Here is a 56,741-nt window from a genome sequence, read left to right as displayed (position 1 = left end):
GAGCAAATGGGGATAGCGATCAAGCAAGCGCATCAGCACCATCAATGCTTTAGGTGGAAGCAGTTCGCCGCGCTCGTAACGAGAAAACGCGTTATGTCCGCCTCCGGACAAAAGCAGAACGGCTTCTTTTTGCGACAGGTGCAGTTTGCGGCGGATGCGCTTCATCTCGCTGCCGATCATTTGTCTGCCGGCGAGGACTAACTCGTCGCCGGCATCCGAATAGCGCTCCGAGCAGCCGGGGTCGAGTATGACTTCCCCGCATGCCTGGCACTCCCATCCAGACAAATCATCAATCCGGCGCTCCATTCCTTTCACGCTCATGGTTTCACCGCGACCTTCGAAGTGGCTGCATTTCCTCGAGGGTTAAACCCAGGTCCCGGCCGTTTTTCCGCGCGGTTGCGGTAAATGCATTTTTCCCAAGCCGCCTGACATCGCCCTTGAGCACCGTGAGGTTGTAGTGGGGTGTGTTCTTTTCCATAAGAAGCTGTGAACCCTATCCCTGAAATTACCCTTAAAGGGTAATTTTGACTCATCGATAATCCCGCTCCATTTCCTTCTCTCTGACCGTAGGCGGTTGCCGTCCTACAGGTAGCTGACTAACATGTCAGAAAATTCATCCTATGATTGGATGAAAGGGCGAATTCCATGTCAGACATTTCTCCATTGACCAAGCGATCTTTGGTCGACCAAGCGCTGGACCAGCTGCGCCTTCGTATCACGCAAGGTGTCTGGGTCGTCGGCCAACGTCTCCCCACCGAGCCGGAACTGGCTACCGAGCTGGGCATCAGCCGCAATACCGTGCGTGAAGCCATGCGCGTGTTGGCGTTTTCCGGCTTGATCGAAATCCGTCAGGGCGACGGCAGCTACCTGCGGGCCGTCATCGATCCGCTGGACACCATGAAAGCCTTGTCCCGCTGCTCCCATGAGCAGGCCCGTGAGACGCGGCACATCCTTGAAGTCGAAGCCATTGGCCTCGCGGCACTGCGCCGGACAGACGAAGACCTGGTGGCGTTGCGCGAAGCGCTCGGCGTCAGCGGCAGCCACTACCACGGCGATCTCGACAGCTACATCGCCTGCGATCTGGTGTTCCACCGCCGTCTGGTCGATGCCGCGCACAACCCGACACTGAGTGAGTTGTATCGCTATTTCTCGAGCGTCATCGGCGCGCAATTGCGCCAGACCTTGAACATCACCCCGCGACGCCAGGAAGTGTTCGACCTGCACATCGAACTGCTGGATGCCGTCGAGCAACGTGACCCGGAACGGGCCAAAGCCCTGTCGAGGCAGTTGATCAATGAACCTTGAAACCGAGAACTCCATGTCCAGCAGCGATAGTAATTTCACGCAACCCAAGCGCACGGCGGAGCTCGAAGAGTTGCTGATCGACGCTGAAGCGGATGATGAGCAAGTCCAGCAACGTCACCCGATCCTGCGCCGGCCATGGCTGTTGTTACTGGGCTTGATCCTGGTGGCGTTGAACCTGCGTCCGGCGCTGTCGAGCATGGCGCCGATGCTTGGCGAGGTCTCGAAGACCCTCGGATTGTCGGCGGCCCAGGCCGGTTTGTTGACGACATTGCCGGTGCTCTGCCTCGGCCTGTTCGCCCCTCTGGCACCGGTGCTGGCGCGCCGTTTTGGCGCCGAGCGTGTGGTGTTGGGGATTCTGCTGACGCTGGCGGGCGGGATCATTTTGCGCAGTTCATTTGGCGAGATTGGCTTGTTTGCCGGTAGCGTGCTGGCCGGTGCGAGCATCGGTGTGATCGGTGTGTTGTTGCCAGGCATCGTCAAACGCGACTTCCCGAAACAGGCCGGCACCATGACCGGTGTCTACACTATGGCGTTGTGCCTGGGCGCCGCAATGGCCGCCGGCGCCACGGTGCCGTTGAGTGAGCATTTCGACCAGAGCTGGGCCATGGGCCTGGGCTTCTGGGTGCTGCCGGCGCTGGTCGCGGCGATTTTCTGGCTGCCGCAAGTGGGTGGGCACAAACAGGGCGCACACAACGTCGCCTACCGTGTTCGCGGACTGCTGCGCGATCCGCTGGCCTGGCAAGTGACGTTGTACATGGGCCTGCAATCGTCCCTGGCGTACATCGTATTCGGCTGGTTGCCGTCGATCCTGATCGGTCGCGGGCTGACACCGGTCCAGGCCGGTCTGGTGCTGTCAGGATCAGTGATCGTCCAGTTGGCCAGTTCTCTCGCGGCGCCTTGGCTGGCGACACGCGGCAAGGATCAGCGACTGGCCATTGTGGTGGTGATGCTGATGACCCTCGGAGGTCTGTTCGGCTGTCTCTACGCACCGATCGAAGGTCTGTGGGGCTGGGCGATTCTGCTCGGTCTGGGGCAGGGCGCTACCTTCAGCCTGGCGTTAACCCTGATCGTACTGCGCTCGCGGGACTCGCATGTCGCGGCCAACCTGTCGAGCATGGCCCAAGGGTTCGGCTACACCCTGGCCTCGATGGGGCCGTTCGCGGTCGGCATCGTGCATGACTGGACCGGCGGCTGGACGGCGCTGGGCTGGATTTTCGGTGTCATTGGCCTCGGTGCAATCGTTGCCGGCCTCGGCGCCGGACGTTCGCTGTACGTTCAGGTCGTCAGCGAAAAGGTCTGAACTACAGGTAAACAATGTCCAGGGTCGCCGAGCCGTCGAGTTGCACTTCGGCACTCAGGTCCAGTTCGGAGGTGGGCGCGATGACCGTTTCGACCGTCACCCGGCTGGTCAGGTTGCGGATGGCTATCGGGCCGGCGCTGCTGCCTGCGCTGTCGGTAAAGCCGAGATAGCTTCGGGAGCCCATCGGGATGGGCTGGCTGTTCGACGGGCTCCAGGCTTTGCCCCCCGTGGTCGAGTCGGTTCGATAGACCTGCGTCAGGTCGTCCACCACCGTGCTGGCAGGATCGAAGTTCAGCGAATACAAGCCGATTTTATTGTGGCTGTGGTCGTGGTTCAGGCCGTAGTAAATCTCGCTGTTGACGATGGCCGAGCCGTCGCGGTTGTCGCGCATCAGCAGAGCAAAACGCGTGAGCGCATTGCACTGAATGTTGAGGTCGAGTGTCTGGTCGCGCAGTCGAGTGCGCTTGTCGACGTTCAGGTCTTGCCGGGAGATTTTTCCGTAATCGACGAGGCCGCTGTTGGACAGCATCGGGGTGCAGGCAAGTGGGGTGATGAGGCCTGTGACCCTCAGGTCTGTCGATGAGGTGGCCAAGGTGAGCGGCGACATCAGGACGAAGATCGCCATCGTCAGCGCGTGTGGAGTCTTTTTCATGGGACAGGTTTCGCTGTGTGTGGTGAGCGGAATCAGTCCTTGCCCGAAGCAGGACCTCGGGCAAGATGCACGGCTTACAGGTACTTCATTTCAAATGTTGCTGAACCGTCGATAGTGACATCGTCGGTTAAGGTGAGGCTATCGGCGCGGGCAATGAAGGTGTAGATCGTCAGTTCCATAGTGAGCTCTTTCGCGGAGATTGGCGTGAGAGTGCCGACAGCGCTTATCGATGTGAGGTTATCCTTCAGGATCTGATAGATGCGCGTCCAACTCGCACCGTTATCAGTTGATCGGATCGAGTGCACAGGTTGTCCGTCCGCAAGCGCGCTTTGGATCGCTGGCGTGAAATAACCGATTTTTTCGTTATTGCTGGTCAGGCCCAATCCGAAATACGGGTTGGACGATGATGTTCCGGCTCTGTTATCAATACCGTTAAGTGCAAATGGAGTTGACGCGTCACACGCGACCATCAGCTGCATCGGATGACTGCCTACTCTCGTGTCACTTGTCAGGTTGAGGTCTTTTGCCTGCACTTGGCCGACGTCGACCATTCCTCCATCGGACAACGAAGGTGTGCACGCTCTCGGCGTGATGAGACCTGTGACAGTCAGGTCAATGCTCGAAGCCGCCACTGTATAAGGCGCAACGCCAATCAGTGCGGTGGCGGAGAGTGCTGCAAAGTACTTTTTGATCATTGTCTACTCACTTCTAGGGTTGTGTCCTGACTGCCCCGAGCCGCTCGAGTGCGTCCCGGATCCAGCAGGATCGGGTTGGGTGTTACAGGTAAATAATCTCGATCGTCCCCGCGCCATCGAGCTCGATGGCGCTGCTCAGGTCGAGGCTGTTGGTGGGGGCGATGACGGCATCGACAGTCACCGTGCTGCTGAGGTTCTGGATCAGCACCGGGCCAGCGCCGCTGCCGGTGTTGTCGGTGAACGCCAGGTAACGGCTTTTACCGATGGCGATCGGGTTGGCGCTGCCGGTGCTCCAGGCCGTACCGGCGATGCTGGAGTCGGTTCGATAGAGGCGGGCGAAGCCGTCGGCATGGGCGTCGGCCGGGTCTACGCGCAGTGAAAAACGGCCAATCCTGTTACCGCGGCTGTCTTTGCCCAGGCCGTAGTCGATCTCGCTGTCGAGCGTTGCCGAGCCTGAGCGGTTGTCATGCATGATCAAGGCGAAGGTCGTCGGCGCGTCGCAGCCGACCCTCAGCGTCAACGACTTGGGCGACAGGTGTGTGTCCTTGTCGGCGTGCAGGTCTTTTTTCGACAGGGTGCCAAAGTCGACCACACCGCCGTTGGACAGCACCGGTTCGCAGGCCGCCGGAGCGAATCGGGCGCGCAAGGTCGCCTCACGGGTGAGTCCAGCGGCGTCGAATACCCCAAAGGCTTCCCAGGTCACCGCGTCACGCACCTGCATGCCTTGCTCCTGAACCCAGGCCGTCAGCTCAAGCTGCGCCGAGAAACTGCGCCCCTGCACCGGCACGCCGGCTTGCACCGGGACGACCCCGTGCTCCGGTCGCCAGATCAGGCTCGACGCCGTTTCTGCCGGCGGCTGTCCGCCCCCGGCAATCAACCCGATATCGACCGATTGGCCATCGAGCACGGCATCGTGAATACGCATCTGATAGCTGCCGCGTTCAGCAAAGTGAAAGCGTCCGGCGGTCGCGGCCATCGCCCGGTAGAACAGGCTCATGTCGATGGGCTGCGCACAGCTCAAGGTCAGGCTGAGCTGGCGTTCACCAAGGTTGCGTTCGGATGCCGCATCAGGCCGTATCGACCGGTTCATCAGCCCGTAATCGAGCTCCGGCTGGCTCAGGTTGAACTGGCAGTCGTCCGTGGACGCCGAGGCCAGTGGCGTGAATCCGCTCAGTGCCAGGGGGGCGAGGGTCAATAGCAGGTAGCGAGACAGGGTCATGAAGTCATCCTCAGAGTGCTTGGCACTTGGCAGGGGCGGTTTCGTAGTACGCGTTGGCGTCGGCGTCGGTGGGCAGTTCGAAGCGCAGTTCGCAGCGCTCCAGCCCCGGCGCGCTGATCCACAGCGCACGGCGGTCGAGAGCGTTGGGCAAAAACACCAGGCCGCCGTCCTGCACCAAGGTCACGAATTCGCCATCCGCGGTGTTCACGGAGGCACCGCGCGGCAGGGGCGCGCCATTGGCGGTAGTGGCCTTGAGCAAGGCCCGACGGGTCATCGTGATGCCGAATTCAACGTTGTCGACGGCGCCGCGACCGGCCGAAATCACCGCCAGGCCGTTGTTAATGTCGGCGTTGCGGGGCAGGGTTTTGGTGTCGACTTCCACCGGGCTTTTGCCGTAAGCCCTTACTTGCGGGATCACCGCCTGACCTTGCCAGTCGGTCCACACCGGACCGCTGGGCGTCGACACTTTGATGGAACCCATGTCACCGACCGACAGCAATGCAAAGGTGTCGCTCACCGGGTACGGCGACAGCGTCACGCCACCACCGTGCAGCACGGCGCCACCGCGAGCGCTGGCCTGGTAGCTGGAGCGCTCGGCATCTGCGCGGGTGTAATTGAGATCGAGCTGGGTGTAGCGCGGCAGCAGCGAAACGCCGGCCGTGGATTGCACCTGTTTATCGCGCGTGTCGTGTTCGACGCCTACCCGGTAACCCAGTTGATCGTTGACCCGTTCACTCAAGCCCACGCCGCTGCGGTATTCGCCGGCGGAACTGCGCACCCAGCTGCGTGCCCGGCGGTTTTCGCCCAGCGGAATGCTGAGGTTCAGGTAGACGCTGTCATCGTTGCCGTTCGAACCGCTGAGCTGCCATTCGGCGGTCGCCGAGACGGATACACCCGCGATGCTGGTGCCCCAGGACGCGAGCGCGCGGCTGCTGCTTTGACCGTCGAACGAACTGGACCGGCTGAAGCCGCTGCTGAAGGCGCCGAGCCATGGATGCGACCATGACAGGGCCGCGCTTTGCTGATCGCGGTAACGGGATTGGCTGTTGTCGGACGTGTTGGCGAACACCGCCTCTTCCAGTTCCCGGTAACCCAGGGTTCGGTAAGAACTGCCGGCATTGAGCGCCCATTGCTCGTTTAGCCGATGCGAGACGCTCAGGTCAGCTTGAAGCCCTTGACTGGCTTGTCTGCCGCTGGCCTGCGCACCAGCGAGCGTGGCTTGCACCTGGGTGACACGTGAGGGCGACAGGCCGACGCTGGCACCCGCCGCGCGATAGTCGGCGGCACCGGTCAGGCCGGCGCTGAGCGACACTTGCGGGGTGAACGCGCCGCTCCAGCCGCCGCTGATGACCCAGGGATCGCCACCCTGCGCGTCACCGACATTGCGCACCTGACCGGCGCCCAGCGAATAACCGGGTGCAGGCAAGCCGACCCCCAACATCGCGGCCGGCACGGTAAAACTGCGCTCGCTGCCATCGGTCTCCTTGATCGTGACTTCCACGTCGGAGCGCGTGTTGAGCCGCCGCACATTGGTGAGCGCGAACGGGCCGGCGGGTACCACCGTGGAATGGATCAGTGAACCGTTTTGTCGGACCTCGACCTGGGCCTGACTGTTGGCGATCCCTTCAATGACCGCGCTTTGCCCTTCGACCTGCAGTGCTTGTTCATTCAGCACTTGCACGCCGGTGATCTGCGCGCCGGCGAGCACTGGGTTGTAGAGGTTGATCTGACCCGCCTGCAGCACTGCTTCCTGGCTGGCGAAAGTACGCTGGGCGTAGGCCGCAATATGAGTCGTTGTGGACACATCGTCCTGCCAGGTCTGCACCTGACGGCTGCGCACGATCCAGTCACCGGCATTGAAGCCGAGTTCAGTGTTGGCCGAGGCGTAGCGGCTGGTGCTGTTGGCAGAACGGCCGTGCAAACCGGTGACGTCGTAGTTGATCAAACCGGCGACACCACCGGTTTGATAGCCTGAAAAATCCCGGGCACTGGGGCGTATCGCATCGGTGGGCACGATCAACGACAGGGCCAGGGCCGCGGGGTCGGGTTCGATGACGGTCTGCGAAGCGCTGCCCAGAAAATCGTGGCATGGGCCATCGTCCAGCAAACGATCGGGCACCTTCAGGTTCGCTGCATCGAGCAGTGCGCGATCGAAGCACAACGCACCTTCGCGATCGAACGTGATATCGACCCGGCCATGACGCTGGCCGTTGACGATGAGCGTGACCGGGTGGCGGCCGGCCGTGAACTGCGGCGCCTGCATCAGCAGCGTCGCCAGCGCCGGATCGATGCCGCGCTGCAATAACGTGTCTTTGTCGAACGACGCGGGCATCGACACTTCACCGTAGGCGGCGAGCATCATCAGTGCGTTGCTCAGCAGCAAGGCCAATGTGGTTCGCTGCCATGGATGAGGGCGAGCGCCGTCCCGAATAACGGGCACGGCTTCGCCATCACGGTAATTCGATACTGTGTTCATCAGGATCACTTGGGTTATCGCGGCGTGCGTGCGGTTACAGACGCGCCTGTGGCAACGGCCAAGTGGCCGTCGCCCTGAAACATTGGCGCTCAACGTTCCTTGATGACGCCGTCAGGGGGTTCAGGACTGGATGGGCGCCTCGTAATGCGGTACTGCAAAGCCGTAGACCGTCGCCGGTTGAAAACGCACCTGTGTGGCGGCGCCCTCGGCGACCTTGATGCTGATGTGTTCACCGGGCAGCACGTAGGTTTTTGGCAGCATCGCGTTGCCCGCCGCCGGCAACAACTGCACTTCCTGGCCCAGACGCACCACATAAGGCGTGTCGTTGCGAACGGTCAGTTGACCGTCCTTCAGCGACCATTGAAGGTCGGTCCATGGCGTGCGATTGGGGGCCAGTCCTTTGGGGTGCAGGATCACCGGCAAGTTCTGGCGCACTGTCACGCCCACCCGTGCCTGCCCCGCCTCGGCGGCGGCTTTGCCTTGTGGGATACCTTCGAAGATCACGCGCTTCAAACGCTGAGTGAGCAGGGGTTTATCCGATTGCAGAATGAACCGCACCAATTGCGTTTTACCCGCTTCGATGCGCGCCAGTGGTGGTGTCACGAACACCAGCGACTCACTGTCTTCGGCAATGTCTTCGAGGGTGACGTGCATCAACGCCAGGTTGGCATCGGTGTTGGTCACGGACACGGACGCTTCGCCGTCGGCCTCGTTGATGATGACCACCGAAGTGTTCGGCACCATGCCGTCGGCCTGGGCGTTTGCAGTCAGCAGCAGGGCGAATGCGCCGATGCCCGAATGGAACAGATGACGGGTGACATTGGAAAACATCGTCATGACGTGTCTCGTTGATTGTTCGAAAAAATGGAGCCGGGAATACCGGTCGATCAGTAATTCAGTTGCAGGGTGACGTACCCGTCGATGGGGATTTCATCGGTCAGCGTCAGGTCATTTGCGCGCACGATGGTGGTGAATGCCGTGAGCCGTGCGCGCAAATTCTTGATGGCGATCGGTGTGCCGAGGTCGTTCAATGCCGCGAACGCGGTCCGGCCGGCGTGCCCCAGGTAGGAGGACACTCGCCAAGTGGCACCGTCGTTGAGGGAAATGATGGTTTTCACCGCAACCCCATCGGCCACCGTATCGAACAGGCCCAGTGCAACGCTGCCCAGGTTCTGGTCGTCGTTGATGACGCCCAGCCCGTGACTATTGGGGTGAATGGCGGACGTGCCTTCGCGGTTGTCGATCGTCGTCAGGGTAAACGGCGTGGCGGCATCGCAATTCACCTCCAGATACAGCGTGCCGTTTTCCAGGGCTGTGGGCTGGTCCGGTCTCAGGTCTTTCACCGTGACTTTGCCATGGTCGACGATGCCGCCGCCGGACAGGCTGGGTGTGCAGGCGCTGGGGGTGATCAGGCCGGTGACGCTCATTTCTGTGCTGCTGGAGGCGAGGGCCATGGGGGCACAGGCGAACAACAGTGGAGCCAATAGAGCGAAGGAGCATCTTTCCATGATGGGTCGTCCTTTGAGTGAGCGGGCAACGCTGTGTGCCAGGCGTTGCTCGTTGATGACGGAGGGTTACAGGTACTTGATCTGGAGGGTTGCGGAGCCGTCGAGTGTGACTTCGTCGGTCAGGGTCAGGCTGTTGGCGGGGGCGATGCCGGTACGCACATGGAGATCAAGGTTCAACTCCTTCATCGCGATGGGAGCAATGACGGCACCCGGAGCACCGACACTCCAGATGTTGTTGGCCCCCCAGAATGCCGCAGACCCTTCCTTAAGCCAGGTCTCGCCACCATCAGTGGAGAGAATGGCTTGAGCGTGGGTGCCGTCCGCCATCACATTGCGCGGAACAACGCGAAAGTGGCCCAGCTTTTCGTGGGTATTGATCAGCCCCAGGCCAAAGTAATTGCCCGCAGTGCTTGTGCCTGCACGGTTATCAATCGGGTTTATGGCAAACGGCGTAGCCGCATCGCAGTTCACTGTCATTTGCATGATTATTTCAGGCAAGTAAGTGTGTTTGTCGGGATTGAGGTCTTGTACGGAAAACTTGCCGTGATCGGCGATGCCGCCCCCGGCCAGTACTGGCGTGCATGCATTCGGAGTGATCAGACCTTTCACGGTCAGGTCCGTGCTGGAGGCAGCAAAGGCGGATGAGGAAACGGTCAGCAGCAAGGCAGCGGTCAGAAGGGATAAACGCGTGTTCATGTATGGCTCTTCCTTGATGAGCGATGATTGGGAGTTGCCCGATACGGACAGGGCGCAATCTATCGGTCGAGGTCGCCATGCGGAATGCAACTAATACGAAAACGGAGGGATCGGTGTACGAAAGGGTGTTGCGGACTAAAAATCGCCCTGCTGCGTAGCGTTGTCTGTAGTCCTTCTGTGTAGCCGATGTAGCTTATAAATGTAGGGCGGTTCTTTTTGTTTCGTGGGAGAAAAACCAGGCTCCCGATTACATTGGGTGAGGTGGTTTTACGCTCGGGAAAGGGCGTTGTGGTAGGACCCGGACGGCGCTATTTTTCGCGCATTCCAGTCACCTAACAGGATAAATCCGACAATGCGCGTAATCATTGCTGACGACCATCCGGTCGTTCGTATCGGCATGCGAATGCTCGTCGATCTGAACCGGACATGTGTGGTGGTAGGGGAGGCGGATGGTCCCGACAGTCTGTTGAGTCTGCTGTGCACGACGCCTTGTGATCTGTTGATCACCGACTTTTGCATGCCGGGCAACTTGCAGGCCGATGGGCTGAAAATGCTGAGCCGGGTGCGACGTGGCTACCCGACGATGCCTATCATTCTGGTCACGATGTTTGCCAGCGTCACCACGCTGAGGGCGGCATTCGCACTGGGCGTGGGGGCGATCATCGACAAAGGCGCGTCGGCAAAGGAACTGCCCCTGGCGATCAAATCGGTGGGTGAAGGGCTCCGTTATATCAGCCAGTCGTTGCGCACCGCGCTACTTCAGGCAGATGCCCAGGGGCAGTCGAGTTCCGCTGTGCTTTCCGCAAAAGAGCACGAAGTGGTCAGAATGCTCGCCAGTGGCATGACCGTCAGTGAGATCGCTGGTCACTTCAAACGCAGCGTTTCGACCATCAGCAAACAGAAAAGCATGGCGATGCAGCGGCTGGGCATTTCCACGGATGTGGACCTTTTTGCCTATGCCCGTGAGAGTGGCATGGTGCATTAGGTTCGCAATGCACTCGGGCAGTCCCGATATTCCCGCCACGAATGCCCATGGTCTTCCCCGTCTTTGCAGACTATCGTGCAGGCAATCCTTCAAACTTACGGAGTTTGCCCATGAGTGATGCCCACAACGCATTGATCACCCGGTTCTACCAGGCTTTTCAGCGTCTGGATGCCGAGGCCATGAGCGCCTGTTACACCGACGATGTGGTGTTCAGTGATCCGGCGTTCGGCGAACTGCGCGGTCGCGACGCCGGCGACATGTGGCGCATGCTCACCACTCGGGCCAAGGACTTCTCCCTGACCTTCGACAACGTGCGGGCCGACGATCGCACGGGCGGTGCGCACTGGGTCGCGACGTACCTGTTCAGCCAGACCGGCAACGTTGTGGTCAACGATATTCAGGCGCGCTTCGTGTTTCGCGACGGCAAGATCTGCGAGCACCACGACAACTTCGACCTGTGGGCCTGGTCGCGGCAGGCGCTGGGTTTCAAAGGGCTGATACTGGGGTGGACGCCTCTGGTCAGAAACGCCGTTCGTGCTCAAGCCCTCAAGGGGCTGAAGGCATTCCAGGCCAGTCGCTGATAAGATCGCGGCTTGTTTCCTACAAGCCATGATCGTCACGTGAGCACCCTCAGCGAATCTTCCGACACTGCCACCGAACCGGTGCTGCCCGTCAGCAAACCCTGGTTCGTCTATCTCGTTCGCGCAGCCAATGGTTCGCTTTACTGCGGCATCAGCGACGACCCCGTGCGGCGCTTCGCCACACACCAGAGCGGCAAAGGTGCGCGGTTCTTCCTCTCCAGCCCGGCCGTGGCACTCGTTTACACAGAAGTCTGTCGCGATAAAAGCGAAGCGCTACGGCAGGAACGGCTGATCAAAAAACTCAGGAAAAGCGCCAAGGAATGTCTGGTCGCGAGCGCCGCTGCGGGCTTATCAACCTGACTGATAAGTTCCTATCAGGCAGATCTGTAGGCCGCTTGTCGATTGCGCGCTAAGCTGCGGATTCCTTATCCGTGCGGCGGAGCCGAGCATGTCCGAGTTGATTCTTCATCATTACCCGACGTCCCCTTTTGCCGAAAAAGCCCGCCTGCTGTTGGGCTTCAAGGGGTTGTCCTGGCGCTCGGTGAACATTTCGCCGGTGATGCCAAAACCCGATCTGACTGCGCTGACCGGTGGCTATCGCAGGACGCCGGTTTTGCAGATCGGCGCGGATATCTATTGCGACACGTCGTTGATTGCCCGTCGTCTGGAGCAGGAAAAAGCCTTGCCGGCGTTTTTCCCGGAAGGCCAGGAAATGATTGCCGCGACCTTTGCGGCCTGGGCGGACTCGGTGGTGTTCCAGCATGCGGTCAGCCTGGTCTTCCAGCCGGAATCGGTGGCGGTGCGTTTCGGCAAATTGTCGCCGGAGGCGATCAAGGCATTCCTCGCCGACCGCGCCGGGTTGTTCAGCGGTGGCAGCGCTTCCAGGTTGTCCGCCGAGCAGGCGAAACATCAATGGCCGACGATCATGGCGCGGCTGGAACAACAGTTGCAACGCGAGCAGGGTGACTTCCTGCTTGGCGAGCCGTCGATTGCCGACTTTGCTCTGGTCCATTCACTGTGGTTCCTCAAGGCGACGCCGGTCACTTCACCGCTGGTTGATGCCTATCCGGCTGTGTCGGCCTGGTTTGGGCGGGTGATGGGCTTCGGGCATGGTGCGTCCAGCGAGATTACGTCCGCGGAGGCGCTGGAGGTGGCGCGCAATGCCACGCCAGCGGCTTTGCCGGATGAGCAGTTCGAAGAACCGAACGGGTTTGAACCTGGCGAGCAGGTGAAGATCGCGGCTATCGATTACGGCGTTGATCCGGTGGTGGGTGAATTACTGTTTGCGGGCAGTGAGGAATTGATTCTGCGCCGTGAAGACGAACGTGGCGGCGTGGTGCATGTGCATTTTCCGCGCTTTGGGTTCCGCATCGAGAAGCATTGACGTACAAACTGTGGGAGTGGGCTTGCTCGCGATGGCTGCGTGTCAGTTAACGATGATGTCGACTGATGCACCGCTACCGCGAGCAAGCTCCCACAGTTGTTATTTCAGGGCCGCGAGGATTGCGTCCGGGTCATACCCGCGAATCAGCGTCCCGTTCACATCGATGATCGGAATCCCGCCACCCCCCAACGCCTCATACGCCGTACGCGCCTGGGCATCCTTCTCGATATCGAATTCCTTGTACGGAATGCCTTTCTGATCGAGAAAACGCCGGGTCAGTTTGCAGTAACCGCACCAGTCGGTGGCATAGAGCACGACGTTGGCCTTGGCCTGTGCCTGCTCCGACACCACTTGCGAAGGGTTGAACACCCGCTCGATCTTGCCCCAGTTCTGGTAAACCACAACGACCAGCAGAATCAGCAGGAATTTCTTCAGGATGCCGTTCAGCATCAGTTGCGTCGCTTGAGCTGGTCGGTCAACTGAGTTGGCAAGCCCTTGATGATCAGTGTGCCGGCTTCTTCGTCGTACTCGATCTTCGAGCCCAACAGGTGCGCTTCAAAGCTGATGGACAGGCCTTCCGCGCGGCCAGTGAAGCGGCGGAATTGATTCAGGGTGCGTTTGTCTGCCGGAATCTCTGGCGACAGGCCGTAATCCTTGTTGCGGATGTGATCGTAGAACGCTTTCGGACGTTCTTCGTCGATCAGCTCGGAGAGTTCTTCCAGGCCCATCGGTTCGCCGAGCTTGGCCTGGCTGCTGGCGTAATCGACCAGGGTCTTGGTTTTCTCGCGGGCGGATTCTTCCGGCAAATCTTCGCTTTCCACGAAATCACTGAACGCCTTGAGCAGGGTGCGGGTTTCCCCCGGGCCGTCGACGCCTTCCTGGCAGCCGATGAAGTCGCGGAAATACTCCGAAACCTTTTTCCCGTTCTTGCCTTTGATGAACGAAATGTACTGCTTGGACTGTTTGTTGTTCTGCCATTCGGACACGTTGATCCGCGCGGCCAGGTGCAATTGGCCCAGGTCCAGGTGGCGGGATGGGGTCACGTCCAGCTGATCCGTCACAGCAACGCCTTCGCTGTGGTGTAGCAGCGCGATCGCCAGGTAATCGGTCATGCCCTGCTGGTAATGGGCGAACAGCACGTGGCCGCCTACTGAGAGGTTTGACTCTTCCATCAGCTTTTGCAGATGTTCCACTGCCACCCGGCTGAACGACGTGAAGTCCTTGCCGCCCTCGAAGTATTCCTTCAGCCAGCCGCTGAACGGGTGCGCGCCGGATTCGGCATGGAAGAAACCCCAGGCCTTGCCTTGTTTGGCGTTATAGCTCTCGTTAAGGTCGGCAAGCATGTTCTCGATGGCGCTCGACTCGGCAAGTTCAGAGTCGCGGGCGTGAAGAACTGCAGGTGTGCCGTCGGGTTTTTTGTCGATCAGGTGGACGATGCAATGACGGATCGGCATGGGCTTCTCGGCTGATTGAAGAGAGGAGGGCGTGCTCCCCGAAAAAGTGCCAAGTGTACCGCAACCACTGGTTTTGGCGCGGCATGAAGGGTAAATCCGGGGCGACCGGCGGCGCTTATGCGTTTTTTTCCCGTTTTAGAGCAATAAAGCTGACCAAATGGGTAGCTAGAGGCGGATATTTCCCCGTCTCTGTGCTAGTTTTGCCCCGTCTTGCGCGAAGTCACTGCGTTAAGCGTGCATTCAGCATTTGTCAGGTCGAACCAAACCCTGATTTCGGTATCTATAACCCCGATCCAGTGGTTATTGGCCGAGGGTGCCAGATCCAGAAGATCGGGCTCGATGGCTGACACTGCACTCTGCAATCCATATGAATTTGATAGGGAAGGAACACTACATGGCTCTTACTAAAGACCAACTGATCGCCGACATCGCTGAAGCTATCGACGCGCCAAAAACCACCGCGCGTAACGCTTTGGACCAACTGGGCCAAATCGTTGCTGATCAGCTGGAAAACGGCGGCGAAATCACTCTGCCAGGTATCGGCAAACTGAAAGTGACTGAGCGTCCTGCCCGTACTGGCCGTAACCCTTCGACTGGCGCTGCCATCGAAATCGCTGCCAAGAAAGTTATCAAGCTGGTTGTGGCCAAAGGCCTGACCGACGCTGTTAACAAGTAAGACTTGTTAAAAAAAACCGTGCTCCGGAGCAATCCGGACACGGTTTTTTTATGTCTGCGATTCAGCGATTGTCCTGCACCACCGCTGAACCAACGCAGGAGTGAGCCTGCTTAGCTCTTGCGAACCCAGCGTTCGCGCCAGACCTGCTGCTCGGATTTGGTCTGGAAGGTCCAGGCCACGAAGCGGCTCTGCTTCTGGCCCTGGGACATTTCCACCACCTGGCTTTCCAGCACACCGGCTTTTTTCAGTGCCGTCTGGATTGCAGGCAGGTTCGAGGCCTTCGAGACCAGCGTGCTGAACCACAGCACTTTATGCTGGAAACTCGCACTTTCGGCGATCAGTTGCGTCACAAACCGCGCTTCGCCGCCTTCACACCACAACTCAGCCGATTGACCACCGAAGTTCAGCACCGGCAATTTACGTTTCGGGTCGGCACGGCCCAGGGCACGCCATTTACGCTCGCTGCCCTTGGTCGCTTCGTCCATCGAGGCGTGGAACGGCGGGTTGCACATGGTCAGGTCAAAGCGTTCACCCGGCTCCAGCAAGCCCAGCAGGATGTGCTTGGGATTATTTTGCTGACGCAACTGGATGGCTTTATTCAGACCGTTGGACTGCACGATGGCTTTGGCGGCAGCGACGGCCGTCGGGTCGATTTCCGAACCGAGGAAGTGCCAGCGGTAGTCGCTGTAGCCGATCAACGGATAGACACAGTTGGCGCCCATGCCGATGTCGAGCACTTTGACCGGCGCGCCGCGAGGGATTTCACCGTCATTGACGCTGGCCAGCAAGTCGGCGAGGAAGTGCACGTAGTCGGCACGCCCCGGAACCGGTGGGCAGAGGTAATCCGCCGGGATGTCCCAATGCGCGATGCCGTAAAACGACTTGAGCAACGCCCGGTTGAACACACGCACCGCGTCGGGGCTGGCGAAGTCGATGCTTTCCTTGCCGTACGGGTTGATGATCACGAACTTCGCCAGTTCCGGCGTGGTTTTGATCAGTGCCGGGAAGTCGTAGCGACCCTGATGGCGGTTGCGCGGGTGCAGGTTGGCTTTTTCACGCGGTTCCACGGCTTTGGCCGGGGTGGCGGTGTCAGGCTTTTTGCGCGCAGGTCTTGGTGTGCGGGGGGCGTTCATGGGCGTTGTCGATTCGGGTATGGCTAAAAGTGACGGGTATTGTCCCACATCCAGCCGTTGTGAACCCAATTGTGACAAACACCAGATTCCCCCTGTAGGAGTGAGCCTGCTCGCGATGGCTGCGTGTCAGTAACGATGATGTCGACTGATGGGCCGCTATCGCGAGCAGGCTCACTCCTACAGGGGGCATTCGGCGTTTGAGGGAAAGGGGCAGGCACAAAAAAGGGAGGCCGTTACGGGCCTCCCTCTTTCATTGCGATGTGCCGTTACAGACTGGCAATCCGCGCATGCTGCTCGGCCAGCTTGCCCAAAGCCTGTTCGGCTTCGGCCAGTTTGGCGCGCTCTTTCTCGATGACTTCAGCCGGAGCCTTGTCGACGAAACCAGCGTTGGACAGCTTGCCACCGACGCGTTGGACTTCTCCCTGCAGACGCAGGATTTCCTTGTCCAGGCGCGCCAGTTCGGCGTCCTTGTCGATCAGGCCAGCCATCGGCACCAGCACTTCCATCTCGCCCACCAGTGCGGTGGCGGACAGCGGTGCTTCTTCGCCGGCAGCCAACACCGTGATCGATTCAAGACGAGCCAGCTTCTTCAACAGTGCTTCGTTCTCGGTGAGACGGCGCTGGTCTTCAGCGCTGACGTTCTTCAGGTAGATCGGCAGCGGTTTGCCAGGACCAATGTTCATTTCGCCACGGATGTTACGCGTGCCGAGCATCAGTTCCTTGAGCCATTCGATGTCGTCTTCGGCGGCCGGATCGATGCGCTCTTCATTGGCCACTGGCCAAGGTTGCAGCATGATCGTCTTGCCCTGAATACCGGCCAGCGGCGCGATGCGCTGCCAGATTTCTTCGGTGATGAACGGCATGAACGGGTGCGCCAGACGCAACGCCACTTCCAGGACGCGAACCAGTGTACGGCGGGTGCCGCGCTGACGCTCGACCGGCGCGTTTTCGTCCCACAGCACAGGCTTGGACAGTTCCAGGTACCAGTCGCAATACTGGTTCCAGATGAACTCGTACAGGGCTTGCGCCGCCAGGTCGAAACGGAACTGGTCGAGTTGACGGGTCACTTCGGCTTCGGTGCGTTGCAGCTGCGAGATGATCCAGCGATCCGCCAGGGACAGTTCGTAGGCTTCGCCGTTCTGGCCGCAGTCTTCGCCCTTGTCCAGAACATAACGCGCGGCGTTCCAGATCTTGTTGCAGAAGTTGCGATAGCCTTCAACGCGGCCCATGTCGAACTTGATGTCACGACCGGTGGACGCCAGCGAGCAGAAGGTGAAGCGCAGGGCGTCGGTGCCGTAGCTGGCGATACCGTCGGCGAACTCGTCGCGGGTCTGCTTCTCGATCTTCTTCGCCAGTTTCGGCTGCATCAGGCCGGAGGTGCGTTTCTGTACCAGCTCTTCCAGTTCGATACCGTCGATGATGTCCAGCGGGTCCAGGACGTTGCCCTTGGACTTGGACATCTTCTGGCCTTGGCCATCACGCACCAGGCCGTGCACATAAACGGTCTTGAACGGAACCTGCGGCGTGCCGTCTTCGTTCTTCACCAAATGCATGGTGAGCATGATCATCCGGGCAACCCAGAAGAAAATGATGTCGAAACCGGTCACCAGCACATCGGTGGAGTGGAATTTTTTCAGGAATTCGGTCTGCTCAGGCCAGCCGAGCGTGGAAAAGGTCCACAGGCCCGAACTGAACCAGGTGTCGAGAACGTCGTTGTCCTGTTGCAGCGCAATGTCCGGACCGAGATTGTTCTTGGCGCGCACTTCGGCTTCGTCGCGACCGACGTAGACTTTGCCCGACTCGTCGTACCAGGCCGGAATCCGGTGGCCCCACCACAACTGACGGCTGATGCACCAATCCTGGATGTCGCGCATCCACGAGAAGTACATGTTTTCGTATTGCTTGGGCACGAACTGGATGCGGCCATCTTCAACGGCTGCAATCGCTGGCTCGGCCAACGGCTTGGTCGACACGTACCACTGGTCGGTCAGCCATGGCTCGATGATCGTTCCGGAGCGGTCGCCTTTCGGCACTTTCAGGGCGTGATCATTGACGCTGACCAGCAGACCGGCGGCGTCGAATGCAGCAACGATTTGCTTGCGGGCTTCAAAGCGGTCGAGGCCGGCGTATTCGGCCGGGATCTTGCCGTCGATGCTTTCGTTCAGCGTGCCGTCGAGGTTGAACACCTGGCAGGCCGGCAGTACGGCAGCGTTTTTGTCGAAGATGTTCAGCAGTGGCAGGTTGTGGCGTTTGCCGACTTCGTAGTCGTTGAAATCGTGGGCCGGGGTGATTTTCACGCAGCCGGTGCCGAATTCAGGGTCGCAGTAATCGTCGGCGATGATCGGGATGCGGCGGCCGACCAGCGGCAGCTCGACAAATTTTCCGATCAGAGCTTTGTAGCGTTCATCGTTCGGGTTAACCGCGACGGCGGCGTCGCCGAGCATGGTTTCCGGGCGAGTGGTCGCGACGATCAGGTAATCATTGCCTTCCGCGGTTTTGACGCCGTCGGCCAGCGGGTACTTGAGGTTCCACAGGAAACCTTTCTCGTCGTGGTTTTCCACTTCGAGGTCGGAAATCGCCGTGTGCAACTTGGTGTCCCAGTTGACCAGACGCTTGCCGCGGTAGATCAGGCCGTCTTCATGCAGGCGCACGAAGGCTTCTTTCACCGATTCCGAGAGGCCGTCATCCATGGTGAAGCGCTCGCGGCTCCAGTCGACGGACGAGCCGAGGCGACGGATCTGACGGCTGATGTTGCCGCCGGATTCATCCTTCCATTCCCAGATTTTCTCGAGAAATTTCTCGCGACCCAGGTCGTGGCGGCTCTGGCCTTTGGCTTCGAGTTGACGCTCCACCAGCATCTGCGTGGCGATACCGGCGTGGTCGGTGCCCGGCTGCCACAGGGTGTTGCGACCCTGCATGCGGCGGAAACGGATCAGGGCGTCCATGATCGCGTTGTTGAAGCCGTGACCCATGTGCAGGCTGCCGGTGACGTTCGGCGGCGGGATCATGATGGTGTAGGACTCGCCCGCGCCTTGCGGGGCGAAGTAATTCTCAGACTCCCAAGTGTTGTACCAGGAAGTTTCAATGGCGTGCGGCTGGTAGGTCTTATCCATGCGCGGCGGGACCCTATTGGCATTTATTCAGGAAAAGCCGGCAAGTATAGCGGGGCATGGGGCGCAGGGCGAGCAGGTGCGGACAGGGCGCAGTCAAATCCAGCGCTGATCTACTGTGGGAGCGAGCTTGCTCGCGATGGCGGTCGGTCGGTCAACATGGATGTTGAAGGTTATGGCCTCATCGCGAGCAAGCTCGCTCCCACAGGGATTGGGGGGATTCTGGTTATTCGTATTGGCTGAGAAGCCGTTCCATCCGCGCTTCAAGGCGACGTTTGATTTCGGTTTCAATATGCGGGGCGAAGTCGTCGATCACGTCTTGCATGATCAACATCGCAGCAGCGCGCAGTTCGCCGTCCAGGTGCAGCAGGGCGTCGGGGCCTTTGCTGGTGTTCGGCGCGGGTTGCGCGGCAGGGGCGGGCGGTGGTGTCGGTTCGACCGGCTGCGGCACATTGCCGACAGACTCGAACAACATGGGAATCTGTTCCTGATCACCGTCGATGACCGTGTCGGTCAGCAGCGGAGGTTGCAGGTTGTCATCGCCGAGCAATTGGCGGATCGACTCGAGGTCGTCCAGCAGGTGCGCGGACTTTTGCTGCGGTTTCGGAGTGTCCATCGGAATGCTCAGAGTCGCTGTAAACGGTGGTCTTGCAGAGGATAGCCCTGTTCGCGGTAGAAACGGAAACTCTCCCGCGCAGCCGCACGAATCGTCGGATCTTCCACCACTATTTCCGCCACGCGGGCAAATTTGTTGGCGAATACCGGCACTTTCAGGTCGAGATTGACCAGCAGGTCCTGGTGCTGACCGCAGTCTTCACCCAGTCCCAGCACAATCAAACCGTCCGGTTCACTGTCGGCGGGCCCATGAGGGACGAAGCTTTCGCCCTTGAACGCCCAAAGGCGCGCATCAAGGTCGTCGCGCTGGCTAGCATCGCTGCAATGCAGGTAAATGCGGTGGCCCATGCGCCAGGCTTTTTCGGTGAGCTTGCAGGCGAAATCCAGGCGTGCCGAAGGATCGGCGCTGGGCAGGATATAGAAGTCGACTTTGGTCATTGCGGTTCCTGAGCCAGGCGCGGCGTCACCCAAAGGCAACGCCACCCCGGTTCATCGGTTTCAGGCTTTGGCGCGGTCCAGCAGGTATTGGGTCAGCAATGGAACCGGACGGCCAGTGGCGCCCTTGTCCTTGCCGCCGCTGGTCCATGCGGTGCCGGCGATGTCCAGGTGCGCCCAGTTCAGGTTCTTGGTGAAGCGCGACAGGAAGCAGGCTGCGGTGATAGTCCCGGCTTTCGGCCCGCCAATGTTGGCGATGTCGGCGAACGGGCTGTCCAACTGCTCCTGGTACTCATCGAAGAGCGGCAATTGCCAGGCGCGGTCGTCAGCGGTCTGGCCGGCGCTCAGCAGTTGGCCGATCAGTTCGTCGTTGTTACCCAGCAGGCCCGAGGTGTGGGCGCCCAGGGCCACGACGCAGGCGCCGGTCAGGGTCGCGATGTCGATCACGGCTTGCGGCTTGAAGCGTTCGGAGTAGGTCAGGGCATCGCACAGCACCAGACGGCCTTCGGCGTCGGTGTTGAGGATTTCCACGGTCTGGCCGCTCATGGTGGTGACGATGTCGCCAGGGCGCGAAGCGTTGCCGCTCGGCATGTTCTCGGCGCACGCCAGGATGCACACCAGGTTGATCGGCAGTTTCAGCTCAAGCACAGCACGCAGGGTGCCGAACACGCTGGCAGCGCCGCCCATGTCGTACTTCATTTCATCCATGCCGGCGCCCGGCTTCAGGCTGATGCCGCCGGTGTCAAAGGTGATGCCTTTGCCGACCAGGGCATACGGCTTCTCGGATTTCTTGCCGCCGTTGTATTGCATGACGATCAGGCGCGGAGGCTGGGCGCTGCCCTGGCCCACGGCGTAGAACGAACCCATGCCCAGTTCCTTGATTTTCTTTTCATCAAGAACTTCTACTTTCAGGGTTTTGAATTCTTTGCCGAGGTTCTTGGCCTGCTCGCCGAGGAACGTCGGGTGGCAGATGTTCGGCGGCAGGTTACCCAGATTACGGGTGAAGGCCATGCCGTTGGCGATAGCGGTGGCGTGAGTCACGGCGCGCTCGACTTCAGCCTGCGCAGCCTTGATGGTCAGCAGGGTGACTTTCTTCAGGGCGCGAGGTTCCGCTTTCTGGCTCTTGAACTGGTCGAAGGTGTATTCGCCGTCCACCAGGGTTTCAGCCAGCAGGCGGGTCTTGCCGTAGCTGTCGCGGCCCTTGACCACGATTTCGTCCAGCGCCAGCACGGCGTCGGTGCCGCCCAGGCCTTTCAGGGTGTTGAGTACGCCGGCAATGATTTTGCGGAACGGGCGGTCGCCCAGCTCTTCGTCCTTGCCCACGCCAACCAGCAGAACGCGGTCAGCCTTGAGGTTCGGCAGGCTGTGCAGCAACAGGCTCTGGCCGACTTTGCCGGCGAGGTCGCCGCGCTTGAGCACAGCGCTGATCGCACCACCACTCAGTTCGTCCAGCTGTTTGGCCACGGCGCCGAGCTTGCGGCCTTCGCCGACGGCGACGACCAGCGTGGCGGTCTTCAACGTTTCTGGGCTAACGCTTTTTACAACCAGTTCCATGTCCGGGTCCCTGAATAATGGTCAACGTGCGTGGGCAAAACGGCGACGCACAGACGCTTGCTTATATAGATGGTAAGACGCAGGTCACGGCCCGCGACAAAGGCCGCAGTTTGAACCTCGCTCCCTGCGCCTGACAACCCTCGGTTGTACGATCTTCAACGCATTGAACGCCAGCTTGAGCATGCGCAGTGACAGGGGCACTCATTCACAGGATAATGCGCCATCTTTTTCGGCGGCTCTGCCCTGCAGGCTGTCTGATACGTTTGCTTGTTTGGCCGCCTTAGCCTGACAACCCTGGAGTGTCTGGTTTGATTGTCTTCCGTTATCTGTCCCGCGAAGTCCTGTTGACCTTGAGCGCAGTCAGCGCCGTGCTGCTGGTCATCATCATGAGCGGTCGCTTCATCAAATACCTCGCCCAGGCGGCCTCGGGCCTGCTGGATCCGGGCTCGCTGTTCCTGATCATGGGCTTTCGCCTGCCGGGTTTCCTGCAGCTGATTCTGCCGCTGGGCCTGTTTCTCGGGATCCTGCTGGCGTACGGTCGCCTGTACCTCGAAAGCGAAATGACCGTGCTGTCGGCCACCGGCATGAGCCAGCAGCGACTGTTTGTCATTACCCTGTTTCCGGCCACGCTGGTGGCGTTGATCGTGGCCTGGCTGAGCCTGAGCCTGGCGCCACAAGGTGCCAATCAGTTCCAGCTGCTGCTGAATAAACAGGATGCGCTGACCGAGTTCGATACCCTCGAGCCGGGTCGCTTCCAGGCGTTGCGTGACGGGACCCGGGTGACCTACACCGAACAGTTGACCGATGATCGCGTCAATCTGGCAGGTGTGTTCATTTCGCAGAAGAACACCAACTCTGACCAGAAGGATCGCGGGATTTCCGTGCTGGTGGCCGAGAAGGGCCGCCAGGAAATCCGCCCGGACGGCAACCGCTACCTGATTCTCGACAACGGTTATCGCTATGACGGTAATCCGGGGCAGGCCGACTATCGCGCGATCAAGTACGACGAGTACGGGGTATTGCTGCCAAAGCCGGACGTCAGTGACGAAGTGACCGACCGTGATGCGATGAGCACTCGTTCCTTGATGGGGACCGAGGACACGCGCTTGCGCGCCGAGTTGCAATGGCGTCTGTCCTTGCCGTTGCTGGTGTTCATCGTGACGCTAATGGCGGTGCCGTTGTCGCGGGTCAACCCGCGCCAGGGCCGTTTCCTCAAGCTGCTGCCGGCGATTCTTCTTTATATGGCTTACTTGACCATCCTGATTGCCGCCCGTGGCGCCCTCGATAAGGGCAAGATCCCGCCGGCCCTTGGGTTGTGGTGGGTTCACGGGGTGTTTCTGATCATTGGACTCGGGTTGCTTTACTGGGAGCCGTTGCGCCTGAAGATGGCGAGTCGCCGCAGCGCGCTGGAGGTGGCTCGTGGTTAAGCTCGATCGCTACATCGGTAGCAGCGTATTCATGGCCATCCTGGCGGTACTGGGGATCATTCTCGGCCTGGCGACACTGTTTGCCTTCATCGACGAGATGAGCGAAGTCAGCGATACCTATACGCTGATGGATGCTTCCAGTTACGTCTTGCTGACGGCGCCGCGCCGTCTTTACGACATGTTGCCAATGGCGGCACTGATCGGGTGCCTGATTGGCCTGGGCAGTCTGGCCAGCAACAGTGAGCTGACCATCATGCGCGCCGCGGGTGTGTCGATCGGTCGTATCGTCTGGGCGGTCATGAAGCCGATGCTGATCCTGATGGTCGTGGGCGTGCTGATCGGCGAATACGTGGCGCCGGCCACCGAAGTCACGGCACAAGCCAACCGCTCGCTGGCCCAGGGCAGTGGCGATGCGCAAAGCGCCAAGCATGGCTTGTGGCACCGCCAGGGTGATGAGTTCATCCACGTCAACTCGGTGCAGCCCAACGGCATTCTTTACGGTGTGACCCGCTATCGCTTCGATAAGGAGCGGCACATGCTGTCGTCAAGCTTCGCCAAGCGTGCCGAGTTCGACAAGGATCACTGGCAGCTCAGCGACGTCACGACCACGGTGTTCCATGACAAGAGCACCGAAGTGGTCACCACCCCCGTCGAGCGCTGGGATATTGCCCTGAGCCCGCAGTTGCTGGACACCGTGGTGATGGCGCCCGAGTCGCTGTCGATCAGCGGATTGTGGGGTTACATCCACTATCTGGCGGATCAGGGCCTGAGCAATGGCCGCTACTGGCTGGCGTTTTGGGTCAAGGTGTTGCAGCCACTGGTGACGGCGGCGCTGGTACTGATGGCGATTTCCTTCATCTTTGGTCCTTTGCGTTCTGTGACCCTCGGCCAGCGGGTGTTTACCGGCGTTCTGGTGGGCTTCACCTTCCGTATCGTCCAGGATTTGCTGGGGCCTTCGAGCCTGGTGTTCGGTTTCTCGCCGCTGTTTGCGGTGCTGATTCCGGCCGGTGTCTGTGCCCTGGCGGGCGTCTGGCTGTTGCGCCGGGCTGGTTGATCGGGGGTTTTTCCTGACCCCGTCGCCATCTGAAACGCCCCTGTCGCAAGACCGGGGCGTTTTTGTACGTGCCGTCTGACCTGCGAACGTGACGCTTGCGCCGTGGATCAGGTACAATTCCCGGCTATTTTTCGGCGGGCTATGCCTGCAGCCTTTTTGAGTGTTGATCCGTGAGTGATTTGAGTCATATCCGCAATTTCTCCATCATCGCCCACATTGACCATGGCAAGTCGACGCTGGCTGATCGATTCATCCAGATGTGCGGCGGCCTTGCCGAGCGCGAAATGGAAGCCCAGGTACTGGACTCCATGGACCTGGAGCGTGAACGCGGGATCACCATCAAGGCCCACAGCGTCACCCTTTATTACACCGCTCGCGATGGCATCAAGTACCAGCTGAACTTCATTGACACCCCCGGCCACGTTGACTTCACCTATGAAGTCAGCCGGTCGCTGGCGGCCTGTGAAGGTGCGTTGCTGGTGGTCGATGCCGGTCAGGGCGTTGAAGCGCAGTCGGTTGCCAACTGCTACACGGCGATCGAGCAGGGCCTGGAAGTCATGCCGGTCCTGAACAAGATCGACCTGCCACAGGCCGATCCGGACCGCGTCAAAGAAGAAATCGAAAAAATCATCGGCATCGATGCTACCGATGCGGTCGAGTGCTCGGCCAAGACCGGTCTGGGCGTCGACGAAGTGCTCGAGCGCCTGGTCGCGACCATTCCTGCGCCGACCGGCAACTACGAAGATCCGCTGCAAGCGTTGATCATCGACTCCTGGTTCGACAACTACTTGGGCGTTGTTTCCCTGGTGCGTGTGCGTCACGGTCGTGTGAAGAAGGGCGACAAGATCCTGGTCAAATCCACCGGCAAGATCCACCTGGTGGACAGCGTCGGTGTCTTCAACCCGAAACACACCCCGACGGTTGACCTGAAGGCCGGTGAAGTAGGCTTCATCATCGCCAGCATCAAGGACATTCACGGTGCGCCAGTAGGTGACACCCTGACCTTGAGCTCGACGCCAGACGTTGACGTGCTGCCAGGTTTCAAACGCATTCAGCCGCAGGTTTACGCCGGTTTGTTCCCGGTCAGCTCCGACGACTTCGAAGATTTCCGTGAAGCCCTGCAAAAGCTCACGCTCAACGACTCGTCCCTGCAGTACACCCCGGAAAGCTCTGACGCCCTGGGCTTCGGCTTCCGTTGCGGGTTCCTCGGCATGCTGCACATGGAAATCATCCAGGAGCGCCTGGAGCGCGAGTACAACCTGGACCTGATCACCACGGCGCCGACGGTAATTTTCGAGCTGTTGCTGAAAACCGGTGAAACGATTTACGTCGATAACCCGTCGAAGCTTCCGGACCTGTCCTCGATCGAAGACATGCGTGAGCCGATCGTGCGGGCCAATATTCTTGTGCCGCAAGAGCACCTGGGCAACGTCATTACCCTGTGCATCGAAAAACGTGGCGTGCAACACGACATGTTGTTCCTCGGTTCCCAGGTCCAGGTGACCTACGATTTGCCGATGAACGAGGTGGTCCTGGACTTCTTCGACCGTCTGAAATCGACCAGCCGTGGTTATGCGTCGCTCGATTACCATTTCGATCGTTATCAATCGGCTAGTCTGGTGAAACTGGATGTGCTGATCAACGGTGACAAGGTCGACGCTCTGGCGCTGATCGTGCACAAGGATAACGCGCACTACAAAGGTCGCCAGCTGACCGAGAAGATGAAAGAACTGATTCCGCGCCAGATGTTCGACGTCGCGATCCAGGCCGCCATTGGCGGGCAGATCATTGCGCGAACCTCCGTCAAGGCTCTCAGAAAGAACGTATTGGCCAAATGCTACGGCGGTGACGTTAGCCGTAAGAAGAAACTGCTTGAAAAGCAAAAGGCCGGTAAAAAACGCATGAAGCAAGTCGGCAACGTGGAAATTCCACAAGAAGCCTTCCTTGCAGTGCTCAGGTTGGATAGTTAGGTCCTATGTCACTAAATTTCCCGCTGTTGCTGGTCATCGCCGTGTTCGTCTGCGGCCTGTTGGCGTTGCTCGATCTGGTTTTCCTGGCGCCGCGTCGGCGTGCTGCCATTGCCTCCTATCAGGGCAGCGTCAGCCAGCCTGACGGGGTGGTGATCGAGAAACTGAACAAAGAGCCGCTGCTGGTCGAATACGGCAAGTCGTTCTTCCCGGTGTTGTTCATCGTGCTGGTCCTGCGTTCGTTCCTGGTGGAACCGTTCCAGATTCCGTCCGGCTCGATGAAACCGACCCTGGACGTGGGCGACTTCATTCTGGTGAACAAGTTTTCTTACGGGATCCGCCTGCCGGTGATCGACAAGAAAGTCATCGAAGTCGGTGATCCGCAGCGCGGCGATGTGATGGTGTTCCGTTACCCGAGCGATCCGAACGTCAACTACATCAAGCGTGTAGTGGGCCTGCCGGGCGACACGATTCGCTACACCGCCGACAAGCGTCTGTTCGTCAACGGCGAGTCGATTGCCGAGCAACTGGTCGGCTCCGAGCCGGGCACGCTGGGCAGCGCTGAGCTCTACAAGGAAAAACTCGGCGTTGCCGAGCACTTGATCCGCAAGGAAATGAGCCGCTATCGCGCCACGCCGGACCATTCGTGGACCGTGCCCGCCGGGCACTATTTCATGATGGGCGACAACCGCGACAACTCCAACGACAGTCGCTACTGGGATGATCCAAGCATTCCCAAGGATCTGCTGGGCATGGTTCCCGACAAGAATATCGTCGGCAAGGCCTTCGCAGTCTGGATGAGCTGGCCGGAACCCAAACTCAGTCACCTGCCGAATTTCTCGCGGGTTGGCCTGATCAAGTAATCACACACGGCGCTGTTGAACACAGCGCCGAATGCTTTTCTGGAGTCGGCACAATCGGCGCCAGCAGCATGAAGCCAATGATATTCAGGACGTTATTTTTGAACACAGCGTTAATTGTCCCAGGCCTGCGCCGTATCACGGCGATGGCGGTGGAATCCAACCACGAACTCAGCGTGGGTAAACCGTGAGCGTCTCCTTAAGTCGTCTCGAGCGTCAGCTCGGCTACACCTTCAAGGACCAGGAACTGATGGTTCTGGCCCTGACTCACCGCAGCTTTGCCGGGCGTAACAACGAACGCCTGGAGTTCCTCGGTGATGCCATTCTTAACTTCGTCGCTGGCGAGGCGCTGTTCGATCGCTTCCCGCTGGCCCGCGAAGGCCAGTTGTCGCGTTTGCGCGCACGCCTGGTGAAAGGTGAGACGCTGGCCGTACTGGCCCGCGGTTTCGATCTGGGCGACTACCTGCGCCTGGGCTCTGGCGAACTGAAAAGCGGCGGCTTCCGTCGCGAGTCGATTCTGGCCGATGCCCTGGAAGCGCTGATTGGTGCGATCTACCTCGACGCCGGCATGGACATGGCGCGCGAGCGTGTGTTGGCCTGGCTGGCCGGTGAGTTCGAAGGCCTGACGCTGGTCGACACCAACAAAGATCCAAAAACCCGCCTGCAGGAATTCCTGCAATCGCGTGGTTGTGAGCTGCCACGTTACGAAGTGGTGGATATCCAGGGTGAGCCGCATTGCCGGACGTTCTTCGTCGAATGTGAAATCACCTTACTGAATGAAAAAAGCCGAGGTCAGGGTGTGAGTCGTCGTATTGCCGAACAGGTAGCGGCCGCCGCAGCACTGATTGCCCTGGGTGTGGAGAATGGCAATGACTGATACAAACGCAACTCGCTGTGGCTATGTTGCCATCGTCGGCCGTCCCAACGTGGGCAAGTCCACGCTGCTGAACCACATCCTGGGTCAGAAACTGGCGATCACCTCGCGCAAGCCGCAAACCACCCGCCACAACATGCTGGGCATCAAGACCGAAGGCGCCGTGCAGGCGATCTACGTCGACACCCCGGGCATGCACAAGGGCGGCGAAAAGGCGTTGAACCGCTACATGAACAAGACCGCTTCGGCGGCGTTGAAAGACGTCGACGTGGTGATCTTCGTGGTTGACCGCACCAAGTGGACCGACGAAGACCAGATGGTTCTCGAGCGCGTCCAGTACGTGACCGGTCCGCTGATCGTGGCACTGAACAAGACGGATCGCATCGAAGACAAAGCCGAGCTGATGCCGCACCTGAGCTGGTTGCAGGAACAGCTGCCGAACGCGCAGATCATGCCGATCTCGGCCCAGCACGGGCACAACCTCGAAGCGCTGGAGCGTGTGATCGCCGGTTACCTGCCAGAAAACGATCACTTCTTCCCGGAAGACCAGATCACTGACCGCAGCAGCCGCTTCCTCGCCGCCGAACTGGTACGCGAGAAAATCATGCGCCAGATGGGCGCCGAGCTGCCGTACCAGATCACCGTGGAAATCGAAGAGTTCAAGCAGCAGGGCAAAACCCTGCACATTCATGCCTTGATCCTCGTTGAACGCGACGGCCAGAAGAAGATCATCATTGGCGACAAGGGCGAGCGCATCAAGCGCATCGGCACCGAGGCGCGCAAGGACATGGAGCTGCTGTTCGACTCCAAGATCATGCTCAACCTCTGGGTGAAAGTGAAAGGCGGCTGGTCTGATGACGAGCGCGCGTTGCGTTCGCTGGGTTACGGCGACCTGTAAACCTGTTCCAGATACACCGAAGCACCCTGTGGGAGCGAGCTTGCTCGCGATAGCGGTCTGCCAGTCAACATCAATGTTGAATGCCAGGCCCTCATCGCGAGCAAGCTCGCTCCCACATTGGTTTTGGGTAGTTTATAAATCTGTGCTCACTCATTGAGAACGCTGACTTCCATGTCCCAAACCCCACCCATCGGCCAACCCGCCTACGTCCTCCATTCCCGCGCCTACCGCGAAAACAGTGCGCTGGTGGATTTCCTCACGCCGCAAGGTCGGCTGCGGGCGGTGTTGCGCAGTGCGCGGGGCAAGGCGGGGACGTTGGCGCGGCCGTTCGTGCCGCTGGAAGTCGAGTTTCGCGGGCGTGGCGAGCTGAAGAACGTCGGGCGCATGGAAAGTGCCGGCGTCTCCACCTGGCTCAGCGGTGAGGCGTTGTTCAGCGGCCTCTACCTCAACGAACTGTTGATCCGTCTATTGCCTTCCGAAGACCCCCATCCCGGGGTATTCGATCATTACGCCGCGACTCTGCTCGCGCTGGCCGAAGGTCGACCCTTGGAGCCGTTGTTGCGCTCGTTCGAATGGCGCCTGCTGGACGATCTCGGCTACGGCTTTGCGCTGACCATGGACATCCACGGCGAACCCATCGCGCCGGACGGTCTCTACCGTTTGCAGGTGGATGCGGGGCTGGAGCAGGTCTATCTGCTGCAACCCGGTTTGTTCAATGGCACCGAACTGTTGGCCATGGCCGATGCTGACTGGTCCGCGCCCGGTGCACTGTCCGCTGCCAAGCGGCTGATGCGCCAGGCATTGGCCGTGCATTTGGGCGGTCGTCCTTTAGTCAGCCGCGAGCTGTTTCGCAAGCCGTAGTCTCCCCGTATGCTGTGCGCCGAATCTTTAAATTCAGGAGCGCTTCCGTGACCACCAGCAATCGCATTCTTCTTGGCGTGAACATTGACCACGTTGCCACCCTGCGTCAGGCCCGGGGCACTCGCTATCCGGATCCGGTCAAGGCGGCACTGGACGCGGAAGAGGCGGGCGCTGACGGCATCACCGTGCATTTGCGCGAAGACCGCCGGCACATTCAGGAACGCGACGTTCTGCTGCTCAAGGACGTGCTGCAAACCCGCATGAACTTCGAAATGGGCGTCACCGAAGAAATGATGCTGTTCGCCGAGCACATTCGCCCGGCGCACATTTGCCTGGTCCCGGAAACCCGTCAGGAACTGACCACTGAAGGTGGTCTGGATGTAGCGGGGCAGGAAGCACGGATCAAAGCCGCCGTGGATCGCTTGTCGAAGATCGGTTGCGAAGTGTCGCTGTTTATCGACGCGGATGAACGCCAGATTGAGGCCTCCCGTCGTGTGGGTGCGCCGGCGATCGAACTGCACACCGGGCGTTACGCCGATGCCGAAACACCGACTGACGTGGCCGAAGAGCTCAAGCGCGTAGCCGATGGTGTAGCGTTTGGCCTGGCTCAGGGGTTGATCGTCAACGCCGGGCACGGTTTGCACTACCACAACGTAGAAGCCGTGGCGGCGATCAAAGGCATCAACGAGCTGAACATTGGCCACGCGCTGGTGGCGCATGCGTTGTTTGTTGGCTTCAAGTCGGCGGTGTCGGAAATGAAAGCGCTGATCCTGGCCGCCGCAAAAGCCTAAAGCCCAGACACAAAACCAATGTGGGAGCGAGCTTGCTCGCTCCCACATTGGTTTGGGGGGCTGTTAGAGCGGCGCAGGTTCCTGAGCCGGTTTCGACTTGTCGATCCCCGGCACATGCAGATTGCCTTCGGCCACCTGGTCACCTTCAAGCTGTGGCTGCGTGACCCACGTCAGGATGTCGTAGTAACGACGGATGTTCGCCACGAAATGCACCGGCTCGCCGCCTCGGGCGTAGCCATAGCGTGTCTTGCTGTACCACTTTTTCTCGGAAAGGCGCGGCAGGATTTTCTTCACGTCCAGCCATTTGTCCGGGTTCAGCCCTTCCTTCGCCGCCAGTTTGCGCGCGTCATCCAGGTGGCCGCTGCCAACGTTGTAAGCCGCCAGGGCAAACCAGGTGCGATCCGGCTCCTGAATCGACTCGTCCAGTTGATCCTTCATATAGGCCAGGTACTTGGCGCCGCCCATGATGCTCTGCTTGGGGTCGAGGCGGTTGGACACGCCCATCGCCTGTGCGGTGTTCTGGGTCAGCATCATCAGGCCGCGCACGCCGGTCTTGGACGTCACCGCCGGTTGCCACAACGACTCCTGATAACCGATCGCGGCCAGCAGGCGCCAGTCGACTTGTTCCTTCTTGGCATACGCCTTGAAGTGCTGTTCGTATTTGGGCAGCCGCTGCTGCAAATGTTGGGCGAACGTGGTGGCGCCCATGTAGCCGAGGACGTCGACATGCCCGTAATAGCGATCCTTGAGGCGCTGCAGGGTGCCATTTTTCTGCACCTTGTCGAGGTAGGCGTTGATTTCGTTGAGCAGGCTGTTGTCTTCGCCGGCGGCCACGGCCCAGCTCTGGTTGCTGGCGTCGCCGAGGTCAAAGGCGACCCGTATGTTGGTGAAGTACACCTGGTTCATCGCGACTTCGTTGGAATCGACCAGCGTCAGGTCGATCTGGCCTTCATCGACCATGCGCAGCAGGTCGACGACTTCAACCGCGTCGGATTCTTCGTATTCAATGCCGGGGTATTTCTTTTTCAGCTCTGCCAGCTGTTCGGCGTGGGTGCTGCCCTTGAGCACCATGATCTTCTTGCCGACCAGGTCGCCCGCATCGGTCGGCCGTGACTGGCCGTTGCGGTAGATGATCTGTGGGGTGACTTCCAGGTAGGAGTGGGAAAACCGCACCTGCTTTTTGCGTTCCTCACTGCTGACCAGGCCGGCAGCAGCCAGCACCGGGCCGTTAGGCTTGCCCACCTGATTGAACAGGTCGTCGAGGTTGTCGGCGGTCTCGATCTTGAGTTCCACCCCCAGATCGTCGGCGAAGCGCTTCACCAGCTCGTATTCGAAGCCGGTTTCACCGTTACGATCCTGAAAGTAGGTGGCGGGGCTGTTTCGGGTAACCACCCGCAGCACGCCATCCTCCTTTACGCGCTCCAGCGTGTTGGGTTTATCAACACAGCCACTGAGCATCAGGAAGAGTCCGGTTGCGATCAGCCATTTGGCGTACCGCGGACGCAAAGCCGTTGGGGAAAACATCTGCGCAGTATACGCAAAGGACCACGGCCGCCATATCTCGACAGAGGAGGGCTTGTCTGCTAGGCAATTGAAAACCGCTCCGGAGCCCGCAGGAATGGGCCCGAACCGCATTTTGTGACAGAAAAAATAACCCTTTTTGAGCGCCATTCTCAGGCCTGGATCCCCGGTCCGACACTTGGGTGCAGCCGCCTGTACCGTTTCGGGTGATGTCGCGGGCGGTTTAGGCTAGAATGCACGGCCTCAAAGCACACCCCTCCCGAGGCTGTCCCGAAGATGTTGATCCTGCGCGGCGCTCCTGCCCTTTCTGCCTTTCGCCACAGCAAACTCCTTGAGCAACTGAGCCAGAAGGTCCCGGCTGTCAGCGGCCTGTATGCTGAATTCGCTCACTTCGCCGAAGTGACCGGCGTCCTGACCGGCGACGAACAGCAGGTGCTTGCGCGCCTTCTGAAGTACGGCCCAAGTGTTCCGGTACAAGAGCCGACCGGCCGTCTGTTCCTGGTGTTGCCGCGTTTCGGCACCATCTCGCCGTGGTCCAGTAAAGCCAGCGACATCGCTCGCAACTGCGGCCTGAGCAAGATCCAGCGCCTGGAACGCGGCATCGCGTTCTATGTAACCGGTCAGTTCAGCGACGCCGACGCGCAACTGATTGCGGACGGTCTGCACGACCGCATGACGCAAATCGTTCTGGCCAACCTCGAACAGGCCGCCGGCCTGTTCAGCCACGCCGAACCGAAGCCGCTGACTGCGATCGACGTGCTGGGTGGCGGTCGCGCCGCGCTGGAAAAAGCCAACACCGAGCTGGGCCTGGCCTTGGCCGAAGACGAAATCGACTACCTGGTCAATGCCTTCGTCGGCTTGAAGCGCAACCCGCATGACATCGAACTGATGATGTTCGCCCAGGCGAACTCTGAGCACTGCCGTCACAAGATCTTCAACGCCAGTTGGGACATCGACGGTCAGAGCCAGGAAAAAAGCCTGTTCGGCATGATCAAGAACACCTACGTGATGCACAGCGAAGGCGTTCTGTCGGCTTATAAGGACAACGCCTCGGTGATCGTCGGCAACGTCGCCGGCCGTTTCTTCCCGGACCCTGAAACCCGCCAGTACGGCGCGGTGCAGGAACCGGTGCACATCCTGATGAAAGTCGAAACCCACAACCACCCGACTGCGATTGCCCCGTTCCCGGGCGCATCCACCGGCAGTGGCGGTGAGATTCGTGACGAAGGCGCGACCGGTCGTGGCGCCAAGCCGAAGGCTGGCCTGACCGGTTTCACCGTGTCCAACTTGCAAATCCCGGGCTTCGAACAGCCGTGGGAAGTGCCATACGGCAAGCCTGAGCGCATCGTCACCGCGCTGGACATCATGATCGAAGGCCCACTGGGTGGCGCCGCGTTCAACAACGAATTCGGTCGTCCGGCCCTGACCGGTTATTTCCGTACCTTCGAACAGTCGATCACCACCCCGCGTGGCGACGAAGTTCGTGGTTACCACAAGCCGATCATGCTGGCCGGCGGCATGGGTAACATCCGTGCCGAACACGTACAGAAAGGCGAGATCACTGTTGGCTCCAAGCTGATCGTGCTCGGCGGCCCGGCGATGTTGATCGGTCTGGGCGGCGGCGCGGCTTCCTCCATGGCCACCGGCACCAGCTCGGCTGACCTGGACTTCGCTTCCGTACAGCGCGAAAACCCTGAGATGGAACGTCGCTGCCAGGAAGTCATCGACCGTTGCTGGCAGTTGGGTGACAAAAACCCGATCAGCTTCATCCACGACGTGGGTGCGGGCGGTCTGTCCAACGCCTTCCCGGAACTGGTCAACGACGGCAACCGTGGTGGCCGTTTCGAACTGCGCAACATTCCAAACGACGAGCCGGGCATGGCCCCGCACGAAATCTGGAGTAACGAATCCCAGGAACGCTACGTGTTGGCGGTCGGCCCGGCCGACTTCGAACGCTTCCAGGCGATCTGTGAACGTGAGCGTTGCCCGTTCGCCGTGGTTGGCGAAGCCACTGCCGAGCCGCAACTGACCGTCACCGACAGCCACTTCGGCAACAGTCCGGTGGACATGCCACTCGAAGTGCTGCTGGGCAAAGCCCCGCGCATGCACCGTTCGGCCGTTCGTGAAAACGAACTGGGCGACGACTTCGATCCGTCGACGCTCGAGATTGCAGACTGCGTAGAGCGCGTTCTGCATCACCCGGCCGTGGCGAGCAAAAGCTTCCTGATTACCATCGGCGACCGCACCATCACCGGCCTCGTGGCCCGTGACCAAATGGTCGGCCCGTGGCAGGTTCCGGTGGCCGACGTTGCCGTTACCGCCACCAGCTTCGACGTCTACACCGGTGAAGCCATGGCCATGGGCGAGCGTACTCCGCTGGCACTGCTGGACGCTCCGGCGTCGGGCCGCATGGCCATCGGCGAAACCCTGACCAACATTGCCGCTTCGCGCATCAACAAGATCTCCGACATCAAACTGTCGGCGAACTGGATGTCCGCTGCCGGTCACCCGGGTGAAGACGCGCGTCTGTACGACACCGTGAAAGCGGTCGGTATGGAACTGTGCCCTGAGCTGGGTATCACCATCCCGGTGGGCAAGGACTCCATGTCCATGGCCACGCGCTGGAGCGACGAAGGCGTCGACAAGACGGTCACTTCGCCAATGTCTCTGATCGTGACCGGTTTCGCGCCAGTGGCTGACATCCGTCAGACCCTGACCCCGGAACTGCGCATGAACAAGGGCACCACCGACCTGATCCTGATCGATCTGGGCCGTGGCCAGAACCGCATGGGCGCCTCGATCCTGGCCCAGGTGCACGGCAAGCTCGGCTCGCAAGCGCCGGACGTCGATGATTCCGAAGACCTCAAGGCCTTCTTCGCGGTGATCCAGGGCCTGAATGCCGACGGTCACCTGCTGGCGTACCACGACCGTTCCGACGGTGGTCTGCTGACCAGTGTGGTGGAAATGGCCTTCGCCGGTCACTGCGGTCTGAGCCTGAACCTCGATGGCCTGGCAGAAACTTCCGCCGACATCGCCGCGATCCTGTTCAACGAAGAACTGGGTGCTGTGATCCAGGTTCGTCAGGACGCGACCCCGGACATCCTTGCGCAGTTCAGCGCGGCCGGCCTGGGCGACTGCGTGTCGGTGATCGGTCAGCCGATGAACAACGGCCAGATCAACATCACCTTCAACGGCGAAACCGTGTTCGAAGGTCAGCGTCGTCTGCTGCAACGTCAGTGGGCCGAAACCAGCTACCAGATCCAGCGTCTGCGTGACAACGCCGACTGCGCCGAGCAAGAGTTCGACGTGCTGCTGGAAGAAGACAACCCGGGCCTGAGCGTCAAGCTCAGCTACGACGTCAACCAGGACGTCGCCGCGCCTTACATCAAGAAAGGCATTCGCCCACAGGTTGCCGTACTGCGTGAGCAGGGCGTCAACGGTCAGGTGGAAATGGCGGCCGCGTTCGACCGCGCCGGTTTCAACGCGATCGACGTGCACATGAGCGACATTCTGGCCGGCCGTGTCGACCTGAACGACTTCAAAGGTATGGTCGCTTGCGGCGGTTTCTCCTACGGTGACGTCCTCGGTGCCGGCGAAGGCTGGGCCAAGTCCGCACTGTTCAACAGCCGTGCTCGCGATGCGTTCCAGGGTTTCTTCGAACGTACCGACAGCTTCACCCTCGGCGTGTGCAACGGTTGCCAGATGATGTCCAACCTGCACGAGCTGATCCCGGGCAGCGAATTCTGGCCGCACTTCGTACGTAACCGCTCCGAGCAGTTCGAAGCGCGCGTGGCGATGGTTCAGGTCCAGGAGTCGAACTCGATCTTCCTGCAGGGTATGGCCGGTTCGCGCATGCCAATCGCTATCGCTCACGGTGAAGGCCATGCCGAGTTCGCCAGCGAAGAAGCGTTGCTGGAAGCGGATCTGTCGGGTTGCGTGGCGATGCGTTTCGTCGACAACCACGGCAAGGTCACCGAAAAATATCCGGCCAACCCGAACGGCTCGCCGCGCGGGATCACCGGTTTGACCAGCCGCGACGGTCGCGTAACGATCATGATGCCGCACCCGGAACGCGTGTTCCGCGCTGTGCAGAACTCGTGGCGTTCAGAAGACTGGAACGAGGACGCACCTTGGATGCGTATGTTCCGTAACGCTCGCGTGTGGGTGAACTAAGCGTCGTGTACAAGCTGAGCTTTTTTGTTCCGGCCAGTCATGTGGAGCAGGTCAAGAGTGCCGTATTCGCCGCCGGTGGCGGACGGATCGGCGCTTATGATCATTGCGCGTGGCAGGTGCTCGGCCTAGGCCAATTTCGCCCGTTGGATGGCAGTCAGCCGTTCATTGGCGAAGCGGGGCAGGTCGAGCAGGTCGAGGAATGGAAGGTTGAGCTTGTGGTCAGCGATAAGTTGATTCGCGCGGTGGTGGTGGCTTTGAAAGAGAGCCATCCCTATGAGACGCCGGCTTATGAGGTGTGGCGGTTGGAGGATTTCTGATCTTCCTGGCTGCTGAAATGGGAAACCCGCTGAATTTGCGTTCAGCGGGTTTTTTGTTGGCTGCGATGGCGGCCTGATAGCCGACCGATCCCTACCAGATGCACCCAATCCAACTGTGGAGCTGGCTTACCAGCGATGGCGGCCTGTCAGCCGACCAATCTCCACCAGATACACCCAATCCAACTGTGGGAGCTGGCTTGCCAGCGATGGCGGCCTGATAGCCGACCTATCTCTACCAGATGTGCCCAATCAAAAATGTGGGAGCGAGCCTGCTCGCGAAGACTGACTATCAAGCACCAACGATCTAAACCTTGGCACTCACCTCACTACGATTCACCAACACCTCCAGCGCATCACTCAAACTCGATGCCTTGTCGCCGATCAGCAGATGCCAAACGCCGCCCTCAAGTTGGCTAACCCCCTGACACCCCAGCGCCTTCAAATCACATTCCGACAACGCCTTGCCATCGGCCAGTTGCAACCGAATCCGGGTCATGGCAATGCAGTCCATCTGCAGCACATTCTCGCCTCCGCCCAAGGCATTCAGCCATTGCTGCGCCTCTGAAGTCGCCACAGCAGCAGGCTTCGGAGCATCGATTACCGCAGCCGGTGAAGACACAATCGCTCGCCCCAACGCCGGCATCGCCAAGCGAATTTCATCCGCAATGCTGTCCGCCATTGGCCCAACCACCACCTGCAAACTTCCGCCTTTCCCCGGACGCACCACCGCCATCGCCCCCAGCGCTTTCAACTCGGCATCGTTGGCTTTGTTGCGATCCACCATGTCCAGTCGCAACCGTGTCGTGCACGCACCCACCGTGATCAAATTCTGCGCGCCACCCAGCGCCTTGATGTAAGCCCCGGCCCGTTCGTTCTCGGCGACCACCACCTTGTCGCCCGTCGGCACTTCTTCACGCCCCGGCGTTTTGAGATTGAAACGGCGAATACAAAAATCAAACACCACGTAGTAGATCACCGCATAAGCCAGCCCTACAGGAACCACCAACCAACCATTGGTGGATTTCCCCCAGCCGAGAATCATGTCGATGAACCCACCGGAGAAGGTGAACCCGAGGTGAATGTTCAGCGCGTTGGTGATTGCCATCGACAACCCCGTCAACAGCGCATGCAGTAAATACAGGAATGGCGCGAGGAACATGAAGGCAAATTCGATCGGCTCGGTCACGCCGGTCAGAAACGAGGTGAGGGCCATCGACAGGAAAATCCCGCCCATGACCTTGCGCCGCTCCGGCAGGGCGTTGCGGTACATCGCCAGGCAGGCGGCGGGCAGGCCGAAGATCATCATCGGGAACATGCCGGTCATGAACTGGCCGCCCTTCGGGTCGCCGGCGAAGTAGCGTGACAGGTCGCCGGTGACCATGGCGCCCGTGGTCGGGTCGGTGAAGTTGCCGAAGACGAACCATGCCATGTTGTTGAGGATGTGGTGCAGGCCGGTGACGATCAGCAGGCGGTTGAACACGCCGAAGACGAAAGCACCGAAGCTGCCGCTCTCCATCATCAGTGCGCCGAAGCTGTTGATGCCTTGCTGGATCGGTGGCCAGATCAACCCGAAGATCACGCCCAGGCCGACGGCGGCAAACCCGGTGACGATCGGCACAAAGCGCCGGCCGCCGAAGAACGCCAGATACTCCGGCAGCTTGATGTCCTTGAAGCGGTTGTACAGAGCACCGGCCATCAAGCCGCTGACGATCCCGGCGAGCATGCCCATGTTGATGTTCGCATCCAGCACCTTGAGGGTGGAGATCATCACCAGGTAACCAATCACCCCGGCCAGGCCTGCGGTGCCGTTGTTGTCCTTGGCGAAACCGACCGCGATGCCGATGGCGAAGATCATCGCCAGGTTGGCGAAGATCACTTGGCCGGCGTCGTGGATGATCGCGATGTTCAGCAAATCGGTATCGCCCAAGCGAAGTAATAACCCGGCAATCGGCAGGATCGCGATCGGCAGCATCAATGCGCGCCCGAGGCGCTGCAGGCCTTCGATGAAGTGTTGGTACATGGCGGTTCTCCCTGTGCTCTTTTTATTTGAGAGTTGTAGTTGTTGTTCAGCTCAGAGGCCATTGCTGGTGGCAGGTGTGACGCACGGCCGCAGCGCTGCTCAGTTTGAGCAGGTCGTGGCTGATGCGTCGGCATTCGGCGGCGTCGAGGTGGCGCACGCGGTCTTTGATTTCGCCGATTTGCACCGGGCTCACCGACAACTCGCTGACCCCCAAGCCAATCAACACCGGCGTCGCCAGCGGGTCGGACGCGAGTGCACCGCAGACGCCAACCCAACGGTTATGCACCGCCGCGCCCGCGCAGGTCTGTGCGATCAAGCGCAGCAGCGCCGGGTGCATGGCGTCGACGCGTGAAGCGAGGCCCGCGTGGTCGCGGTCCATGGCCAGGGTGTATTGCGATAAGTCGTTGGTGCCGATGGACAGGAAATCTGCATGTTCGGCCAAGTGCTCGGCCATTAATGCGGCGGCCGGGACTTCGATCATCACCCCAAGCTCCGGGCCTTCACTCACGCCGAGTTCAGAACACAACGCCTCAAGGCGCTTGCGAATGTGCAGCAGCTCGTCGACCTCGGTGACCATTGGCAGCAGGATCCGGCAGCGCGATATCGGGTGAACATGCAGCAGTGCGCGCAGCTGCTGATCGAGCAATTCCGGGCGCACTTGAGCCAGGCGAATGCCGCGCAGGCCAAGCACCGGATTGGCCTCGACCGGCAGGGGCAGGTAATCGAGTTGCTTGTCGCCGCCGACGTCGATGGTGCGGATGATCACCGATTTGTCGCCCATCGCATCGAGCACGGCCTGATAGGCGAGGCGCTGTTCCTGTTCATCCGGCGCGGTGTTGCGATCCACGAACAGAAACTCGGTGCGCAGCAGGCCGACGCCATCGGCGCCATTGGCCAGCGCGTCGGCCGCTTCTGTGCTGGACGCGACGTTGGCGGCCACCTCAATGTGCAGTCCATCGAGCGTCAGTGCACGGGTGTGCGCCTGAGACTGTTGAAAAGCGCGGCGCTGCTGATGATCGAGTTGCGCCTGACGCACGTCGGCCAGGCGTTCGGCTGTCGGTGCCAGTTCGAGACGAGCACCGTCAGCGTCCAGCACCACCGATTGACCTTGCTCAAGATTCAGCAGCGTCGAGCCCAGTGCCACCATGCAAGGCAAGCCTTTGCCACGCGCAAGAATCGCCACGTGGGAGGTCGCGCCGCCCTCGGCCATGCACAACCCGGCGACGCCTTGCTGGCTGAGTTGCAACAAGTCGGATGGGGTCAGTTCGTGCGCCGCGACAATGGCGCCCGCCGGCACGTCGTACTGCCAGGCTTCGCCGAGCAAGGCGCGCAACACGCGTTGTTTGAGGTCGCGCAAATCATTGGCTCGCTCGGCCAGCAACGGGCTGCCGAGTTGTTGCAGGACTTCGCACTGGGCGTCGATTGACTGGCTCCAGGCGTGGGTCGCGGCGGCGCCTTGGACGATGGAGGTATTCGCCGCGTCCAGCAGTGCCGGATCTTCAAGCAGCGCCAGGTGTGCCGCAAAAATCGCTTCTTCGTCGGTGTTCTTGTGCTTTTTGGCCTGGGCCAGGGTGTGCTCGATTTCGCTGCGCACGAGGATCAGCGCGGTATCGAGCGCATCTTGTTGTTGCTCGGAATCATGACCGCCGGCGTCAACCGGCAGGCTGATGGCGTGCAATCGAAACAGTGGCCCACCCACCAGACCTGGCGCGGCACAAACACCGTGCAGCACACCGGCTTCGGCCGGACGAATGCGTTGGGCAATCGGCGTTGGCGCGGCAGCGTGGCTGTCTTCGGCCAAGGCGGTGGACAGCGCGGTCAACAAAGATTGCAGCGCCGCTTCGGCGTCCACGCCCCGGCAACTGACTTGCACTTCATCCTGCTCGCCGACCGCCAGCGCCATCAGCCCGATCAGGCTGTCACAGGTCGCCGATTTACCACCGAAATGCAGCTGCGATTTGCTCTTGAAACCTTGCGCGGTCTGGCGAATCAGCGCCGCAGGACGCGCATGTAATCCTCCGCGAAAGGCGACCTGAACATGCCCGTTAACTTCGATGCCTGAGGCGTCGGTTTCGACCTGCGCTCCGCAAGCCTGCCGGCGAATGATGTGCAGCAAAGGCTCGCCGACCTTGACCGATTTCAGAGTGATCGGCCGTGCTTGAAAATCCCCGCTGTTGGTCAGGATCATCAGGCTGACCAGGCTTTTGCACTGCTGCGCAACCTTGTCCAGGTCATAGCGTAACAGCGGCTGGCCATTGCTGACCCGCGCGCCTTCCTTGACCAGCATCGAGAAGCCTTCGCCCTGCAACTCGACGGTGTCGAGGCCCAGGTGCAGCAGCAGTTCGGCGCCGTTGTCGGCGCGCAAGGTGATCGCATGACCGGTTCGGGCCACGTGCACAACGAGGCCAGCGCAAGGGGCATGAAGGGTGTCGTTCAGTGGGTCGATGGCGATCCCGTCGCCCATGGCCCCGCTGGCGAACACCGGGTCCGGGACCTTGGCGAGCGTGAGCACCGGGCCGCTGAGCGGGGCGCTGAGGGTCAGCTCTTTATTGTTGTTATGCATGGCTCGGTCTCATTAAAAAACAACAGTTCGGATCATCTCGCCCTGTAGCCGCTGTCGAGTGCAACGAGGCTGCGATCAGTTCAAAGCAGGATCAAAAGACCGCAGCCTCGTTGCGCTCGACAGCGGCTACGGGGTTATTCGTTGCCGTTCGATCAATGGGTACGCGTGACTTTGCTCAAATGACGCGGTTGGTCCGGGTCCATGCCACGAGCGACGGCCAAACCGGCAGCCATCACGTAGAAACTCTGGATCGCCAGGATCGGATCAAGGGCCGGGTGTTCGGCGCGGGTCAGGGTGAGGTCGCGTTCGGCGATGTCATCGGGCGCGGCCAGCAATACACAGGCGCCGCGTTGGCGCATGTCGGCGGCGAGGCTCAGCAAACCGGCCTGTTCGGCACCGCGTGGGGCGAAGATCAGCAATGGATAGTGTTCATCGATCAAGGCCATCGGGCCGTGGCGGACTTCGGCGCTGCTGAACGCCTCCGCCTGAATCGCCGAGGTCTCCTTGAATTTCAGCGCCGCCTCCTGGGCGATGGCGAACCCGGCGCCGCGACCGATCACCATCAAGCGTTGGCAATCGCGCAGGGCGTCGATGGCCATGCTCCAATCCTGTTGCGCGGCGTCACGCAGACCTTCCGGCAGGGCGTTGCCGGCTTCGAGCATTTCTACATCTTCTTTCCAGTGCGCGATCAGACGAGCGCTGGCGCTGAGCGTGGCGATAAAACTCTTGGTCGCGGCGACGCTGCTTTCGGTGCCGGCCAACAGCGGCAGGCTGAATTCACAGGCTGCTTCCAGTGGCGAACCTTCGGCATTGACCATGGAAATGCTCAGGGCACCACGCTTGCGCAGCAGGCGCAGGCTGTTCACCAGATCAGGACTCTGCCCGGACTGCGAGAAGGCAAACGCCACCTGGCCGCTGACCTTCAGCGGCGCTTGCTGCATGGTCACCACTGACATCGGCAACGACGCCACCGGAATGCCCAGCAGTTGCATGGTCAGGTAGGCGAAGTAACTGGCGGCATGGTCGGAGCTGCCACGGGCGACGGTCATTGCCACTTGCGGCGGCTGACGGCGCAGGCGTCCGGCGATCTCGATCATCTGCGGGTCGAGCTGTTGCAATTGGGCCTGCACTGCCTCGAACGAGGACAGCGCCTCTTCAAGCATTTTTGAAGTCAATGTCTTCTCCTTCGACCATGACGGCGGTCAGTGTGAGTGAGCGATCCAGCCGCACGCAGTCGGCCCAGCTGCCCGGTGTGAGGCGGCCGCGTTCTTCAAGGCCGAGGTAATCGGCGGGGAATTGCGAAAGGCGTTGCGAGGCCTCGGCAATCGGCAGACCGATCTTCACCAGATTGCGCAACGCTTGATCCATGGTCAGGGTGCTGCCGGCGAGGGTGCCGTCGGGCAAGCGTACGCCGCCCAGGCATTTGGTCACGGTGTGGCTGCCGAGTTTGTATTCACCGTCGGGCATGCCGGCGGCGGCGGTGGAGTCGGTCACGCAATACAGGCACGGGATCGAGCGCAGGGCCACGCGGATCGCGCCGGGGTGCACATGCAGCAGGTCCGGAATCAGCTCGGCGTATTTGGCGTGGGCCAGTGCTGCGCCGACGATGCCCGGCTCTCGGTGATGCAACGGGCTCATGGCGTTGTAGAGGTGAGTGAAACTGCTCGCACCCGCCGCCAGCGCTGCGACGCCTTCCTCGTAGCTGCCGAGGGTATGGCCGATTTGCATGCGCACGCCGCGAGCGCTGAGGGCGCGGATCAAGGCGTCATGGCCGGCGATTTCCGGGGCGATGGTGATCACGCGGATCGGCGCCAGCGCCAGATATTCTTCGACTTCGGCCATCAGCGCGGTGTGGGCAAAATTCGGTTGGGCGCCGAGTTTGCCAGGGTTGATGTACGGGCCTTCGAGGTGCACGCCGAGTACCCGGGCGCTGCCTTTCGGGCGCGTCTCGCAGAACTCGCCGACCGCTTTGAGCACGCTGGAAATCTCTGCGCTGGGCGCAGTCATGGTGGTCGCCAGTAGCGACGTGGTGCCGAAACGCACGTGGGTTTTGGTGATGGTTTCGAAGGCCGTGGCGCCTTCCATGATGTCTTTGCCACCGCCGCCGTGCACATGCAGGTCGATGAAACCCGGCAGCAGATAAGGCAGGTCGTTATCTGCCGGATCGCACGGTTGGCCTTCGATCGACACGACCTTGCCGTGTTGGTGAATCAGCCGGCCGCGAACCCAGCCGTGGGCGGTGAGGATGTTGTCTTCGGACATTTCGGTTCTCGGTCTTGGTGACGCAGTTCTTTATCGACGAAGCTCTGCGACAAAGTCGTAGTAATCGTTGCGGCAATAGGTGTCGGTGACTTCGATGGGGGTGTTGTCTTCCAGGTAACCGACCCGCGTCATCAACAACATGGCGGTGCCAGGGGCGATGCCGACCAGGGCGGCGAATTCGTCCGAGGCGTTGATCGCCTGGATGTGTTGCAGCGCGCGCACGACCGGTTTGCCGATGCCGTCGAGGTATTCGTAGAGGGAGTCGCCCACGGCTTGCGGTTTGGGAATGATTGAGGCGGGCAAGGTGCTCATCTCGATCGCCATCACGGTGTCGTCGGCTTTGCGCAGGCGTTTGAGACGCGCCACCTTGTCGTTGGGCGACAGGCCGAGGCGGATCAGTTCTTCGTGGGTCGGCGGGGTGATTTCACGTTCCAGCCATTGCGACCCCGGAACGAAGCCCTTGAGCCGGAGCATTTCGCTGAAACCCGAAAGACGCGACAGCGGTTGTTCCAGGCGTGGGGTAATGAACGTGCCGGAACCCTGGTGGCGGCGGATCAGGCCTTGCTCGAACAACACTTCCAGCGCCTTGCGTGCGGTGACGCGGGAGATGCCGAGCCTTTCGCTGAGGCTTCGCTCCGACGGCATGGCCTGTTCGGCTTTCCACTGGCCGGCATGGATGGCCGCTTCCAGATTGCGCGCCAGTTGCAGGTACAACGGCGTGGGTTGGGTGTCGTCGGGGCGCAGGGCCTGGAGATCGTTCATGGCAGGAGTCCGGGGCGGATATTGGAATGTTGTCGCCCGTGAATGGGCTGAAAATTAATACCACTTAAATACCATGTCAATGCCAGTACTTGGCTGTGGGCGTGGAAAAACCTGCCCTGATAGGCGGACTTATAAGCGGGTGGATTGAAGTGGTATTAACGAGGGGGCGTTTGAACGCCAAGATCGCAGTCTGTGGTGACGCTTGCGCGGGGAATTGGTATCACCCCGGCAGGCGTTGTCTCAGGCTGCGATCTTTTGAGATTATTTTTTGCTGGCGACCGAAGGTAGCCGTTTGTGGCGAGGGGGGCGGAGTTTACGGGCGGATTTCGATCATCGTGCCGTCCGGTACCAGGTTCCAGACTTCGCGCATGTCCATGTTGCGCATGGCGATGCAGCCGTCGGTCCAGTCCAGGGTGTGGAACAGGTCTTCAGGGGTATCTTCCGTGTCCGGGGTGCCGTGGATCATGATCATGCCACCGGGATCGACACCTTCACGCCGCGAACGGGCGGAGTCGCTGATGTTCGGGTAGGAGATGTGCATCGCCAGATTGAAGCGGTCGCTGACTTTGCGCCAGTCCACCCAATAGAGGCCTTCTGGCGTGCGTTTATCGCCCTCCATCAGCTTCGGCCCCTTGGGATGTTTGCCCAGGGAAATGCGATAGGTCTTGAGCGGCTTGCCGCCATTGATCAATTGCAATTGGTGGGCGGACTTGAGAATCAGGACTTTTTCGATGGCTTTGCCGTCCAGGGTTTCCGCTACGGAAGCCTGCGACATTGCGACGAACGACAAACAGAACACGGCAAGCAACCAGCGCATTGAAACGATATCCCTAGAGGTGTCGGCTATTTTAGTTATAGATGTTTTAAGTGATGGCAGGCTGAGCAAGTGGCGGGATCGACTCGGACCGCACAGGGTAATCCTCGGTCCGCCGGTCAGCGAAGAAGCATTCTAAGGTACGACCCACGGTGCGGAAAGCCAGGTCGGACCAAGGGATGTCGGCTTCTTCGAAAAGCTGCACTTCCAGGCTCTCGGGGCCGGCTGAAAAGTCCAGGTCCGCAAGCTCGGCACGAAAGAACACATGCACCTGACTGATGTGCGGCACGTCGATCAGCGTATAGATGCTCAGGTTGCGTACCCGGGCGCAGGCTTCTTCGGCCGTCTCACGAATGGCCGCCTGCTCGATGGTTTCGCCGTTTTCCATGAAACCGGCCGGCAGGGTCCAGTAACCGCGCCGTGGCTCGATGGCGCGTCGACACAGCAACACCTTCGAACCCCAGGTCGCGACACAGCCGGCGACGATATTGGGGTTCTGGTAATGAATCGTATCGCAGCTGTCACAGACAAACCGCAGGCGTGAATCGCCTTCGGGAATGCGCTGGGTCACCGGGTTGCCGCACTGACTGCAAAATTTCATGCTTGGGTTCCTGAATGCTGCGCCTATCTTGGCGTGCGGCGGTGTCTGTCGGCAAGTTGTCGTTTAGCGACATGCCGTGTTTATGGGGTTGGGCGGTCGGTTCGATTGGTGCATGATGCAGGGTAAGGCACAGATCGAGAACACTCATGCTGGACGAGCTACTTCATCGGGTAAGCAACCACACGCCGACAACGCTGGAAACCGATAAACGTTTCCCCGAAGCCGCGGTTCTGGTGCCCATCACTCGCAGTGATGAACCGGAACTGTTGTTGACCCTGCGCGCCAGCGGGCTCTCGACCCATGGCGGCGAAGTCGCCTTCCCCGGCGGACGCCGAGACCCCGAAGACCCCGACCTGATTTTCACCGCGCTCCGTGAAGCCGAAGAAGAAATCGGCCTGCCGCCGGGCCTGGTCGAAGTCATCGGCCCGCTCAGCCCGCTGATCTCCCTGCACGGCATCAAGGTCACGCCCTATGTCGGCGTGATTCCGGACTTCGTCGAGTACCGGGCCAACGATGCCGAGATCGCCGCGGTGTTCAGCGTGCCGCTCGAATTCTTCCGTAAAGATCCACGCGAACACACCCACCGCATCGATTACCAGGGCCGTAGCTGGTACGTGCCGAGTTATCGTTATGGCGAATACAAGATCTGGGGCCTGACGGCGATTATGATCGTCGAGTTGATCAACCTGCTCTATGACGCCAAAATCAGCCTGCATCAACCGCCCAAGAGTTTTATCAACACCTGAAGCCATCGTTCGTATGGCGTGAACCGAGCCTGCCTGGCCTTGAGGACAACAAGATGAAATATCGCCTGGGCGACGCCCGCGTCGAAACCCATCCGCAGAGCTGGGTCGCACCCAATGCCGTGCTGGTGGGCAAGGTCAAACTGGAGGAGGGCGCCAACGTCTGGTTCAACGCCGTGCTGCGCGGCGACAACGAACTGATCCTGATCGGCAAGAACAGTAACGTCCAGGACGGCACCGTGATGCACACTGACATGGGCTACCCGCTGACCATCGGCACCGGCGTGACCATCGGCCACAACGCCATGCTGCATGGCTGCACCGTGGGCGATTACAGCTTGATCGGTATTAATGCGGTCATTTTGAACGGCGCGAAGATTGGCAAGAACTGCATCATCGGCGCCAATTCGCTGATCGGCGAAGGCAAGGAAATCCCGGACGGTTCGCTGGTCATGGGGTCGCCGGGCAAAGTGGTGCGGGAATTGACCGAGCCGCAGAAAAAGATGCTCGAGGCCAGCGCCGCCCACTATGTGCATAACTCGCAGCGCTACGCCCGCGATCTGGCCGAGCAGGAAGAATGAGCGCCACAGAACGGCCGGTGCTATCGCCCTGCGTGAATATTTGCGCGTTGGACGACGATGACATTTGCACCGGGTGTCAGCGCACGGTGGAAGAGATCACCCGCTGGAGCCGAATGACCAACGACGAGCGCCGCGCGGTGTTGGGGTTGTGTCATGAGCGGGCCAAATCCAGCGGCCTGCTCTGGATGATCGGCAAAACCCCAGACCTGTAGCAGCCTTCGGCCGCTGCTACAGGGTTTGCGTCGGGTTTGGTTGTTGGGCAGGGCTGAAGTAATCTGTGCGCCAAATTGACAGGTATCCCCACGCCCCATGCTCTTCCTGATCGCCTACATCTGCAGCGTCGTGCTGATCAACTACGCCTTTTCCACTGCCCCGCACCTCGACATTATCTGGTCGGCCTGGGGTGGGCTGGTGTTCGTGCTGCGCGACATGGTGCAAACCCGCTTCGGCCACGGCGCCATCGCCGCGATGCTGGCCGCGCTGGTGCTGTCCTACGTCACTTCCGATCCGTCCATCGCATTGGCCAGCGCCACGGCATTCGCGGTGTCCGAGTGCATCGACTGGCTGGTGTTCAGCATCACCAAGCGCCCGCTGCACGATCGCCTGTGGATAAGTTCGGCGCTGAGCATTCCTCTCGATACCTTCATCTTCTTCGGCATGATCGACGCCTTCACCCCGGGCGTGATCCTCACCGCCATGGGCTCGAAGTTCGCCGGCGTGACCGCCGTGTGGCTGATCATGGCCTGGCGCTTGCGCAAACAGGCCGTCGTCAGCTGAAGCCAAAGCCTTCGGTTCATGTAAAATGCCGCGCTTTCTCCCCATGGGAAGCGCGCCAGGCGCCGCATCCCTCGATGATCCGCTTCTTGAGGACCTGAGATGACCCGTATCGGAACTCCATTGTCGCCAACCGCGACCCGCGTATTGCTGTGTGGCTGTGGTGAGTTGGGCAAGGAAGTGGTGATCGAGCTGCAACGCCTGGGCGTTGAAGTGATTGCCGTGGATCGCTACGCCAACGCGCCGGCCATGCAAGTCGCCCATCGCAGCCACGTGATCAACATGCTCGACGGTGCTGCCCTGCGTGCCGTGATCGAAGCCGAGAAGCCGCACTTCATCGTGCCGGAAATCGAAGCCATCGCCACCGCCACCCTGGTTGAACTGGAAGCCGAAGGCTTCAACGTGATCCCGACCGCGCGCGCCGCGCAACTGACCATGAACCGCGAAGGCATCCGCCGCCTGGCCGCCGAAGAGCTGGACCTGCCGACCTCGCCGTACCACTTTGCAGACACCTTCGAGGACTACAGCAAAGCCGTTGAAGACCTCGGCTTCCCGTGCGTAGTCAAGCCAGTGATGAGCTCGTCGGGCAAGGGTCAGAGCCTGTTGCGCAGCGCCGATGACGTCAAAACCGCGTGGGACTACGCGCAAGAAGGCGGTCGTGCCGGCAAAGGTCGCGTGATCGTCGAAGGCTTCATCGACTTCGACTACGAAATTACCCTGCTGACCGTACGCCATGTCGGCGGCACCACGTTCTGCGCGCCGGTCGGTCACCGTCAGGAGAAGGGCGACTATCAGGAATCCTGGCAGCCGCAAGCCATGAGCCCGGTTGCCTTGGCTGAGTCCGAGCGCGTTGCCAAAGCCGTGACCGAAGCCTTGGGTGGTCGTGGGCTGTTTGGCGTTGAATTGTTCATCAAAGGGGATCAGGTGTGGTTCAGCGAAGTCTCGCCGCGTCCGCATGACACCGGCCTGGTGACCCTGATTTCCCAGGACCTGTCGCAATTCGCGCTGCACGCGCGGGCAATTCTGGGCCTGCCGATCCCGTTGATCCGTCAGTTCGGGCCTTCGGCTTCGGCGGTGATTCTGGTGGAGGGGCAATCGACCCAGACCGCTTTCGCTAACCTGGGTGCGGCATTGAGCGAGCCGGACACGGCGTTGCGTTTGTTCGGCAAGCCTGAAGTGAATGGTCAGCGCCGGATGGGTGTGGCGTTGGCGCGGGATGAGTCGATTGAATTGGCTCGGGCTAAAGCGACCCGTGCTGCTCAGGCTGTTGTTGTAGAGCTGTAACCGAGGCGCGACTATCGCGAGCAAGCTCGGCGCCTACAGGGAACGCGGTTCCTGTAGGCGCCGGGCTTGCCCGCGATGGCGATCTATCAGGCCACCCGATTCAAATCGTTGTGACGCGTCTCCTTCAGGCACAGCACCGCAATCAAGCTCAGCACCGCCGCCCCCGACACATACCCTCCGACATAACTCAAACCCCCCATCGCTACCAGTTTCTGCGCAAAGAATGGCGCCGCCGAGGCCCCGACGATCCCGCCCAGGTTGTAGGCAGCCGACGCACCGGTATAGCGAACGTGAGTTGGAAACAGCTCCGGCAGCAACGCACCCATCGGCGCAAACGTCACGCCCATCAGAAACAGTTCGATGCACAGGAACAGCGCTACACCCCAGGTCGAGCCGTGAGTCAGCAGCGGTTCCATCAAGAACCCGGACAGAATCGCCAACACGCCACCGATGATCAGTACCGGTTTGCGTCCATAACGGTCGCTGGCCCATGCCGACAGCGGCGTTGCGGCGGCCATGAACAGCACGGCGAAGCACAGCAGGGCGAGGAAGGTTTCACGGGTATAGCCGAGGGTCGACACACCATAACTCAGCGAAAATACCGTCGAGATGTAGAACAGCGCGTAGCACACCACCATCGACCCGGCGCCCAGCAGCATCGGTGCCCAGTATTGGCTGAACAGCTCGACCAGCGGGATTTTCACCCGTTCCTGACGGGCCATGGCATTGGCGAATACCGGGGTTTCGTGGAGCTTGAGGCGCACGTACAACCCGACCATCACCAGGACGGCACTGAGCAGGAACGGAATCCGCCAGCCCCACGAGCGGAATTGTTCGTCATTGAGGGTCATGGCCAGGGTCAGGAACAGCCCGTTTGCCGCCAGAAAACCAATCGAAGGGCCAAGCTGCGGAAACATACCAAACCAGGCGCGTTTGCCCTTGGGCGCATTCTCGGTCGCCAGCAACGCCGCACCGCCCCATTCACCGCCCAGTCCCAGGCCTTGGCCAAAGCGCAGCACGCACAGCAGGATCGGTGCCCAGGCGCCAATGCTGTCGTAACCCGGCAACACGCCGATCAACGTGGTGCAGACGCCCATCAGCAGCAGCGAGGCCACGAGGGTGGATTTTCGCCCGATACGGTCACCGAAATGGCCGAATAACGCTGAACCCAGCGGTCGCGCAAGAAAGGCGATGCCGAAGGTGAGGAACGCCGACAGCATTTGCGCGGTGCCGGAGGTCTGAGGGAAAAACACCGGCCCGATCACCAGTGCGGCCGCAGTGGCATAGACGTAGAAGTCGTAAAACTCGATGGCGGTGCCGATGAAGCTCGCGGTGGCCACCCGAGTGGCGGAGTTCGTCGGCGCAGGCGTGGTTTCGGTATAAGTCGTGCTGGTCGTCATGCGGTTATCCCTGACAGTCATGTGCCCCAGTGGAGCGAATTATTATGGTCGAACACCCAGGGATGTGGGTTTTGATGCGGAGTGCGGGTAGCACAGGGGTGGGGCGGGGCTTGGGTAAGCGCTCCGATTATAGGAAGGCGCCTAACGATCAAACAAGCGCAAATCCTTGTAGCAGCCTTCGGCAGCTGCTACAGGGGGAGGGCGGGGTGATTAGAGGATGGCTGGCACCGAGCTGGTATGCCAGATCAGCACCCGCGTGACGCGATTATCTTCGGTTTCCAGAATCTCCAGCCGGTAGCGCCCGATCTTCAGGCAGACCGCGCTGTCCGGAATGGTTTCCAGCGCTTCGGTCACCAACCCGTTAAGGGTTTTCGGACCGTCGCTAGGCAGATGCCAGCCGAGGCTCTTGTTCAGATCGCGAATTGACGCCGCACCATCGATCACCAGGCGCCCGTCGGCCTGCGGATGGATGTGCGGATTGTCCAGGCTGTGCTGGCTTTCGAATTCGCCGACGATTTCTTCCAGAATGTCTTCCAGGGTGACGATGCCAAGCACTTCGCCGTACTCGTCGACCACCATGCCCAAGCGGCGCTGCTGCTTGTGGAAATTCAGCAATTGCAGCTGCAGCGGGGTGCTTTCCGGGACGAAATACGGGTCATGGCTGGCCGCCATCAGCGCCTCCATGGTCAGGCTGGCATCCGGCAGCAAATGACGAATGTGCCGGGTATTGAGCACCGCTTCAACCTGGTTGATGTCGCTGTGGAAGACCGGCAGGCGCGTGCGCTTGTTGTGGCGCAATTGCTCGATGATTTCCTCGATCGGGTCGTCGAGGTTGATGCCGTCGACGTCACTGCGCGGCACCAGAATGTCGTTAACCGTGATGTTGTCCAGCGCGTGGATGCCGGACAGCGGGTGCGGGCGGCAGACATTGTGGTCGTGATCGTCGTGGCGATCCCCGGGTATTTCATCTTCGCTCTGCTGCACCACTTTGACTTTGCGGGCGAACGGTCGCATCAGCAATTGGCTGATGGCGTTGAGCAGCCAGGCGGCCGGGTAGATGATTTTCAGAGGAACACCGAGCAAGGTGTTGCCCAGGTTCAGCACGGCGTCAGGGTAGCGAGTCGCGAAGGTGCGCGGCAGGTAGTCGGCGAATATCAGCAGTGCGGCGCCAGCACCGATGCAGGCAGCCCACGGACCATTGGCCGACCAAGTGAAAATCGCCAGCAAGGTGCTGATGACCATGACCAGCGCGCGACACAGGGTATTGCAGAAAATCAGGCTGTTGAGCGGAAAGCTCAGCTTCGCCACCGGTTTGTCGCTTGAGCGCGAGGCGGTGCGCTGGGCCAGCAAATGCTGTTGTGCCACTTCGATGGCGGTAAACAGCCCCGACCATAAAATCAGCAGGGCCAATACAGCGAGCATCGGCCCTATGGGCAAGTCGTCCATTAATGCCGCTCGTCAGATATGCAGGATGTATTCACGAACCAGCTTGCTGCCGAAATACGCCAGCATCAGCAGGCAGAAACCGGCGAGGGTCCAGCGAATCGCCTTGTGTCCACGCCAGCCGAGTCGGTTACGGCCCCACAGCAGCACGCTGAAGACAATCCAGGCCAGGCACGCCAGCAAGGTTTTATGCACCAGATGCTGGGCGAACAGGTTGTCGACAAACAGCCAGCCGGAGATCAATGACAACGATAGCAGGGTCCAGCCGGCCCACAGGAAACCGAACAACAGGCTTTCCATGGTTTGCAGCGGCGGGAAGTTCTTGATCAGCCCTGAGGGATGCTTGTGCTTGAGCTGGTGGTCTTGAACCAGCAGCAGCAGCGCCTGGAACACCGCGATGGTGAACATGCCATAAGCGAGGATCGACAAGAGGATATGGGCGAGGATGCCCGGCTCTTCGTCAATGACCTGTACGGTGCCGGCCGGCGCAAACTGCGCCAGCAGCACGGTCGCGGCCCCCAACGGGAACAGCAATATGAGCAGGTTTTCCACCGGGATTCGCGAGCAGGCCAGCAGGGTCAATGCGATGACCGCTGCGGCAATCAGGCTGGCGGCGCTGAAAAAGTCCAGGCCCAGGCCGATCGGCGTCAGCAGATGGGTGAACAGGCTGGCGCTGTGGGCCAGTACGGCCAGCACGCCGAGCGTGACCAGCAGGCGCTTGTTCGCCTTGGCGCCGGTGGCCAGACGAGAGCCCTGATATAGAGTCGCAGCGGCATATAAGCAGGCGGCGGCGAGAGTGGTAAGCAAACTGGGTGACAAGGGGAGCATAAATCCTGTTAGGCAAGCCCGAAAGGCGCTGAGTTTGGCATAGAACCCCCGCTGCACGAAAGTGTGAGGTGTCCGCCAGACGCAGTCTTCGCTATAATCCGCGACCTGCCCACGCCGCAGGCTCGCCGAGCACATGTTTATTCCGGTCTGGGCCGCCATTATCCCGGTCTACACAGGGCCTGAAAGGATCGCGCAATGTTTGAAAACTTAACCGACCGTCTCTCGCAGACGCTGCGCCATGTCACCGGCAAGGCCAAGCTGACCGAGGACAACATCAAAGACACCCTGCGCGAAGTGCGCATGGCGTTGCTCGAAGCCGACGTCGCCTTGCCAGTGGTCAAAGACTTCGTCAATTCGGTCAAGGAGCGCGCTGTCGGCACCGAGGTGTCGCGCAGCCTGACGCCGGGCCAGGCCTTTGTGAAGATCGTCCAGGCCGAGCTCGAAAGCCTGATGGGCGCAGCCAACGAAGACCTGAACCTGAGCGCCGTTCCACCTGCCGTGATCCTGATGGCCGGTTTGCAGGGCGCCGGTAAAACCACCACCGCCGGCAAGCTGGCGCGCTTCCTTAAAGAGCGCAAGAAGAAGTCGGTCATGGTCGTGTCCGCGGACGTTTACCGTCCAGCGGCGATCAAACAGCTGGAAATGCTTGCCGGTGAAGTCGGTGTGACCTTCTTCCCGTCCGACCTGAGCCAGAAGCCGGTCGACATCGCGCAAGCGGCTATTAAAGAAGCAAAACTGAAATTCATCGACGTGGTCATCGTCGACACCGCCGGTCGTCTGCACATCGACGAAGAGATGATGGGCGAGATCAAGGCGCTGCACGCCGCGATCAACCCGGTCGAAACGCTGTTCGTGGTTGACGCCATGACCGGCCAGGATGCTGCCAACACCGCCAAGGCGTTTGGTGATGCACTGCCGCTGACCGGCGTGATCCTGACCAAGGTCGACGGTGATGCCCGTGGCGGTGCCGCACTGTCGGTTCGCGCCATCACCGGCAAGCCGATCAAGTTCATCGGTATGGGCGAGAAGAGCGACGCGCTCGATCCGTTCCACCCTGAGCGTATTGCTTCGCGCATCCTCGGCATGGGCGACGTGCTCAGCCTGATCGAACAGGCCGAAGCCACCCTCGACAAGGACAAGGCCGACAAACTGGCCAAGAAACTGAAGAAGGGCAAAGGCTTCGACCTCGAAGACTTCCGCGATCAGTTGCAGCAAATGAAAAACATGGGCGGCCTCGGCGGCCTCATGGACAAACTGCCGAACATCGGCGGCGTCAACCTGGCGCAAATGGGCAATGCCCAGGGTGCGGCAGAAAAGCAATTCAAGCAGATGGAAGCCATCATCAACTCCATGACCCCGGCCGAGCGCCGCGACCCTGAGATGATCAGCGGTTCGCGCAAGCGCCGGATTGCCATGGGTTCCGGCACTCAGGTGCAGGACATTGGTCGCTTGATCAAGCAACACAAGCAGATGCAGAAGATGATGAAGAAATTCTCCGCGAAAGGCGGAATGGCCAAGATGATGCGCGGCATGGGCGGTATGTTGCCCGGCGGCGGCATGCCAAAGATGTAAAGAATTCGCGTCGGCAGTCATGTCGGCGCAACCCCCACACGGAAGTGGGATCTCCAGCAAACCCGCACTTGGCGGGAGCTGACTGGCCGTTTTCAACGACGGCTCTATAGCAAATCTGGATGGCGTCCGATAGGCCGCCGGAAAAAGTCATTTGCAAAAGTCCGGATATTCCTTAGAATATGCGGCCTTTCGGGCACCTATGCCCGCTGTGCCTTTAGATTTGCAGCACCGACTACAGGAACGATGTTCACATGCTAACAATCCGTCTTGCCCTTGGCGGCTCCAAAAAGCGCCCGTTTTACCACTTGACCGTAACCGACAGCCGCAACCCGCGCGACGGTTCGCACAAGGAACAGGTTGGTTTCTTCAACCCTGTTGCTCGTGGTCAAGAAGTCCGTCTGTCCGTGAACCAAGAGCGCGTAGCCTACTGGCTGAGCGTTGGTGCACAACCTTCTGAGCGTGTTGCTCAGTTGTTGAAGGACGCGGCTAAGGCTGCGGCCTGAGCAATATGAACGCGACGCCAGCTGTTGCTGATGATTTGATCGTTATCGGCAAAATTTATTCGGTTCATGGCGTTCGCGGCGAAGTGAAGGTGTATTCCTTTACTGATCCGACAGAAAACCTGTTGCAGTACAAAACCTGGACGCTCAAGCGCGAAGGCAATGTGAAACAGGTCGAGCTGGTCAGCGGACGTGGGAACGACAAGTTCCTGGTCGCGAAGCTCAAGGGTCTTGATGATCGTGAAGAAGCTCGTCTTCTGGCCGGTTACGAGATCTGTGTGCCGCGCAACCTGTTCCCTGAATTGACCGACGGCGAGTACTACTGGTACCAGCTGGAAGGTCTGAAGGTTATTGATCAACTCGGGCAATTGCTCGGGAAAATCGATCATCTTCTGGAAACCGGCGCCAATGATGTAATGGTGGTCAAGCCTTGCGCTGGCAGCCTGGATGATCGCGAACGCCTGTTGCCCTATACGGAGCAATGCGTGTTGGCCGTCGACCTTGCCGCAGGCGAGATGAAGGTGGAATGGGATGCGGACTTCTAAGCGTGGCTAACTTGCGCGTAGAAGTGATCAGTTTGTTTCCCGAGATGTTCTCCGCCATCAGCGAGTACGGCATCACCAGTCGGGCGGTGAAACAGGGGCTCTTGCAGCTCACCTGTTGGAACCCGCGAGACTACACGACGGATCGACATCACACTGTGGATGATCGCCCATTTGGCGGTGGTCCGGGCATGGTGATGAAGATCAAGCCCCTGGAAGATGCTCTGGTTCAGGCCAAAGCAGCAGCCGGGGAGGCGGCGAAGGTAATTTACCTGTCCCCCCAAGGCCGTCAACTGACTCAGTCGGCGGTGCGCGAGTTGGCGAATCTGGATGCATTGATCCTGATTGCCGGCCGCTATGAAGGCATTGACGAGCGATTTATTGAAGCTCATGTCGATGAAGAGTGGTCGATTGGCGACTATGTACTGTCTGGCGGCGAGCTGCCGGCGATGGTCCTGATCGATGCGGTTACACGACTGCTGCCTGGAGCTTTAGGGCATGCGGACTCCGCTGAGGAAGATTCCTTTACGGATGGTTTGCTGGATTGCCCGCACTACACCCGACCGGAGGTGTATGCGGATCAGCGTGTTCCCGACGTGTTGCTAAGTGGCAATCACGCGCATATCCGGCGTTGGCGTTTACAGCAGTCCCTTGGTAGGACCTTTGAACGACGCGCCGATCTTCTGGAAAGCCGCTCGCTTTCTGGAGAAGAGAAGAAGCTGCTCGAGGAATACATCCGCGAGCGGGACGATAGTTAACAACGTATCGATGGTAGATCCGACGATTTACCTTAGGAGCACAGCATGACTAACAAAATCATCCTTGCACTCGAAGCAGAGCAGATGACCAAAGAGATCCCTACCTTTGCCCCGGGCGACACCATTGTCGTTCAGGTGAAAGTGAAGGAAGGCGACCGTTCGCGTCTGCAAGCGTTCGAAGGTGTTGTTATCGCCAAGCGTAACCGCGGCGTAAACAGTGCATTCACCGTTCGTAAAATCTCCAACGGTGTTGGCGTAGAGCGTACTTTCCAGACCTACAGCCCGCAAATCGACAGCATGGCCGTTAAACGTCGCGGTGACGTACGTAAAGCCAAGCTGTACTACCTGCGTGACCTGTCCGGTAAAGCAGCTCGCATCAAGGAAAAACTGGCTTAAGTCCAGCTTCCGATGCAGAAAAAAGCAGCCTTCGGGCTGCTTTTTTGTTGCCTGCGATTTACGCTGCCGCGCTATCTTCAGGCTGAATCAATGCCAACACCGTCCACCCTGCCGAAGGTTTAAGCGCACTGTCCGGCGTCACCACATGCACCCAGCCGCTGTCATCGCGAGCAAACAGCAACGTCGCCCGCTCACCATGCAACGCCTGATACTCCTCCCAGCCAAAGCCCTCGGTCAGATGCGTGCTGTACAGCTCCGCCCCCTGATGCAGCTGATTGGCCAGTTTTACGTAAGTTAACTCCTCATTGCCCAGCAAACGCCCGCGATGCTCATGGCTGGCGCGATGCTTGTCGGTGCGTCGGCTCTCCTGACCGCTG

Annotated in this window: 53 protein-coding genes and 1 pseudogene (2 of these 54 cut by a window edge); 27 read left to right on the top strand and 27 right to left on the bottom strand. The window is 60.2% G+C overall.

The window, feature by feature from the left end; all coding sequences use genetic code 11:
- A pseudogene (locus H8F22_RS08550) lies at positions 1-345 on the bottom strand (type II toxin-antitoxin system MqsA family antitoxin) (its annotated part extends 90 nt beyond the left edge of the window); the annotation flags it as partial.
- A gap of 300 nt (positions 346-645) precedes the next feature.
- On the opposite strand from H8F22_RS08550, the gene H8F22_RS08545 reads away from it, so the two are divergent.
- Together H8F22_RS08545 and H8F22_RS08540 are read left to right on the top strand one after the other, a co-directional pair.
- Entirely contained in the window at positions 646-1,305 is a 660-nt protein-coding gene (locus tag H8F22_RS08545; protein WP_059181581.1) for a FadR/GntR family transcriptional regulator, read from the top strand.
- Positions 1,295-2,605 carry a CynX/NimT family MFS transporter gene (locus H8F22_RS08540; RefSeq protein WP_059181580.1) on the top strand — a complete coding sequence of 437 codons (1,311 nt, stop codon included), beginning with the start codon at positions 1,295-1,297 and terminating at the stop codon, positions 2,603-2,605. Before H8F22_RS08545 ends, H8F22_RS08540 begins: the two co-directional genes overlap by 11 nt.
- Before the next feature lies 1 nt (position 2,606).
- Here H8F22_RS08540 and H8F22_RS08535 read toward each other — a convergent pair whose 3' ends face one another.
- From H8F22_RS08535 to H8F22_RS08505, 7 genes are all read right to left on the bottom strand, one after another.
- Positions 2,607-3,257 (bottom strand): DUF1120 domain-containing protein, encoded by a 651-nt coding sequence (locus H8F22_RS08535; RefSeq protein WP_059181579.1) that lies wholly within the window; start codon positions 3,255-3,257, stop codon positions 2,607-2,609.
- A gap of 74 nt (positions 3,258-3,331) precedes the next feature.
- Positions 3,332-3,952, bottom strand: a complete 621-nt coding sequence (locus H8F22_RS08530) for a DUF1120 domain-containing protein (RefSeq protein ID WP_194939954.1) — start codon at positions 3,950-3,952, stop codon at positions 3,332-3,334.
- Positions 3,953-4,034: 82 nt separating this feature from the next.
- Positions 4,035-5,171 carry a DUF1120 domain-containing protein gene (locus H8F22_RS08525; protein ID WP_059181577.1) on the bottom strand — a complete coding sequence of 379 codons (1,137 nt, stop codon included), beginning with the start codon at positions 5,169-5,171 and terminating at the stop codon, positions 4,035-4,037.
- Positions 5,172-5,181: 10 nt separating this feature from the next.
- Positions 5,182-7,647 (bottom strand): fimbria/pilus outer membrane usher protein, encoded by a 2,466-nt coding sequence (locus H8F22_RS08520; protein ID WP_194939953.1) that lies wholly within the window; start codon positions 7,645-7,647, stop codon positions 5,182-5,184.
- 120 nt (positions 7,648-7,767) lie between these two features.
- Positions 7,768-8,484: a fimbria/pilus chaperone family protein gene (locus tag H8F22_RS08515; RefSeq protein ID WP_194939952.1), complete on the bottom strand. Its 717-nt coding sequence runs from the start codon at positions 8,482-8,484 to the stop codon at positions 7,768-7,770.
- Between the two features lie 50 nt (positions 8,485-8,534).
- The gene (locus H8F22_RS08510; protein WP_027924869.1) at positions 8,535-9,155 is read right to left on the bottom strand and encodes a DUF1120 domain-containing protein; all 621 of its coding nucleotides are present in this window, start codon (positions 9,153-9,155) and stop codon (positions 8,535-8,537) included.
- Positions 9,156-9,221: 66 nt separating this feature from the next.
- On the bottom strand, positions 9,222-9,851 hold the full coding sequence (locus H8F22_RS08505) for a DUF1120 domain-containing protein (RefSeq protein WP_017340646.1): 630 nt from the start codon (positions 9,849-9,851) through the stop codon (positions 9,222-9,224).
- A gap of 352 nt (positions 9,852-10,203) precedes the next feature.
- Here H8F22_RS08505 and H8F22_RS08500 point away from each other — a divergent pair, with 352 nt between their 5' ends.
- From H8F22_RS08500 to H8F22_RS08485, 4 genes are all read left to right on the top strand, one after another.
- Positions 10,204-10,836, top strand: a complete 633-nt coding sequence (locus tag H8F22_RS08500) for a response regulator transcription factor (protein ID WP_027924870.1) — start codon at positions 10,204-10,206, stop codon at positions 10,834-10,836.
- Between the two features lie 110 nt (positions 10,837-10,946).
- Positions 10,947-11,417 (top strand): nuclear transport factor 2 family protein, encoded by a 471-nt coding sequence (locus H8F22_RS08495; protein WP_027924871.1) that lies wholly within the window; start codon positions 10,947-10,949, stop codon positions 11,415-11,417.
- Between the two features lie 39 nt (positions 11,418-11,456).
- The gene (locus H8F22_RS08490; RefSeq protein WP_194939951.1) at positions 11,457-11,777 is read left to right on the top strand and encodes a GIY-YIG nuclease family protein; all 321 of its coding nucleotides are present in this window, start codon (positions 11,457-11,459) and stop codon (positions 11,775-11,777) included.
- An 88-nt stretch (positions 11,778-11,865) separates the two neighbouring features.
- Positions 11,866-12,801, top strand: coding sequence for a glutathione S-transferase family protein (locus H8F22_RS08485; RefSeq protein WP_194939950.1), 936 nt, complete (start codon positions 11,866-11,868; stop codon positions 12,799-12,801).
- Positions 12,802-12,900: 99 nt separating this feature from the next.
- On the opposite strand, the gene H8F22_RS08480 is transcribed toward H8F22_RS08485, so the two are convergent.
- Complete coding sequence (locus H8F22_RS08480) at positions 12,901-13,251, bottom strand: glutaredoxin family protein (protein ID WP_027924874.1); 351 nt, start codon at positions 13,249-13,251, stop codon at positions 12,901-12,903.
- Positions 13,251-14,255, bottom strand: a complete 1,005-nt coding sequence (yejK, locus tag H8F22_RS08475; protein ID WP_027924875.1) for a nucleoid-associated protein YejK — start codon at positions 14,253-14,255, stop codon at positions 13,251-13,253. Before yejK ends, H8F22_RS08480 begins: the two co-directional genes overlap by 1 nt.
- 394 nt (positions 14,256-14,649) lie before the next feature.
- Between yejK and H8F22_RS08470 the strand changes: the two genes are divergently transcribed.
- Positions 14,650-14,931: an HU family DNA-binding protein gene (locus tag H8F22_RS08470; protein WP_007905514.1), complete on the top strand. Its 282-nt coding sequence runs from the start codon at positions 14,650-14,652 to the stop codon at positions 14,929-14,931.
- 110 nt (positions 14,932-15,041) lie between these two features.
- On the opposite strand, the gene rlmF is transcribed toward H8F22_RS08470, so the two are convergent.
- From rlmF to H8F22_RS08445, 5 genes are all read right to left on the bottom strand, one after another.
- The gene (rlmF, locus tag H8F22_RS08465) at positions 15,042-16,064 is read right to left on the bottom strand and encodes a 23S rRNA (adenine(1618)-N(6))-methyltransferase RlmF (RefSeq protein ID WP_027924876.1); all 1,023 of its coding nucleotides are present in this window, start codon (positions 16,062-16,064) and stop codon (positions 15,042-15,044) included.
- A gap of 266 nt (positions 16,065-16,330) precedes the next feature.
- Complete coding sequence (locus H8F22_RS08460; protein ID WP_027924877.1) at positions 16,331-19,177, bottom strand: valine--tRNA ligase; 2,847 nt, start codon at positions 19,175-19,177, stop codon at positions 16,331-16,333.
- A gap of 223 nt (positions 19,178-19,400) precedes the next feature.
- The gene (locus tag H8F22_RS08455) at positions 19,401-19,790 is read right to left on the bottom strand and encodes a hypothetical protein (protein ID WP_027924878.1); all 390 of its coding nucleotides are present in this window, start codon (positions 19,788-19,790) and stop codon (positions 19,401-19,403) included.
- An 8-nt stretch (positions 19,791-19,798) separates the two neighbouring features.
- Positions 19,799-20,227: a DNA polymerase III subunit chi gene (locus H8F22_RS08450; protein WP_059181573.1), complete on the bottom strand. Its 429-nt coding sequence runs from the start codon at positions 20,225-20,227 to the stop codon at positions 19,799-19,801.
- A 60-nt stretch (positions 20,228-20,287) separates the two neighbouring features.
- Positions 20,288-21,778 (bottom strand): leucyl aminopeptidase, encoded by a 1,491-nt coding sequence (locus tag H8F22_RS08445; protein WP_027924880.1) that lies wholly within the window; start codon positions 21,776-21,778, stop codon positions 20,288-20,290.
- Between the two features lie 308 nt (positions 21,779-22,086).
- On the opposite strand from H8F22_RS08445, the gene lptF reads away from it, so the two are divergent.
- From lptF to pdxJ, 8 genes are all read left to right on the top strand, one after another.
- Positions 22,087-23,205 (top strand): LPS export ABC transporter permease LptF, encoded by a 1,119-nt coding sequence (lptF, locus tag H8F22_RS08440; RefSeq protein WP_027924881.1) that lies wholly within the window; start codon positions 22,087-22,089, stop codon positions 23,203-23,205.
- Positions 23,198-24,259, top strand: coding sequence for an LPS export ABC transporter permease LptG (gene lptG / locus H8F22_RS08435; protein ID WP_027924882.1), 1,062 nt, complete (start codon positions 23,198-23,200; stop codon positions 24,257-24,259). Before lptF ends, lptG begins: the two co-directional genes overlap by 8 nt.
- Before the next feature lie 170 nt (positions 24,260-24,429).
- Positions 24,430-26,229 (top strand): translation elongation factor 4, encoded by a 1,800-nt coding sequence (lepA, locus tag H8F22_RS08430; RefSeq protein WP_027924883.1) that lies wholly within the window; start codon positions 24,430-24,432, stop codon positions 26,227-26,229.
- Positions 26,230-26,234: 5 nt separating this feature from the next.
- A complete protein-coding gene (gene lepB / locus H8F22_RS08425) occupies positions 26,235-27,089 on the top strand; it encodes a signal peptidase I (RefSeq protein ID WP_027924884.1) in 855 nt (284 codons plus the stop codon).
- Positions 27,090-27,273: 184 nt separating this feature from the next.
- Positions 27,274-27,963, top strand: a complete 690-nt coding sequence (gene rnc / locus H8F22_RS08420; RefSeq protein ID WP_027924885.1) for a ribonuclease III — start codon at positions 27,274-27,276, stop codon at positions 27,961-27,963.
- On the top strand, positions 27,956-28,858 hold the full coding sequence (gene era / locus H8F22_RS08415; protein WP_027924886.1) for a GTPase Era: 903 nt from the start codon (positions 27,956-27,958) through the stop codon (positions 28,856-28,858). The genes rnc and era overlap by 8 nt, the downstream gene beginning before the upstream one ends.
- A 171-nt stretch (positions 28,859-29,029) precedes the next feature.
- Positions 29,030-29,719, top strand: coding sequence for a DNA repair protein RecO (gene recO, locus H8F22_RS08410; protein ID WP_027924887.1), 690 nt, complete (start codon positions 29,030-29,032; stop codon positions 29,717-29,719).
- A 47-nt stretch (positions 29,720-29,766) separates the two neighbouring features.
- Entirely contained in the window at positions 29,767-30,510 is a 744-nt protein-coding gene (gene pdxJ / locus H8F22_RS08405) for a pyridoxine 5'-phosphate synthase (RefSeq protein ID WP_027924888.1), read from the top strand.
- Positions 30,511-30,573: 63 nt separating this feature from the next.
- On the opposite strand, the gene mltF is transcribed toward pdxJ, so the two are convergent.
- The gene (gene mltF / locus H8F22_RS08400; protein ID WP_027924889.1) at positions 30,574-32,034 is read right to left on the bottom strand and encodes a membrane-bound lytic murein transglycosylase MltF; all 1,461 of its coding nucleotides are present in this window, start codon (positions 32,032-32,034) and stop codon (positions 30,574-30,576) included.
- A gap of 273 nt (positions 32,035-32,307) precedes the next feature.
- Between mltF and purL the strand changes: the two genes are divergently transcribed.
- Both purL and H8F22_RS08390 read left to right on the top strand, forming a co-directional pair.
- A complete protein-coding gene (gene purL, locus H8F22_RS08395; protein WP_194939949.1) occupies positions 32,308-36,204 on the top strand; it encodes a phosphoribosylformylglycinamidine synthase in 3,897 nt (1,298 codons plus the stop codon).
- A gap of 5 nt (positions 36,205-36,209) precedes the next feature.
- Positions 36,210-36,521, top strand: a complete 312-nt coding sequence (locus H8F22_RS08390) for a YqfO family protein (RefSeq protein WP_194939948.1) — start codon at positions 36,210-36,212, stop codon at positions 36,519-36,521.
- 304 nt (positions 36,522-36,825) lie between these two features.
- On the opposite strand, the gene nagE is transcribed toward H8F22_RS08390, so the two are convergent.
- The 7 genes from nagE to H8F22_RS08355 all read right to left on the bottom strand — a co-directional run bounded on the left by nagE (position 36,826) and on the right by H8F22_RS08355 (position 45,543).
- Positions 36,826-38,541, bottom strand: a complete 1,716-nt coding sequence (nagE, locus tag H8F22_RS08385; protein ID WP_194939947.1) for an N-acetylglucosamine-specific PTS transporter subunit IIBC — start codon at positions 38,539-38,541, stop codon at positions 36,826-36,828.
- Between the two features lie 46 nt (positions 38,542-38,587).
- On the bottom strand, positions 38,588-41,104 hold the full coding sequence (ptsP, locus tag H8F22_RS08380; protein WP_059181568.1) for a phosphoenolpyruvate--protein phosphotransferase: 2,517 nt from the start codon (positions 41,102-41,104) through the stop codon (positions 38,588-38,590).
- Positions 41,105-41,256: 152 nt separating this feature from the next.
- Positions 41,257-42,279 carry an SIS domain-containing protein gene (locus tag H8F22_RS08375; protein WP_156428505.1) on the bottom strand — a complete coding sequence of 341 codons (1,023 nt, stop codon included), beginning with the start codon at positions 42,277-42,279 and terminating at the stop codon, positions 41,257-41,259.
- Positions 42,260-43,366 carry an N-acetylglucosamine-6-phosphate deacetylase gene (gene nagA / locus H8F22_RS08370; protein WP_194939946.1) on the bottom strand — a complete coding sequence of 369 codons (1,107 nt, stop codon included), beginning with the start codon at positions 43,364-43,366 and terminating at the stop codon, positions 42,260-42,262. Before nagA ends, H8F22_RS08375 begins: the two co-directional genes overlap by 20 nt.
- A 30-nt stretch (positions 43,367-43,396) precedes the next feature.
- Entirely contained in the window at positions 43,397-44,128 is a 732-nt protein-coding gene (locus tag H8F22_RS08365; protein WP_027924896.1) for a GntR family transcriptional regulator, read from the bottom strand.
- Between the two features lie 313 nt (positions 44,129-44,441).
- Positions 44,442-44,945 carry a L,D-transpeptidase family protein gene (locus H8F22_RS08360; RefSeq protein ID WP_027924897.1) on the bottom strand — a complete coding sequence of 168 codons (504 nt, stop codon included), beginning with the start codon at positions 44,943-44,945 and terminating at the stop codon, positions 44,442-44,444.
- A gap of 46 nt (positions 44,946-44,991) precedes the next feature.
- Positions 44,992-45,543, bottom strand: coding sequence for an NUDIX hydrolase (locus tag H8F22_RS08355; RefSeq protein ID WP_027924898.1), 552 nt, complete (start codon positions 45,541-45,543; stop codon positions 44,992-44,994).
- Between the two features lie 146 nt (positions 45,544-45,689).
- Between H8F22_RS08355 and H8F22_RS08350 the strand changes: the two genes are divergently transcribed.
- The 5 genes from H8F22_RS08350 (at position 45,690) to purT (ending at position 48,925) form a co-directional block, all read left to right on the top strand.
- Complete coding sequence (locus H8F22_RS08350) at positions 45,690-46,289, top strand: CoA pyrophosphatase (RefSeq protein WP_027924899.1); 600 nt, start codon at positions 45,690-45,692, stop codon at positions 46,287-46,289.
- A 53-nt stretch (positions 46,290-46,342) separates the two neighbouring features.
- The gene (locus tag H8F22_RS08345) at positions 46,343-46,867 is read left to right on the top strand and encodes a gamma carbonic anhydrase family protein (RefSeq protein WP_027924900.1); all 525 of its coding nucleotides are present in this window, start codon (positions 46,343-46,345) and stop codon (positions 46,865-46,867) included.
- Positions 46,864-47,079, top strand: a complete 216-nt coding sequence (locus H8F22_RS08340) for a DUF1289 domain-containing protein (protein WP_027924901.1) — start codon at positions 46,864-46,866, stop codon at positions 47,077-47,079. Before H8F22_RS08345 ends, H8F22_RS08340 begins: the two co-directional genes overlap by 4 nt.
- A gap of 97 nt (positions 47,080-47,176) precedes the next feature.
- Positions 47,177-47,644, top strand: a complete 468-nt coding sequence (locus H8F22_RS08335; RefSeq protein ID WP_027924902.1) for a VUT family protein — start codon at positions 47,177-47,179, stop codon at positions 47,642-47,644.
- A 99-nt stretch (positions 47,645-47,743) separates the two neighbouring features.
- Positions 47,744-48,925 carry a formate-dependent phosphoribosylglycinamide formyltransferase gene (gene purT, locus H8F22_RS08330; RefSeq protein ID WP_027924903.1) on the top strand — a complete coding sequence of 394 codons (1,182 nt, stop codon included), beginning with the start codon at positions 47,744-47,746 and terminating at the stop codon, positions 48,923-48,925.
- 86 nt (positions 48,926-49,011) lie between these two features.
- Here purT and H8F22_RS08325 read toward each other — a convergent pair whose 3' ends face one another.
- The 3 genes from H8F22_RS08325 to H8F22_RS08315 form a co-directional block, all read right to left on the bottom strand.
- Complete coding sequence (locus tag H8F22_RS08325; RefSeq protein ID WP_027924904.1) at positions 49,012-50,325, bottom strand: MFS transporter; 1,314 nt, start codon at positions 50,323-50,325, stop codon at positions 49,012-49,014.
- A 210-nt stretch (positions 50,326-50,535) separates the two neighbouring features.
- Positions 50,536-51,771, bottom strand: a complete 1,236-nt coding sequence (locus H8F22_RS08320) for a transporter associated domain-containing protein (protein ID WP_194939945.1) — start codon at positions 51,769-51,771, stop codon at positions 50,536-50,538.
- Positions 51,772-51,783: 12 nt separating this feature from the next.
- Positions 51,784-52,596, bottom strand: a complete 813-nt coding sequence (locus tag H8F22_RS08315) for a cytochrome C assembly family protein (protein WP_027924906.1) — start codon at positions 52,594-52,596, stop codon at positions 51,784-51,786.
- Between the two features lie 195 nt (positions 52,597-52,791).
- Between H8F22_RS08315 and ffh the strand changes: the two genes are divergently transcribed.
- The 5 genes from ffh (at position 52,792) to rplS (ending at position 56,364) form a co-directional block, all read left to right on the top strand.
- Entirely contained in the window at positions 52,792-54,168 is a 1,377-nt protein-coding gene (gene ffh, locus H8F22_RS08310) for a signal recognition particle protein (RefSeq protein WP_027924907.1), read from the top strand.
- A gap of 251 nt (positions 54,169-54,419) precedes the next feature.
- Positions 54,420-54,671 (top strand): 30S ribosomal protein S16, encoded by a 252-nt coding sequence (rpsP, locus tag H8F22_RS08305; RefSeq protein ID WP_007944872.1) that lies wholly within the window; start codon positions 54,420-54,422, stop codon positions 54,669-54,671.
- A 5-nt stretch (positions 54,672-54,676) separates the two neighbouring features.
- Positions 54,677-55,213, top strand: coding sequence for a ribosome maturation factor RimM (gene rimM / locus H8F22_RS08300; protein ID WP_008014731.1), 537 nt, complete (start codon positions 54,677-54,679; stop codon positions 55,211-55,213).
- A complete protein-coding gene (trmD, locus tag H8F22_RS08295; protein ID WP_154503229.1) occupies positions 55,195-55,968 on the top strand; it encodes a tRNA (guanosine(37)-N1)-methyltransferase TrmD in 774 nt (257 codons plus the stop codon). The genes rimM and trmD overlap by 19 nt, the downstream gene beginning before the upstream one ends.
- A gap of 45 nt (positions 55,969-56,013) precedes the next feature.
- A complete protein-coding gene (gene rplS, locus H8F22_RS08290) occupies positions 56,014-56,364 on the top strand; it encodes a 50S ribosomal protein L19 (protein ID WP_003175895.1) in 351 nt (116 codons plus the stop codon).
- 58 nt (positions 56,365-56,422) lie between these two features.
- On the opposite strand, the gene H8F22_RS08285 is transcribed toward rplS, so the two are convergent.
- Positions 56,423-56,741 carry the 3' portion of a cation:proton antiporter gene (locus H8F22_RS08285; RefSeq protein ID WP_027924908.1) on the bottom strand. The gene runs 1,493 nt beyond the window's last position, so 319 of the gene's 1,812 nt are visible here — the last part of the coding sequence; its start codon lies beyond the right edge, outside the window; the stop codon is at positions 56,423-56,425.

It is taken from the genome of Pseudomonas mucoides (assembly GCF_015461845.1).
Classification (GTDB): Bacteria; Pseudomonadota; Gammaproteobacteria; order Pseudomonadales; family Pseudomonadaceae; genus Aquipseudomonas; species Aquipseudomonas mucoides.
This window is presented reverse-complemented; position numbering and strand designations above follow the sequence as displayed.

Excerpts from the sequence above, each read along its gene's own strand:
- H8F22_RS08545 (WP_059181581.1), top strand. The coding sequence starts at position 646 with ATGTCAGACATTTCTCCATTGACCAAGCGATCTTTGGTCGACCAAGCG.
- H8F22_RS08540 (WP_059181580.1), top strand. The coding sequence starts at position 1,295 with ATGAACCTTGAAACCGAGAACTCCATGTCCAGCAGCGATAGTAATTTC.
- H8F22_RS08535 (WP_059181579.1), bottom strand. The coding sequence starts at position 3,257 with ATGAAAAAGACTCCACACGCGCTGACGATGGCGATCTTCGTCCTGATG.
- H8F22_RS08530 (WP_194939954.1), bottom strand. The coding sequence starts at position 3,952 with ATGATCAAAAAGTACTTTGCAGCACTCTCCGCCACCGCACTGATTGGC.
- H8F22_RS08525 (WP_059181577.1), bottom strand. The coding sequence starts at position 5,171 with ATGACCCTGTCTCGCTACCTGCTATTGACCCTCGCCCCCCTGGCACTG.
- H8F22_RS08520 (WP_194939953.1), bottom strand. The coding sequence starts at position 7,647 with ATGAACACAGTATCGAATTACCGTGATGGCGAAGCCGTGCCCGTTATT.
- H8F22_RS08515 (WP_194939952.1), bottom strand. The coding sequence starts at position 8,484 with ATGACGATGTTTTCCAATGTCACCCGTCATCTGTTCCATTCGGGCATC.
- H8F22_RS08510 (WP_027924869.1), bottom strand. The coding sequence starts at position 9,155 with ATGGAAAGATGCTCCTTCGCTCTATTGGCTCCACTGTTGTTCGCCTGT.
- H8F22_RS08505 (WP_017340646.1), bottom strand. The coding sequence starts at position 9,851 with ATGAACACGCGTTTATCCCTTCTGACCGCTGCCTTGCTGCTGACCGTT.
- H8F22_RS08500 (WP_027924870.1), top strand. The coding sequence starts at position 10,204 with ATGCGCGTAATCATTGCTGACGACCATCCGGTCGTTCGTATCGGCATG.
- H8F22_RS08495 (WP_027924871.1), top strand. The coding sequence starts at position 10,947 with ATGAGTGATGCCCACAACGCATTGATCACCCGGTTCTACCAGGCTTTT.
- H8F22_RS08485 (WP_194939950.1), top strand. The coding sequence starts at position 11,866 with ATGTCCGAGTTGATTCTTCATCATTACCCGACGTCCCCTTTTGCCGAA.
- H8F22_RS08480 (WP_027924874.1), bottom strand. The coding sequence starts at position 13,251 with ATGCTGAACGGCATCCTGAAGAAATTCCTGCTGATTCTGCTGGTCGTT.
- yejK (WP_027924875.1), bottom strand. The coding sequence starts at position 14,255 with ATGCCGATCCGTCATTGCATCGTCCACCTGATCGACAAAAAACCCGAC.
- H8F22_RS08470 (WP_007905514.1), top strand. The coding sequence starts at position 14,650 with ATGGCTCTTACTAAAGACCAACTGATCGCCGACATCGCTGAAGCTATC.
- rlmF (WP_027924876.1), bottom strand. The coding sequence starts at position 16,064 with ATGAACGCCCCCCGCACACCAAGACCTGCGCGCAAAAAGCCTGACACC.
- H8F22_RS08460 (WP_027924877.1), bottom strand. The coding sequence starts at position 19,177 with ATGGATAAGACCTACCAGCCGCACGCCATTGAAACTTCCTGGTACAAC.
- H8F22_RS08455 (WP_027924878.1), bottom strand. The coding sequence starts at position 19,790 with ATGGACACTCCGAAACCGCAGCAAAAGTCCGCGCACCTGCTGGACGAC.
- H8F22_RS08450 (WP_059181573.1), bottom strand. The coding sequence starts at position 20,227 with ATGACCAAAGTCGACTTCTATATCCTGCCCAGCGCCGATCCTTCGGCA.
- H8F22_RS08445 (WP_027924880.1), bottom strand. The coding sequence starts at position 21,778 with ATGGAACTGGTTGTAAAAAGCGTTAGCCCAGAAACGTTGAAGACCGCC.
- lepB (WP_027924884.1), top strand. The coding sequence starts at position 26,235 with ATGTCACTAAATTTCCCGCTGTTGCTGGTCATCGCCGTGTTCGTCTGC.
- era (WP_027924886.1), top strand. The coding sequence starts at position 27,956 with ATGACTGATACAAACGCAACTCGCTGTGGCTATGTTGCCATCGTCGGC.
- recO (WP_027924887.1), top strand. The coding sequence starts at position 29,030 with ATGTCCCAAACCCCACCCATCGGCCAACCCGCCTACGTCCTCCATTCC.
- mltF (WP_027924889.1), bottom strand. The coding sequence starts at position 32,034 with ATGTTTTCCCCAACGGCTTTGCGTCCGCGGTACGCCAAATGGCTGATC.
- purL (WP_194939949.1), top strand. The coding sequence starts at position 32,308 with ATGTTGATCCTGCGCGGCGCTCCTGCCCTTTCTGCCTTTCGCCACAGC.
- nagE (WP_194939947.1), bottom strand. The coding sequence starts at position 38,541 with ATGTACCAACACTTCATCGAAGGCCTGCAGCGCCTCGGGCGCGCATTG.
- ptsP (WP_059181568.1), bottom strand. The coding sequence starts at position 41,104 with ATGCATAACAACAATAAAGAGCTGACCCTCAGCGCCCCGCTCAGCGGC.
- nagA (WP_194939946.1), bottom strand. The coding sequence starts at position 43,366 with ATGTCCGAAGACAACATCCTCACCGCCCACGGCTGGGTTCGCGGCCGG.
- H8F22_RS08365 (WP_027924896.1), bottom strand. The coding sequence starts at position 44,128 with ATGAACGATCTCCAGGCCCTGCGCCCCGACGACACCCAACCCACGCCG.
- H8F22_RS08360 (WP_027924897.1), bottom strand. The coding sequence starts at position 44,945 with ATGCGCTGGTTGCTTGCCGTGTTCTGTTTGTCGTTCGTCGCAATGTCG.
- H8F22_RS08355 (WP_027924898.1), bottom strand. The coding sequence starts at position 45,543 with ATGAAATTTTGCAGTCAGTGCGGCAACCCGGTGACCCAGCGCATTCCC.
- H8F22_RS08350 (WP_027924899.1), top strand. The coding sequence starts at position 45,690 with ATGCTGGACGAGCTACTTCATCGGGTAAGCAACCACACGCCGACAACG.
- H8F22_RS08345 (WP_027924900.1), top strand. The coding sequence starts at position 46,343 with ATGAAATATCGCCTGGGCGACGCCCGCGTCGAAACCCATCCGCAGAGC.
- H8F22_RS08340 (WP_027924901.1), top strand. The coding sequence starts at position 46,864 with ATGAGCGCCACAGAACGGCCGGTGCTATCGCCCTGCGTGAATATTTGC.
- H8F22_RS08335 (WP_027924902.1), top strand. The coding sequence starts at position 47,177 with ATGCTCTTCCTGATCGCCTACATCTGCAGCGTCGTGCTGATCAACTAC.
- purT (WP_027924903.1), top strand. The coding sequence starts at position 47,744 with ATGACCCGTATCGGAACTCCATTGTCGCCAACCGCGACCCGCGTATTG.
- H8F22_RS08325 (WP_027924904.1), bottom strand. The coding sequence starts at position 50,325 with ATGACGACCAGCACGACTTATACCGAAACCACGCCTGCGCCGACGAAC.
- H8F22_RS08320 (WP_194939945.1), bottom strand. The coding sequence starts at position 51,771 with ATGGACGACTTGCCCATAGGGCCGATGCTCGCTGTATTGGCCCTGCTG.
- H8F22_RS08315 (WP_027924906.1), bottom strand. The coding sequence starts at position 52,596 with ATGCTCCCCTTGTCACCCAGTTTGCTTACCACTCTCGCCGCCGCCTGC.
- ffh (WP_027924907.1), top strand. The coding sequence starts at position 52,792 with ATGTTTGAAAACTTAACCGACCGTCTCTCGCAGACGCTGCGCCATGTC.
- rpsP (WP_007944872.1), top strand. The coding sequence starts at position 54,420 with ATGCTAACAATCCGTCTTGCCCTTGGCGGCTCCAAAAAGCGCCCGTTT.
- rimM (WP_008014731.1), top strand. The coding sequence starts at position 54,677 with ATGAACGCGACGCCAGCTGTTGCTGATGATTTGATCGTTATCGGCAAA.
- trmD (WP_154503229.1), top strand. The coding sequence starts at position 55,195 with ATGGGATGCGGACTTCTAAGCGTGGCTAACTTGCGCGTAGAAGTGATC.
- rplS (WP_003175895.1), top strand. The coding sequence starts at position 56,014 with ATGACTAACAAAATCATCCTTGCACTCGAAGCAGAGCAGATGACCAAA.